Annotated in this window: 50 protein-coding genes, 3 tRNA genes and 3 rRNA genes (2 of these 56 only partly in view); 29 read left to right on the top strand and 27 right to left on the bottom strand. The window is 70.4% G+C overall.

The annotated features are described in order from the left end of the window. A protein-coding gene (gdhB, locus tag U5911_RS03935) for a glutamate dehydrogenase GdhB (RefSeq protein ID WP_336035453.1) crosses the window boundary here: on the top strand, window positions 1-25 show its 3' end. The gene continues 1268 nt to the left of window position 1, outside the view; the window shows 25 of its 1293 coding nt (coding positions 1269-1293); the start codon falls outside the window, past its left edge; its stop codon occupies window positions 23-25. On the opposite strand, the gene U5911_RS03940 is transcribed toward gdhB, so the two are convergent. Then, window positions 26-1237 carry a hypothetical protein gene (locus U5911_RS03940; RefSeq protein WP_336035455.1) on the bottom strand — a complete coding sequence of 404 codons (1212 nt, stop codon included), beginning with the start codon at window positions 1235-1237 and terminating at the stop codon, window positions 26-28. It abuts the gene before it with no gap. Window positions 1238-1345: 108 nt separating this feature from the next. Between U5911_RS03940 and U5911_RS03945 the strand changes: the two genes are divergently transcribed. Then, entirely contained in the window at window positions 1346-1729 is a 384-nt protein-coding gene (locus tag U5911_RS03945; RefSeq protein WP_336035457.1) for a hypothetical protein, read from the top strand. Between the two features lie 15 nt (window positions 1730-1744). Here U5911_RS03945 and U5911_RS03950 read toward each other — a convergent pair whose 3' ends face one another. From U5911_RS03950 to U5911_RS03960, 3 genes are read right to left on the bottom strand one after another with little or no spacing between them, the layout of a single operon-like run. Further along, on the bottom strand, window positions 1745-2014 hold the full coding sequence (locus U5911_RS03950; protein ID WP_336035459.1) for a DUF6360 family protein: 270 nt from the start codon (window positions 2012-2014) through the stop codon (window positions 1745-1747). 1 nt (window position 2015) lies between these two features. Further along, complete coding sequence (locus tag U5911_RS03955; protein ID WP_336035460.1) at window positions 2016-3776, bottom strand: nitrite/sulfite reductase; 1761 nt, start codon at window positions 3774-3776, stop codon at window positions 2016-2018. A 43-nt stretch (window positions 3777-3819) separates the two neighbouring features. Continuing rightward, window positions 3820-4149, bottom strand: a complete 330-nt coding sequence (locus U5911_RS03960) for a DUF8134 family protein (protein WP_336035462.1) — start codon at window positions 4147-4149, stop codon at window positions 3820-3822. 240 nt (window positions 4150-4389) lie between these two features. Here U5911_RS03960 and U5911_RS03965 point away from each other — a divergent pair, with 240 nt between their 5' ends. The 4 genes from U5911_RS03965 (at window position 4390) to U5911_RS03980 (ending at window position 5956) form a co-directional block, all read left to right on the top strand. Next, window positions 4390-4560, top strand: coding sequence for a hypothetical protein (locus U5911_RS03965; RefSeq protein WP_336035464.1), 171 nt, complete (start codon window positions 4390-4392; stop codon window positions 4558-4560). A gap of 32 nt (window positions 4561-4592) precedes the next feature. Then, the gene (locus U5911_RS03970) at window positions 4593-5246 is read left to right on the top strand and encodes a DUF7119 family protein (RefSeq protein WP_336035465.1); all 654 of its coding nucleotides are present in this window, start codon (window positions 4593-4595) and stop codon (window positions 5244-5246) included. Window positions 5247-5449: 203 nt separating this feature from the next. Then, a tRNA-Lys gene (locus U5911_RS03975) sits at window positions 5450-5523 on the top strand. A gap of 82 nt (window positions 5524-5605) precedes the next feature. Further along, window positions 5606-5956, top strand: a complete 351-nt coding sequence (locus U5911_RS03980) for a DUF5658 family protein (RefSeq protein ID WP_336035467.1) — start codon at window positions 5606-5608, stop codon at window positions 5954-5956. A gap of 7 nt (window positions 5957-5963) precedes the next feature. Here U5911_RS03980 and U5911_RS03985 read toward each other — a convergent pair whose 3' ends face one another. The 8 genes from U5911_RS03985 to U5911_RS04020 form a co-directional block, all read right to left on the bottom strand. Then, a complete protein-coding gene (locus U5911_RS03985) occupies window positions 5964-6164 on the bottom strand; it encodes a DUF8123 family protein (protein WP_336035469.1) in 201 nt (66 codons plus the stop codon). Window positions 6165-6241: 77 nt separating this feature from the next. Continuing rightward, entirely contained in the window at window positions 6242-7030 is a 789-nt protein-coding gene (locus tag U5911_RS03990; protein ID WP_336035471.1) for a hypothetical protein, read from the bottom strand. 171 nt (window positions 7031-7201) lie between these two features. Next, window positions 7202-7277 (bottom strand) — tRNA-Cys (locus tag U5911_RS03995). A 125-nt stretch (window positions 7278-7402) separates the two neighbouring features. Then, window positions 7403-7524, bottom strand: a 5S ribosomal RNA gene (gene rrf, locus U5911_RS04000). Between the two features lie 124 nt (window positions 7525-7648). Next, window positions 7649-10567, bottom strand: a 23S ribosomal RNA gene (locus tag U5911_RS04005). 341 nt (window positions 10568-10908) lie between these two features. Beyond that, a tRNA-Ala gene (locus U5911_RS04010) sits at window positions 10909-10980 on the bottom strand. Window positions 10981-11088: 108 nt separating this feature from the next. Next, window positions 11089-12560 (bottom strand): 16S ribosomal RNA (locus U5911_RS04015). The 16S, 23S and 5S rRNA genes sit together here with 2 tRNA genes alongside, the layout of an rRNA operon. A gap of 897 nt (window positions 12561-13457) precedes the next feature. Continuing rightward, window positions 13458-13769, bottom strand: coding sequence for a non-histone chromosomal MC1 family protein (locus U5911_RS04020; RefSeq protein ID WP_336035472.1), 312 nt, complete (start codon window positions 13767-13769; stop codon window positions 13458-13460). A gap of 232 nt (window positions 13770-14001) precedes the next feature. Here U5911_RS04020 and U5911_RS04025 point away from each other — a divergent pair, with 232 nt between their 5' ends. Then, window positions 14002-14199 carry an AbrB/MazE/SpoVT family DNA-binding domain-containing protein gene (locus tag U5911_RS04025; RefSeq protein WP_159526269.1) on the top strand — a complete coding sequence of 66 codons (198 nt, stop codon included), beginning with the start codon at window positions 14002-14004 and terminating at the stop codon, window positions 14197-14199. A 3-nt stretch (window positions 14200-14202) separates the two neighbouring features. Beyond that, complete coding sequence (locus U5911_RS04030) at window positions 14203-15252, top strand: quinone-dependent dihydroorotate dehydrogenase (protein ID WP_336035474.1); 1050 nt, start codon at window positions 14203-14205, stop codon at window positions 15250-15252. An 82-nt stretch (window positions 15253-15334) separates the two neighbouring features. On the opposite strand, the gene pheT is transcribed toward U5911_RS04030, so the two are convergent. From pheT to U5911_RS04065, 7 genes are all read right to left on the bottom strand, one after another. After that, window positions 15335-17149, bottom strand: a complete 1815-nt coding sequence (gene pheT, locus U5911_RS04035) for a phenylalanine--tRNA ligase subunit beta (RefSeq protein WP_336035476.1) — start codon at window positions 17147-17149, stop codon at window positions 15335-15337. Then, the gene (gene pheS / locus U5911_RS04040) at window positions 17149-18657 is read right to left on the bottom strand and encodes a phenylalanine--tRNA ligase subunit alpha (protein ID WP_336035478.1); all 1509 of its coding nucleotides are present in this window, start codon (window positions 18655-18657) and stop codon (window positions 17149-17151) included. Before pheS ends, pheT begins: the two co-directional genes overlap by 1 nt. Window positions 18658-18902: 245 nt before the next feature. Continuing rightward, complete coding sequence (locus U5911_RS04045; protein ID WP_336035480.1) at window positions 18903-20474, bottom strand: tryptophan--tRNA ligase; 1572 nt, start codon at window positions 20472-20474, stop codon at window positions 18903-18905. A gap of 42 nt (window positions 20475-20516) precedes the next feature. Beyond that, entirely contained in the window at window positions 20517-21548 is a 1032-nt protein-coding gene (gene endA / locus U5911_RS04050; protein WP_336035482.1) for a tRNA-intron lyase, read from the bottom strand. 76 nt (window positions 21549-21624) lie between these two features. Next, window positions 21625-22350: a PDDEXK family nuclease gene (locus U5911_RS04055; RefSeq protein WP_336035484.1), complete on the bottom strand. Its 726-nt coding sequence runs from the start codon at window positions 22348-22350 to the stop codon at window positions 21625-21627. A gap of 95 nt (window positions 22351-22445) precedes the next feature. Further along, window positions 22446-24791 carry a DEAD/DEAH box helicase gene (locus tag U5911_RS04060; RefSeq protein WP_336035486.1) on the bottom strand — a complete coding sequence of 782 codons (2346 nt, stop codon included), beginning with the start codon at window positions 24789-24791 and terminating at the stop codon, window positions 22446-22448. A gap of 286 nt (window positions 24792-25077) precedes the next feature. Further along, window positions 25078-26478 (bottom strand): MATE family efflux transporter, encoded by a 1401-nt coding sequence (locus U5911_RS04065; protein ID WP_336035488.1) that lies wholly within the window; start codon window positions 26476-26478, stop codon window positions 25078-25080. Window positions 26479-26805: 327 nt separating this feature from the next. On the opposite strand from U5911_RS04065, the gene lipA reads away from it, so the two are divergent. The 7 genes from lipA (at window position 26806) to U5911_RS04100 (ending at window position 34674) form a co-directional block, all read left to right on the top strand. Then, window positions 26806-27744, top strand: coding sequence for a lipoyl synthase (lipA, locus tag U5911_RS04070; RefSeq protein ID WP_336035489.1), 939 nt, complete (start codon window positions 26806-26808; stop codon window positions 27742-27744). 419 nt (window positions 27745-28163) lie between these two features. Next, entirely contained in the window at window positions 28164-29246 is a 1083-nt protein-coding gene (gene pdhA / locus U5911_RS04075) for a pyruvate dehydrogenase (acetyl-transferring) E1 component subunit alpha (protein ID WP_336035490.1), read from the top strand. Window position 29247: 1 nt separating this feature from the next. After that, window positions 29248-30228, top strand: coding sequence for an alpha-ketoacid dehydrogenase subunit beta (locus U5911_RS04080; RefSeq protein WP_336035492.1), 981 nt, complete (start codon window positions 29248-29250; stop codon window positions 30226-30228). Between the two features lies 1 nt (window position 30229). Further along, window positions 30230-31687, top strand: a complete 1458-nt coding sequence (locus U5911_RS04085) for a dihydrolipoamide acetyltransferase family protein (RefSeq protein ID WP_336035494.1) — start codon at window positions 30230-30232, stop codon at window positions 31685-31687. Continuing rightward, window positions 31687-33111, top strand: coding sequence for a dihydrolipoyl dehydrogenase (gene lpdA / locus U5911_RS04090; RefSeq protein WP_336035496.1), 1425 nt, complete (start codon window positions 31687-31689; stop codon window positions 33109-33111). Before U5911_RS04085 ends, lpdA begins: the two co-directional genes overlap by 1 nt. 236 nt (window positions 33112-33347) lie before the next feature. Continuing rightward, entirely contained in the window at window positions 33348-34157 is an 810-nt protein-coding gene (gene pheA / locus U5911_RS04095) for a prephenate dehydratase (RefSeq protein WP_336035498.1), read from the top strand. A 115-nt stretch (window positions 34158-34272) separates the two neighbouring features. Further along, window positions 34273-34674: an Hsp20/alpha crystallin family protein gene (locus U5911_RS04100; RefSeq protein WP_336035499.1), complete on the top strand. Its 402-nt coding sequence runs from the start codon at window positions 34273-34275 to the stop codon at window positions 34672-34674. A gap of 30 nt (window positions 34675-34704) precedes the next feature. Here the strand turns inward: U5911_RS04100 and leuS are convergent, their stop codons facing one another. Further along, window positions 34705-37362: a leucine--tRNA ligase gene (gene leuS, locus U5911_RS04105; RefSeq protein ID WP_336035500.1), complete on the bottom strand. Its 2658-nt coding sequence runs from the start codon at window positions 37360-37362 to the stop codon at window positions 34705-34707. Between the two features lie 157 nt (window positions 37363-37519). Here leuS and U5911_RS04110 point away from each other — a divergent pair, with 157 nt between their 5' ends. Beyond that, window positions 37520-37711, top strand: coding sequence for a DUF7535 family protein (locus U5911_RS04110; protein ID WP_336035501.1), 192 nt, complete (start codon window positions 37520-37522; stop codon window positions 37709-37711). 37 nt (window positions 37712-37748) lie between these two features. Here U5911_RS04110 and U5911_RS04115 read toward each other — a convergent pair whose 3' ends face one another. Then, entirely contained in the window at window positions 37749-37925 is a 177-nt protein-coding gene (locus tag U5911_RS04115) for a DUF7470 family protein (RefSeq protein WP_336035503.1), read from the bottom strand. 153 nt (window positions 37926-38078) lie between these two features. Between U5911_RS04115 and eif1A the strand changes: the two genes are divergently transcribed. From eif1A to U5911_RS04145, 6 genes are all read left to right on the top strand, one after another. Next, a complete protein-coding gene (eif1A, locus tag U5911_RS04120; protein WP_336035505.1) occupies window positions 38079-38366 on the top strand; it encodes a translation initiation factor eIF-1A in 288 nt (95 codons plus the stop codon). Between the two features lie 21 nt (window positions 38367-38387). Further along, window positions 38388-39302, top strand: a complete 915-nt coding sequence (gene rio1, locus U5911_RS04125) for a serine/threonine-protein kinase Rio1 (protein ID WP_336035507.1) — start codon at window positions 38388-38390, stop codon at window positions 39300-39302. Window positions 39303-39540: 238 nt separating this feature from the next. Further along, on the top strand, window positions 39541-40725 hold the full coding sequence (locus tag U5911_RS04130) for a tryptophan--tRNA ligase (RefSeq protein WP_336035508.1): 1185 nt from the start codon (window positions 39541-39543) through the stop codon (window positions 40723-40725). Window positions 40726-40830: 105 nt separating this feature from the next. After that, window positions 40831-41382 (top strand): KH domain-containing protein, encoded by a 552-nt coding sequence (locus U5911_RS04135; RefSeq protein ID WP_336035509.1) that lies wholly within the window; start codon window positions 40831-40833, stop codon window positions 41380-41382. Window positions 41383-41702: 320 nt separating this feature from the next. Beyond that, a complete protein-coding gene (gene thsA, locus U5911_RS04140) occupies window positions 41703-43370 on the top strand; it encodes a thermosome subunit alpha (protein ID WP_336035880.1) in 1668 nt (555 codons plus the stop codon). A 163-nt stretch (window positions 43371-43533) separates the two neighbouring features. After that, window positions 43534-44520 (top strand): ornithine cyclodeaminase family protein, encoded by a 987-nt coding sequence (locus tag U5911_RS04145; protein ID WP_336035510.1) that lies wholly within the window; start codon window positions 43534-43536, stop codon window positions 44518-44520. An 82-nt stretch (window positions 44521-44602) separates the two neighbouring features. Here U5911_RS04145 and U5911_RS04150 read toward each other — a convergent pair whose 3' ends face one another. The 4 genes from U5911_RS04150 to U5911_RS04165 form a co-directional block, all read right to left on the bottom strand. After that, on the bottom strand, window positions 44603-45475 hold the full coding sequence (locus tag U5911_RS04150) for an ArsR/SmtB family transcription factor (RefSeq protein WP_336035511.1): 873 nt from the start codon (window positions 45473-45475) through the stop codon (window positions 44603-44605). Window positions 45476-45528: 53 nt separating this feature from the next. Then, complete coding sequence (locus U5911_RS04155; RefSeq protein ID WP_336035512.1) at window positions 45529-45708, bottom strand: hypothetical protein; 180 nt, start codon at window positions 45706-45708, stop codon at window positions 45529-45531. Window positions 45709-45786: 78 nt separating this feature from the next. Continuing rightward, the gene (locus U5911_RS04160) at window positions 45787-46770 is read right to left on the bottom strand and encodes a tyrosine--tRNA ligase (RefSeq protein ID WP_336035514.1); all 984 of its coding nucleotides are present in this window, start codon (window positions 46768-46770) and stop codon (window positions 45787-45789) included. Window positions 46771-47036: 266 nt separating this feature from the next. Next, window positions 47037-49004, bottom strand: a complete 1968-nt coding sequence (locus U5911_RS04165) for a DUF460 domain-containing protein (protein ID WP_336035516.1) — start codon at window positions 49002-49004, stop codon at window positions 47037-47039. 194 nt (window positions 49005-49198) lie between these two features. Here U5911_RS04165 and U5911_RS04170 point away from each other — a divergent pair, with 194 nt between their 5' ends. Continuing rightward, window positions 49199-49912 (top strand): DICT sensory domain-containing protein, encoded by a 714-nt coding sequence (locus U5911_RS04170; RefSeq protein ID WP_336035518.1) that lies wholly within the window; start codon window positions 49199-49201, stop codon window positions 49910-49912. A 25-nt stretch (window positions 49913-49937) separates the two neighbouring features. Here the strand turns inward: U5911_RS04170 and rnz are convergent, their stop codons facing one another. Further along, window positions 49938-50870 (bottom strand): ribonuclease Z, encoded by a 933-nt coding sequence (rnz, locus tag U5911_RS04175; RefSeq protein ID WP_336035520.1) that lies wholly within the window; start codon window positions 50868-50870, stop codon window positions 49938-49940. A gap of 360 nt (window positions 50871-51230) precedes the next feature. On the opposite strand from rnz, the gene U5911_RS04180 reads away from it, so the two are divergent. From U5911_RS04180 to U5911_RS04190, 3 genes are all read left to right on the top strand, one after another. Next, entirely contained in the window at window positions 51231-52505 is a 1275-nt protein-coding gene (locus U5911_RS04180; protein WP_336035522.1) for a DUF7282 domain-containing protein, read from the top strand. Window positions 52506-52621: 116 nt separating this feature from the next. After that, on the top strand, window positions 52622-53632 hold the full coding sequence (locus U5911_RS04185; protein ID WP_336035524.1) for an AAA family ATPase: 1011 nt from the start codon (window positions 52622-52624) through the stop codon (window positions 53630-53632). Window positions 53633-53689: 57 nt separating this feature from the next. Then, window positions 53690-54037, top strand: a complete 348-nt coding sequence (locus U5911_RS04190) for a hypothetical protein (protein ID WP_336035525.1) — start codon at window positions 53690-53692, stop codon at window positions 54035-54037. Window positions 54038-54074: 37 nt separating this feature from the next. Here the strand turns inward: U5911_RS04190 and U5911_RS04195 are convergent, their stop codons facing one another. Continuing rightward, window positions 54075-55037: a TIGR01177 family methyltransferase gene (locus tag U5911_RS04195; RefSeq protein ID WP_336035527.1), complete on the bottom strand. Its 963-nt coding sequence runs from the start codon at window positions 55035-55037 to the stop codon at window positions 54075-54077. A gap of 115 nt (window positions 55038-55152) precedes the next feature. Between U5911_RS04195 and U5911_RS04200 the strand changes: the two genes are divergently transcribed. The 3 genes in view from U5911_RS04200 to U5911_RS04210 are tightly spaced (at most 59 nt apart) and all read left to right on the top strand, a layout consistent with a single transcriptional unit that may run on beyond the window. Beyond that, complete coding sequence (locus tag U5911_RS04200) at window positions 55153-55713, top strand: TATA-box-binding protein (protein ID WP_059057913.1); 561 nt, start codon at window positions 55153-55155, stop codon at window positions 55711-55713. 3 nt (window positions 55714-55716) lie between these two features. Continuing rightward, window positions 55717-56085, top strand: a complete 369-nt coding sequence (locus tag U5911_RS04205) for a DUF7473 family protein (protein ID WP_336035530.1) — start codon at window positions 55717-55719, stop codon at window positions 56083-56085. A gap of 59 nt (window positions 56086-56144) precedes the next feature. Further along, window positions 56145-56182 carry the 5' end (the start) of a hypothetical protein gene (locus U5911_RS04210; protein WP_336035531.1) on the top strand. It continues 319 nt past the right edge of the window, so the window shows 38 of its 357 coding nt (coding positions 1-38); it begins with the start codon at window positions 56145-56147; its stop codon lies off the right edge, out of view.

Consider the following 56182-nt stretch of genomic DNA (forward strand, 5'->3'; position numbering starts at 1 on the left):
CGAGACCCGCGGCCTCTGGCCGTAGTCACCGCCGCGCCGCCCGCGCGCGGAGCGCGCTCGCCACGAGGTACGCGAACGCGAGCGCCCCCAGGACGCCGACCGCGGCGCCCGCGGCGACGAGCCGGTCGCCGCCGCCGAGCCGGCCCGCTGCTTCTGTCCACAGTCCCGCGGCGAGCGCGACCAGCGACGCCAGCGCCGCGCGGTCGCCGCTGTACGGGAACACGCCCACGGTCGGCGGGTAGAACTGGTAGGTGACGCCGACGACGCTCAGGCCGAGCAGGCCGAGCACGTTCAGCCGGAGGTGCGCGAGCACGGGCCCGGCGGTCGGCGCGACGTGCCCGAACGCGAACCCGACGCCGAGCGCGACGCCCGCGAGGCCGCTGAGGACTGCCGCGAGCACGCCGCGGAAGCCGACGCGGTCGCGGTCGGTCCGGACGGAGAGCACGAGGTAGGCGGCGGCGAAGCCCGCGACGGCGACGGCCTCGAGCGCGGCGCCCGCGGCGAACACCGGTCCGCTCGCGAAGCCGGCGACGAGGAGCGCGGGCCCGAGCAGGCCCGCGGGGAGGACGACGGCGACGAGCCAGAACGGCGGCGCGGCGACGAGGAACCGCGGGAGCAGGCGGAAGCCCACGGCGAACAGCAGGCCGAGCGCGCCGCCCGCCGCGACCAGGTGGGCGGCCGCCGGGAAGCCGACGCCGGCGAGCGCGGGGAGACCGAGGGCGACCGCGGCGGTCTCGTAGGCGCCGGCGGCGAGATAGGCGAGCGCGACCGGCATCGCGGCGTTCGCGAGGCGGTCGACGCGCTCGCGGTGCTCGTTCGCCTCGCCCGTCCCGGTCTCGGCGCCCGCGAGGTTGCCGCGGATGGTCCACGCGAGCACGCCGAGGGACGCGAGCACGCCGGCCGCCCACAGCGCCGCGCCGGCGGCGGCGAGCGCGTCCAGGTCGGCGACGGCGCCGACGGCGAGGCCGGCGGCGCCGACTGCCGTCAGCGGGAGCGTCGCGAGGGGGGCCCGCGGCGCGGCGAGCGCGCGGTCGAAGTACGACGGCACGAGCGCGTACGCCTTCCCGAGGAGGACGTGGACGACGAACCCGTGGACGCCCAGGAGCGCCAGCGCCGTGCGGGCGGCCGCCAGCCAGCCGACGGCGGCGGCGAGGACGGCGGCCTGCCACGCCAGGAGGTACGCGACGCCCGCGGCGACGAACCACCGCGAGCCCCTCGACGCCGTCGCTGCGGCCATGGGCGTGTGCTCCGGCGCCGCGGCGAAAAACCCACCGCCGGACGCGTTCGCCGACGGGGCGTGCTATCTACCCACACGGATAACCGCGAGCGGCGCGTCTGTCCGAACATGGTCGACATCACGCAAACGGAACGGGACGCGCTCCACGAGCTCCAGCTCGGCGTCGAACACGTCTACCGCGCGTACGGCCACCTGCTGGCGTTCCACCACAGCCTCGGCCGCGGCATGGACCACCTCGCGGAGGCCGAGTCGCTGTTCCGCGCCGCCGGCCACGACGGCTACGCCGACCGGCTCCGCGACCGCCACCTCCCGGCGGGCGCCGTCGGCGACCGGTGGAGCTACGAGCTCGTCGAGGACTTCCGGCACGGCCTCCTCGCGGCCGTCAGCGACTTCGAGAACGCGGTCCGCGAGGACGTCGCCGGCGGCGTCGAGCACGTCGCCGAGCGCGAACAGCAGCGCCGGTGGCGCGCGCGAGCCAGACGCGACGAGTGACCGGTCCGCGAGTGATCAGTCCGCGACGCGGTCGGCGTACGACGCCAGTTCGGCCGCCAGCTCGCGGGCTTCGGCCGCGGAGAGCGCGAGGCGGTCGGCGTGCGCGGGCACGCCGTCGGCCGCCGTGTTGTCCAGTTCGAACTCGAGCACGACGCCGTCGCCGTCGTCGGCGCGCGTCACGTTGACAACGGCGGGCGCGTCCGTCCGCCAGCCGTGGCCCTCCAGTTCGCCGTCCAGCAGCGTGAACGTCGTGTACGCGTTCACGGAGACGATGCGGTCGGCCATCTCAGTCGTCCGCCGAGATCGGCTCGCCCTCGCCGTCCGTCGGCGCCGGACTCTCGTCCATGCCGTCGTCGTCGGCGTACGGGTACCACGTCGTCTTCGTGTTGTGCATGTAGGGGTCCTCGTAGCTCGTCTCCTCGGGGTCCGCGAGGCCCTGGAGTTCGTCCTCGTCGCGGGCCGCGACGAACTCCCGGAACGTCTCCTCGCCGTCGCGCTCGGCCTCGTAGGCGTCGAGGAGGTTCCGGATGTAGCCCGGCACCTCGTCGGCGGGCACGCGCAGTTCCACCCAGTCGGCGAACCGCGGCTGCTCGCCGAGCCCGCCGCCCAGGCCGACGTCCAGCGCCTCCACGGGCTCGCCGTCCTTCCGCGTCTTCATGCCGCGCAGGCTCACGTCCGCGATCTGGGGCTGCGCGCAGGACGCCGTACACCCCGAGAGGTGAACGTGGAAGTCCGTCACGCCCGCCGGGACGTCGACGTTGTCCCTCAGCCAGCGCGCGTACCGCACCTGGCGGTTCTTCGTCTCCACGATGGACAGCGAACAGTACTCGGTGCCCGTGCAGGCGACCGAGCCGCGCATGAACGGGTGGGGGTCCGGCGAGTAGTCCTCGAGGAGGTCCTCCGCGAGGAAGTCCTCGAGGTCCGCCTCCGGAACGTCCGTCACCACGACGTTCTGGCGCTGGGTCAGCCGGACCTCGCCGCTGCCGTACTCGTCGGCGAGCTCGGCGAGCTCGGAGACGTCCTCGACGCCCATCCGCCCCACGAGGACGTTCAGGCCGACGTAGTAGTCGCCGTCGGGCTGCTCGTGGACGCCCACGTGGTCGCCGTGCTCGTCGCCGCCCGCGTTGTACGTGTACGACTCCCGGAGGTCCTCGCCCGCGGACTCGAGCTCCCAGTCGACGTACTCCGCCTGGAGGACGCGGCGCACCTCCGCCGCGCCCCACTCGTCGACGAGGAACTTCATGCGGGCGCTGTACCGGTCCTCGCGGTCGCCGTGGTCGCGGAACAGCCGCGACACCGCGCCCGCCAGGTCGACGACCCGCTCCTCGGGCACCCAGACGTCGACGTCCCGGGCGAACCGCGGCTCCTTGCGCGCGAGGCCGCCGCCGACGCGGACGTTGAACCCGAGCTCGCCGTGCTTCTCCGCGGGCTCGAACGCGAGGTCGTTGATGTCGCCCTGCCCGCAGCCCTCGTCGCAGCCCGTCACCGAGACCTTCCACTTCCGGGGCAGGTTCGCGTGCTCGTCGTTGCCCTTGAACGTCTCGTGGAGCTCCCGCGCGACCGGCCACGCGTCCACGTGCTCGTGGGTGTCCTTCCCCGCGACCGGACACCCGACGACGTTCCGCCAGGAGTCACCGCAGGCCTGCTGGGCCGAGAGCCCGTTCGCCTCCAGCCGCTCGAAGAGCTCGGGGACGTCCTCCAGTTTGATCCAGTGCAGCTGGATCGACTGGCGGGTCGTCCAGTCGCAGTACGCCGCGCCGAACTCCGGGTTGTCGACGGGGCCGCGCGCGTACTCGTCGGCGACCGCCGCGACCGTCTCCAGCTGCCCGGGCTCGAGGACGCCGTTCGGCGTCCCGACACGCAGCATGAAGTACGACTCCTGGCCCTTCCGCTGGTGGTACAGCCCCCACCACTTGAACCGCTCGAACCACGCGTCCCGCTCGTCGTCCGGGATCGACTCCCAGCCCGCCTCCGCGAACTCGAAGAGCCGCTCCCGTATCTCCTCGCCGTAGAGCTCGTCCTTCCAGCGCTCGACGTCCGTTGGCATACGCGTCCAGTCGGGCGTCGGCCTTACGTAGGCGCGCTTGCCGTCAACGTTGCCCGCCTCGATCCGACGGCGGCGAACGTCGCCGCGACCGGCGAACCCCCGAGACGGCCGCGAACCCCTCGTCGGTCACCTTCCCCACGGGCAGCCAGGGGGTCGTCCCGGCCGCCCCGCAGGACACGCAGTGCCCGTGCGCCCGCGCCTCCACGCGCCGGCCGTCCGCGCCCACGTCCGCGAAGGCCTCCACCGCGAGCCACGCCGGCGCGCACGAACAGAACGAGTCCGCGACCGGCCACACCTCGCTGACCCCGGCAGCGCGGTCGTCGTTCACGCTCACCCACGCGGCGTCGTCGAGCAGTCGCAGTCGCGTCGCCATACCCCCGGTTGGCGGCGCCGCCACCTCCCCGCGTCGGCGCTGGCAACGCCTGCCCGTCGTCGCGGACGCCGTCAAAGCTCGCCCCTACCCGCCAGCGCTGGCGGGCGTTGCGGCCGAAGCGAGCGTTATACGGGCCGGACGCCAACGACCGCCCATGCCAGAGGAAGCGCGCGGCCGACGCCAGCACGCCTCCGCGGACGCCGCCCCCGAACTGTTCGACGACGAGGAGGTGGCCCGCGAGTGAACGACCACGCAGACCCCGACGGGCGCGGCGACGGCGAGACCGACGCCGACGGCGACCGCGACCGCGACGACGCCCACCTCGCGGGCGTCGAACCCGGCGCCGGCTGCACAGAGATCTGGGAGCACCTCTCCGAGCGCCGGAGCGGCGGCGCCGACGAGGAGGAATAGGTGTTTTACGCCCCAGCCCGCTACGTCCCACTATGACAGACGACCGCCGCCCGCCGACGGACCGCGAGTCGCCCGTCGGCGAACCGGTCGTCCGCGGCGACGAGCGCGTCACCGGCGACCACGCCAGCGACGCCGTCGCGTTCGACCCCGGCGACCCCGACAGCGTCGCGGACGCCGCCGCGACCGTCGGCGCGTTCGCCCGCGACGAACTCGGCGACAGCCACCTCTTCATGCTCCGCGGCGCCGCCGCCTGCGCCGCGCTCGTGCGCGCGGAGAACTCCTACAAGGCCGCCGCCGAGCGCGCCGACGGCGACGTCGGCGTCTCCTTCATCCGGAAGTGGGCCCGCGTCCACGACCTCCCGCGGGCCGTCCGCGAGCACGTCGCCGCCGGCCACGTCCCGCCGACCGCCGCGAAACACATCGCGCGCGTCGGCGGCGACGACCGCTACCTGCTCGCGTGGGCGGTCGTCGACAACGACCTCACCGTCCGCGACGTCCGCGAGGCGGCCAGCGCCGTCAACGGCGGCGAGGACCTCTCGGCCGTCCTCGAGTCCCTGGGCGTCACGCCCGGCGAACTCGCCGTCGAACTCCCCTCGGACGTCTACCGCGACCTCCGCCGACACGCCACCGTCGCCGACCGCGACCCCGACGACGTCGTCGCCGACGCGCTCCGCGAGTACCTCTGAGGCCGACTGCCGCGAGTCGCTCCCGGACGTGCACGGTCTCGGCGCGCGGACGCCGCGGCGTCCTCGCCGCCCACGGACGCCAACGCCACCAGCGCGGACGCGTGCTCCCGCAGGTCGTCCACACCCAGGCGTCCACTGACGCCCGCGTGAGGCTTTCGCTGGATGGTAAACGTTTAACCGCGGCACGCCCGACGTCACACCGAGGGCCGATAGCTCAGTTCGGCAGAGCGTCTGGCTTTTAACCAGACGGTCGGGGGTTCAAATCCCTCTCGGCCCGTCCAGGGCGGAGAGCGTGCGGGAGGACGCGTGCCGGACGCGACCGTCGCGAGCTTTTTCGCGGTCCGACGCGAGGTGCGTGCATGGACTGGCTGACGGTCGACGACGCCGTCACGAGCGAACGCGAGTTCTACCTGCTCTGGGGTGGCGCGGCGCTCGCGTACGGCGGCGGCGACGTCGTGACGACCGTGGCGCTCGCCTTCTACGCGCCCGGGCTACAGGAAGGCAATCCAGTCGTCGCCACCGCGGTCGACGCGTTCGGCCTCGGCGGCCTCGTCGCCGCGAAGCTCGCCGTGTTCGCGTGCTGTCTCGCGCTCAGCGTGTACGCGATGCACGCCTGGCGGGACCGCGTCAGCTACGCGTTCCCGCCGCTGCTGCTGGCCGCCGTCGGCGCCGCGCTCACGGCGCTGAACCTGCGGCTGCTCGTCGGCTAGGCATCCACTACTGCGTGTGGACGAGCCAGCCCAGGCCCGTCCCCACGGCCGCCGTCGCCAGCGCGCCGGCCACCTGGAGCACCGTCACCGCGGCGCTGTTGCTGTGCTGCCACGGCATCCCGACCAGCGTCCCCACGCCGACCAGCACCAGGAACGCCGCGACCAGCACGCCGTACGCGTCCAGCGAATCGGCGAACACGTCTCGCATGCTCGAGGCCTCGCCAGCGAACACGGTAAGCCTGACGGAACGACGCGGCCCGCCGAGACCGAGAGAACCAGACGACGTCAGTACCGCGACGGCATGAACGCCAGCATCACCAGCAGGGACGCCGCCATCCCGCTCAGGATGACGATCCCCCAGAGGCCGTTCATGCGCTCGTGGAACGTCCGCTGGGCGGCCGCGTCGGACTCGTAGTCCGCGTAGTCCGTCGTCAACTCCATCGTCCCGTCGCCCGGGAAGTGCGCGAGGTACGGCGTCTCACCGACCGTCGTGTTCTCGCCCTCGTCGAAGCTCAACTCGTTCGTCCGGGGCGCGAACCACTCGACGGTCACCTCCGACTCGGTCACCGCGGCCACGCGCGTCTCGTTGTCGTTGTCCGGTCGCTCGAAGCGGTCGCCCACCTCGAACTGGTGGACGGTCGGCTCGTCCAGGTACTCGTCGCGCTCGACGAGGCGGCGCTCGCCGTCCTCCTCGACGATGACGTACGTCGTCCCGTTGTCCTCGACGGTCGGCCGGTCGACCTCCTGGACCTCGCGGAGCTCGAACGCCTCGTACTCCTCCTGGTCGGGTATCACCACGGTGTAGTTGTCACCCTGGTAGGTCACCGTGTCGTTGGCCCCCAGCGTCTCTGTGTACCGCGCCGACTCGTTCACCCACGTCGCCGCCGCCGACGACTCACCGAGGTCGGTGACGTTGTACGTCGTGCCCTCGATCGTCGTCTCGCCCGTCGAGACCTTGTAGTCCGGATCGCTCAGTTCGATGTCCGGCTGCTGGGCGACGCCGATGTACGAGTACGCGCCTGCCGCCAACAGGAGGAACACCGCGACGGACACCGTCGCAGCACGTCGTTGCATACCAGAAGCCAGGAGAGGGCGTCGTATAATCGTTACTTTCCGGCGCCAGCGGCCCGCCGACCGTCCCCGTCGCGGCAATCCGACGGGCGTCCGCCCGTCCGTCGACGCGCGAACGCGTCCCTCGACGATCCGTGGACCGCGCTCACCGGACTCGAAACGGAACAGGATGAGAGCCAAGGGCCGGATTTGAACCGGCGGTGGGCGGCTCTGCAGGCCGCTGCGTTAGGCCGGACTCTGCCACCTTGGCACTACGTCGTCGTACTTCGCTCGCGCGTTTAAACGTAGCGGTCGCCAGTGTCGCCACTCCGCGCGAGAAATGCAGACAGCCCCGAACAGCGCGACAGCTGTTCGAGGCTGAATGAGAGTATGAATGGCAGGCGGCGAACCGGATTTCCCAGAGGCTCGCGCACTCCAGTACTGACCGGAACGCAGGCGGGCTTATCTTCCGTGTTCGGGATGGGTACGGGAGTTGCCCCGCCGCTGTGGCCGCCTTAATACCGACCGACGGAATCGAACCGTCGCTCCCGGCGATCCGGGACACCAGTGTCGGCGGACGTCCGCGTGTAAGTGCAATCCAGTTAACGCCTGGACTCGACCACGTCTGTGGTTGAGTGCATGAGTGTGTGGCGTCGGTCTGTTAGTGCTCGCGGGCTGAACGTCTCGTTGCCTCGACGCGTACACCCCGAGTCTATCGAACTCGTGTTTTACGAGTGACCTCGACGGTGCCTCTTTTCCAGGTGGGTTTCGGGCTTAGATGCATTCAGCCCTTACCCCGTGGTGCGTAGCTGCTCGGCACGTGCCCTCTCGGACAACCGATACACCAGTGGCACCCGTCCGTAGTTCCTCTCGTACTATACGGACGTTCCTGTCAGGCACCATAACACCCCCAATAGATAGCAGCCGACCTGTCTCACGACGGTCTAAACCCAGCTCACGACCTCCTTTAATAGGCGAACAACCTCACCCTTGCCCGCTTCTGCACGGGCAGGATGGAGGGAACCGACATCGAGGTAGCAAGCCACCCGGTCGATATGTGCTCTTGCGGGTGACGACTCTGTTATCCCTAAGGTAGCTTTTCTGTCAGCAATGGCCCGCATCAAGCAGGCTCATTGGTTCGCTAGACCAGGCTTTCGCCTCAGCGTCCCTCGTTGTGTAGGACACTGTCAGACTACCTTTTGCTCTTGCGCTCTTCTCCGGGTCTCCGACCCGGATGAGGTAGCCTTAGGGCGCGCTCGATATCTTTTCGAGCGCGTACCGCCCCAGTCAAACTGCCCGGCTACCGGTGTCCTCCTCCCGGAGTGAGGGTCACAGTCACTGACGGGTAGTATTTCACTGATGACTCGGCGACGTGCTGGCGCACGCACCTGTGTAACGTCTCCTACCTATGCTGCACATCAGCGACCGTGTCCCAGCGACAGCCTGCAGTAAAGCTCTATAGGGTCTTCGCTTCCCCTTGGGGGTCTCCAGACTCCGCACTGGAACGTACAGTTCACCGGGCCCAACGTTGGGACAGTGAGGCTCTCGTTGATCCATTCATGCAAGCCGCTACTGAAGCGGCAAGGTACTACGCTACCTTAAGAGGGTCATAGTTACCCCCGCCGTTAACGGGTCCTTCGCCCCATTGTACTGGGTGTTCAGATACCCGCACTGGGCAGGATTCAGTGACCGTACGCGTCCTTTCGGATTTGCGGTCACCTATGTTGTTATTAGACAGTCGGAGCCTCCGAGACACTGCGACCTGCCCGATTGCCGGGCAGGCATCCCTTATCGCGAACTTACGGGACTAACTTGCCGAATTCCCTAACGTCGGTTGTTCCCGACAGACCTTGGCTTTCGCTGCCAGAGCACCTGTGTCGGATCTCGGTACGGACACCGTACTCGTCTTTTCACGGGCCCCAGGTTGACTCGAGTTTCCCTGTCCCGCCGTTCGTCCGCTTCCTGCCATTACGGCTTCCACGGACTTGGACGGTTCGACCGGGCGATGGCCCGGCTCGAGCTACCCCGAGGCGTCGACTTTCACTGTACGGTGGCACGGGAATATTAACCCGTTTCCCTTTCGACCCGTTCGAACTACGACGGGCCTTAGGACCGGCTAACCCTCGGCTGATCAGCATTGCCGAGGAACCCTTGCTCTTTCGGCCGTCGGGGTTCTAACCCGACTAACGCTGCTACTATGGCCAGGATTTTCGTCCCCATTCGGTCCACTCGAGCTCTCGCCCGAACTTCCGCCCGAACAGAGTGCCAACCTACTGGATCGCGCTGTTACGCACGCCGTCAGGTCTCGGTGGTGAACTTGAGCCCCGATCATTTTAGGCGCCCCGAACCTCGGCCGGTAAGCTGTTACGCTTTTCTTGGAGGGTAGCTGCTTCTAAGCTCACCTCCCGGCTGTCTAGGGCTCGGGACCACCTTCAATCGCACTTAGCTCACACTTTGGGACCTTAACCTAACTCTGGGTTGTCTCCCTCACGGTGCACAGGCTTACCCCGCACACCGGATTCCCTGCGTCCACGGCGTTCGTAGGTTCGGAGTTTGACAGGGAGGCCAACTCCTCTCGGAGTTGGACCTCCCAATCGGTCGCTCTACCCCACGAACTACCTCGGCAGAGGTCATGCTTCGACATGTTTCGGTTGGAACCAGCTGTTGCCCGGTTCGATGGGCCTTTCACCCCTACACGTAGGTCACGGGAGGGTATTGAAAGACACCAACCCTAACAGGCCTCCACATGGCTTTCGCCATGCTTCACCTTGCCCACGCGTAGATCACCGGGTTTCGGGTCGTGCCCGTTTGACTCCCCGCGCTTGAACACGGCGGCCCTCACGCGAAGCGCTGCGGCCATGTCGGTTTCCCTGCGCCTCCCCGGATACTCCGGTTAGACTCGTCAAACAGGCACACTCCCTGGCTCGTTTTTCAAAACGTACGACGGAACATCGGCTCCTCACAGGTCCTACTGCAGGCTCGCGCCTGCCTCGTTCCCAGTGAGGCCTTTCATGCCCCGTCGCTCCATCGCCACCTGATTTCAAGCCCTATTTCACCCCCCTTTGTGGGGTGCTTTTCAGCGTTCGTTCACACTACTTGTTCGCTATCGGTCTCGGAGAGTACTTAGTCTTGGCAGTCGATGCCTGCCATCTTCACGAGGGATTTCCAACCCCCGCTACTCTGGAGCTGACTCACGCCCTACTTGTCCACGGTACGGGGCTGTCACCCTGTATCGCGCTCCGTTTCAGGAGACTTCGCGTGAACGTTCAGGCGATGGTCGTCAGTCCGAACACCACATTGCCCAGAAGGCTTCGGTTTGGACTGGGCCGCGTTCATTCGCCATTACTAACGGCGTCCCATTCGGTTTCTCTTCCTGGCCGTACTGAGATGTTTCAATTCCGGCCGTTCCCCATTGCGCGCAGCAATTGCGGTGGGGATTCCCATTCGGAGATCCTGAGTTCTTCGCCTCCGTGCGGCTCCCTCAGGCTTATCGCAGCTTGGCACGTCCTTCGTCGGCATCCGAGCCGAGCTATCCACCAGGTGGCACAGTAGCCACGTTGGATGGTCGTCGACTGCAGAACAGTCGACGATGGTACTCAACCACACGAAGTGGTCGAGGTTGTTGGCGGTGAAGCCAACGACGATGCTCACCACTGTGGGTGAGCGCTGTCGAGTCACGGATGTGACCGACAGTCGGTACTCGACCACGGCGGTCGAGTCCAGTGAGCGCCTGGATTGCACTTACACGCGGTCGTCATCGCACGTCCCCATGGTGACTGAGGAGCGTACATCGACCCTTCCCGCCCGCGCTCTCGCGGGGCGGTGCATCAGTCGTGCTTGGGACTCATCGTATCCCCGTTTCCCACTTAAGGGACACGGTTTTCGATGACTCCCGAGCGGGATGGACCCACTGGGATTCGAACCCAGGGCATCCTCCTTGCAAAGGAGGCACTCTACCACTGAGCTATGGGCCCACCTCCCGGCTGGGAGGTTCGTTAGCCTTGATGGTTTGTAGGTGTCCAACTGGTCACGGCGGCGTCGAGGTCGCTGTGGGCCGAGGCTACGCCCCGGTCCCGTACGTTAGGAGGTGATCCAGCCGCAGATTCCCCTACGGCTACCTTGTTACGACTTAAGCCCCCTTGCGGAGCCCAGATTCGACCGGCGTCTGCCGGCCTCATCCGAACCCCACTCGGGTGCTTTGACGGGCGGTGTGTGCAAGGAGCAGGGACGTATTCACCGCGCGCTTCTGACACGCGATTACTACCGAATCCAGCTTCATGAGGGCGAGTTTCAGCCCTCAATCCGAACTACGACCGAGTTTAGGAGATTAGCGCCTCCTCTCGGAGTTGCATCCCATTGTCTCGGCCATTGTAGCCCGCGTGTTGCCCAGCTCATTCGGGGCATACTGACCTACCGTTGCCCGTTCCTTCCTCCGCTTTGGCAGCGGCAGTCCCCCTAATGTACCCAGCTACCCAGAGGGTACTGCTGGCAATTAGGAGTGCGGGTCTCGCTCGTTGCCTGACTTAACAGGACGCCTCACGGTACGAGCTGACGGCGGCCATGCACCTCCTCTCAGTAGCGTCGGGTAAGGTCATCAACCTGACCGTCATTACTACTGTCGGAGCTGGTGAGATGTCCGGCGTTGAGTCCAATTAAACCGCAGGCTCCTCCGGTTGTAGTGCTCCCCCGCCAATTCCTTTAAGTTTCATCCTTGCAGACGTACTTCCCAGGCGGCCCGCTTCTCGGCTTCCCTACGGCACAGCGCAGGCTCGTAGCCTGCGCCACACCTAGCGGGCATCGTTTACAGCTAGGACTACCCGGGTATCTAATCCGGTTCGAGACCCTAGCTTTCGTCCCTCACTGTCGGATCCGTCTTCCTGAGGCGCTTTCGCCACCGGTGGTCCGTCCAGGATTACGGGATTTCACTCCTACCCCGGACGTACCCCTCAGGTCTTCCGGTCCCAAGCCGAACAGTTTCCGCTGGACGCCTGCTCGTTAAGCGAGCAGATTTCCCAACGGACTTGTCCGGCCAGCTACGGACGCTTTAGGCCCAATAATATCGGCCATCACTCGGGCTGCCGGTATTACCGCGGCGGCTGGCACCGGTCTTGCCCAGCCCTTATTCGTACACCACCTTACGGTGTACAAAAGTGAAGGCTCTATGCCTTCACACTCGGAGTCCCCTTATCGCACTTTCGTACAGTGTAAAGGTTTCGCGCCTGCTGCGCCCCGTAGGGCCCGGAATCTTGTCTCAGATTCCGTCTCCGGGCTCTTGCTCTCACAACCCGTACCGATTATGGGCACGGTGGGCCGTTACCCCACCGTCTACCTAATCGGCCGCAGCCGCATCCTGTGGCGCCGGAGCGTTTCCGGCTCCACCCATTCCAGGGGTGGAGCGTTATTGGGAATTAGCCTCAGTTTCCCGAGATTGTTCCCATCCACAGGGTAGCTTGGCCACGTGTTACTGAGCTTTCCGCTGCGGGTCTAACCCGCGCAACTAGCATGGCTAAATCGGACTCCGATAGCAATGGCCTCCGGCAGGATCAACCGGAATTTGCTGGGATAAATCCCAGCGGCCAGGACTATCAGTCCTGGTTTGGCGGAACACAAGGTTCCAAGACCACGACGAGTCGCCGTGGCCAGTTGGATGTCACCAAACCATCAAGGCTAACATCAGATCCCATCTGTACGGCGGACCGCAGGGGTGGAATCCTCATTTCCTTCGGACCTGAACGTAGTCCGCGACGGGCCATAAACCCATCGGACTGCGTTCGGTCCGAGACGACGTTCGCATTCACCTCGACGCCCCGTTATTACTTAAGGGCATCGAACCGCGCCCGGAGGCGACGAGTTCGATCCCGGAACGGGAGCGGAGATCACGCGACAGCGACCCGGAGATGCCCGGGAAGCTGCGTTGTCGTTCGCGTCATCTCGTACAGCCCGTTATTACTTAAGGGCATCGAACCGCGCTCGTGAGAGTGGCGGTCGACGCCGAGCCGGACGTCGGAGGCGCGCATCAGTCACCCGGGAGACCCGGGCGACCTCATTCGTTCGCGTTCCATCCGAGTGCCCGACTTCACTTAAGGGCATCGAACCGAAGTCGCCGACGGCGACGGGTTCGACGCCGGGGCGTCGAGGCGTCAATCAGTGGCGTCGGGGACACCGAGCCACCTCACGTCGTTCGCATCCTATCCGAGTGCCGGGGTACGTAAAACCCCATCGAACCGCGGGCGCTTCGACACGACACTGCATACCAGAAACCGCCGCCGGGACGGCCGACCGGCTACCGGGTCGACGGTGCGGCGTGGGAGGAGGTCGACCGGTCGTCCCGCGCGAGTGCGTGCGGTCGGGCCGAGTGGTGCCCACGCGGCAGACGGTAGTCGAGTCGGCGACTAAGCGCTTACGCGTCGGCTGCGCGAAGAAACTGGGGGTGGTCGTCGAGCCAGCGGGCTCACTCCTCGATGTGCTCGATGCCTTCCTTCGAGACGTTCGCTTTCGTGATCTCGTCGGGCATCCAGTCTGGCTTGTCGTCCGGCGCGTCCTCCTCCCACGCCCACGCCTCGTAGATGTGGACCTTGTCCGTCCCCTTCTCGCGCAGCCGGACGTCGTGGCGCTCGGCCTCCGCCTCGCTGTCGCCGACGTCGTCGAGGCGACGTGCGGCCTTGAGGGCCGCCTGTCGGGGGGTGTTGCCACTGAAGACGCTCGATTCGTCGTCGCCGGATTCGCGAAGTGCGAAGTTTCGCTTGCCGTCCTCACGTACCATGGTTTTGCTCCATGCTATGGCAACACAAGGGTGGGTGATAAATATATCGCCGATTTTGCCGGTAGGTTTATAAACAAATCGCGGTGTTCGGGGGAAAGCGTCGGCCTGCGGGGCCGCGGTCGCGGGGCGGTCCCGGAGGTCGCCGCCCGGGCGGCCGTTCCCGCGCGAGACCGGTGACCGGTCGGAAGAACTTAAGTACGGCGTGTGCCGAAAGACGACGTAGACACCCGCGATGGTTCGCAAGAAGACGCTCAGCCCGAGTGGCGCGAAAGGCGAGGACGGCGAGTACCACAACGCCCACGTGAACCTCCACGAGGACGAACTCTCCGTCGCCGGCCTCGACATCGGCGACGAGGTGTTCGTGAGGGTTCGCGAGGACAAGATCATCATCCAGAAGGCCGACCAGGACGACGTCGAACACGACTTCTAGGCGATGTACGGGGCCCTGAAGCCGCTGCTGTTCCGCCTGCCGGCGGAGACGGCCCACGACCTCGTCACCGGGCTGCTGGCGCTCGCACAGCGGGTGGGCGTCGAACGCGCGTACGCGGGACACTATTGCGTGGCCGACGACCGGCTGGCAGTCGAGGCGTTCGGCCAGTCGTTCCCGAACCCGGTCGGCGTCGCCGCCGGGTTCGACAAGAACGCGGAGTTGCCGCGGGCGCTGGCCGGCCTCGGGTTCGGCCACGTCGAGGTCGGCGCGGTGACCGCGCACCGCCAGCCGGGCAACCCGAAACCGCGGCTGTTCCGCCTCCGGGAGGACGACGCGCTCGTCAACCGCATGGGGTTCAACAACGACGGGGCGGACGCCGTCGGCGAGCGCCTCCACGAGCAGTCGCTGCCGGACGTGCCGGTCGGCGTGAACGTCGGGAAGTCGAAGGTCACGCCCCTCGACGAGGCGCCCGCCGACTACCGGTACACGTACGAGCAGGTCGCGGACGCGGCGGACTACTTCGTGGTGAACGTCTCCAGCCCGAACACGCCGGGCCTCCGCGAGCTCCAGGGCCGAGAGTCGCTGGCGGCCATCCTCGACGAACTGCAGGACGCCGGCGCGGCGCCGCTGCTGGTGAAGCTCTCGCCGGACCTCCACCGCGAAGCGGTCGCCGACGCCGTCGACCTCGCGACCGAGCTCGGGCTGGACGGAGTGGTGGCGACGAACACGACCACGGACCGGCCGGCGTCGCTGGCGAGCCCGAACGCCGCGGAGACCGGCGGGCTGTCCGGCCGCCCGATCCGGGAGCGCGCCACCGACCAGGTGCGGTTCGTCGCCGAGCGCACCGACCTCCCGGTCGTCGGCGTGGGTGGCGTGTTCACCGCCGAGGACGCCTACGAGAAGATCCGCGCGGGCGCGTCCGTCGTCCAGCTGTACACGGGCCTCGTCTACCGCGGGCCGGGCATCGCGAAGGACATCAACGAGGGCCTGCTCGACCTGCTGGCTCGCGACGGGTTCGACTCCGTGTCGGACGCGGTCGGCGCGGACCTGTAGGCGGCGTCGGTCGGCGCGGGCGAGGTGAGCGGTGTGGGCGAGACGGGCGCGGAGAACGAGACGGGCGAGGCGGCGACTGCTGTTACCGGAGCGCGTCGAGGTCGAACTCGAAGGCGGCGACCGGGACTTCGACGTCGTGGTCGACGATGACTTCGGGGTGGAGTTCGCCGACGACGCCGACGGCCGCGCCGTCGACGACGACGCTGGCCGTGCGGCCGTCGATGAACGACGGGTGGTCGGTCGCCGGGGTCTCGAGGTCGGCGTCGAACTCGTCGCAGAGCGCCTGCAGGCGCGCCTTCGCGTCCTCGTAGGAGGCGTCGTGGCGCGCGACCACCGCGGCGACGGTGCGGCGTTCGGCGACGCCGGTCTCGGTCGCGTCGTCGACGTGCGCGGCGAACCCGATCTCGGCGAGGTCCTGTGGGTACGAGCGGTGGGTGTTGTTCGCCAGCACCGACACCAGCGAGGGGAGCGCCCACGTGCGGAGGACGGTGAAGTCCTCGCTGTACGGCTCGCCGATGGTCGCCGCGGGCCGGTAGCCGACCGCGTCGCCGGCGTCGAGGGCCGGTGCGTCCCGGGCGGCGTCCTCGCCGGGCCGCGGCAGCCGCATGCGGTCGAAGTTCTGGGCCTCGCTGGTCATGTTGAAGTTCAGGAGGTCCTCGAACCCGAGGCCGACGAGCGTGCGGCGCGCGGCGGCCTCCAGCCGCGAGGTCTCGGTGCGGCCGCCGACGGTCGAGACGTCGGGGTACCGCGGCACGAGCTCGTTGAAGCCGTACGCGCGCCCGACGTCGTCGACGACGTCCACCGGGTGGAGGACGTCGACGCGGTACGGCGGGATCTCGACGTCGTACGCGAGCTCGTCGTCCCCGACGGACTTCGGTGTGGCGTCGAGGCCCGCTCGCTCCGCGAGGTCGACGACGTCGTCGGCGTCGAGGTCGACGCCGAGCAGCCCCTCGACGCGGTCGTGAGCGACCGTCTTCTCGCGGACCTCGAAGTCCGGCCGGACGAGTTCCGTGCCGTCGTCGACGTACTCGACGTCGACGTCCTCGACGGTGGCGCCGCGCGCGTCCAGCGCGTAGCAGATGATCGCGCACATGCGGTCGATGGTCCACTGGTCGGTGCCGGTGAGTTCGACGAACAGCTCCCGGGAGTCCGTCGAGACCTCGGTGCGGCGGCCGTTGATGACCGGCGGGAACGAGAACAGCCCGATGTCGTCGTAGATGGCGGGGTAGGTCTCGTAGTCCTCGAGCAGTTCGGCGTACGTCTCGCCGGTCGGGTGTTCGGTGAGGACCTCGGCGGGCGTGCGTTCGGCGTCGTCGTCGAGGGGCACGAACGTGTCGCCGTCCGGCTCGATGCCCGTGTACGTGATGGAGTTGCCGGGCGCGCCGTCGCCCCCGGTCGCCGGTTCGCTCTCGGCCCCGCCGCTCGCGTGTTCGTCGGCGGGCCGCGCCGACCGACCTTTCAGCATCGCGAGGTCGTGGATGCCGATGGCGCCCTTCGCGCGCTTGCGGCCCATCGTCGCGTGCAGTTTCTCCTGGAGCTGGATGAGCGAGTCGAGGGCGTCCTCGTCGAGGTCGACGCCGCGGATCACGGCGCCCGTGACGTACGGCCGCTCGCCGGGGACGTCCTCGACGCGGATGGTCCAGTCCGCGCCGTTGGTCTCGGGGACGTAGACGCCGCGGTCGTCGCCGTAGTGGTACCGGAGCGAGCGCGCGATTCCCTCCACGGAGAGCCGGTCGAGGCGGTCGGCCTCGAACTCGAGTTTGAACGCGCCGTCCTCGGTGACGCCCTCGTACTCGATGCCGAGGCCGAAGAGGTCGTCTCTGAGCTCGTCGTCGCTCTTCTCCGTGTGGCCGGTGAGCCGGCGGAGCTCGTCGGGGTCGACGTCGACGACGGGCATCAGTACACCACCTCCGCGTCCCGCAGGAACGCGAGGTCACACAGCGTCCCGTGGACGTCGCGGATGTCCTCGAAGCCGGTGACGAGCATCAGGAGGCGCTCCAGGGCGAGCCCCCAGGCCATCACGTCGGCGTCGACGCCCAGGGGTTCGAGCATCTCCGGCCGGAAGATGCCGGAGTTCCCGATCTCGATGAGTTCCCCGGTCTCGGGGTGGCGGCCGAACAGCTCGAAGCTCGGCTCCGTGTAGGGGTTGTACGTGGGCTTGAACTCGAGGTCAGTGATGCCGAACTGGCTGTAGAACTCCCGGAACGTGCCCATGAGGTCGCGCACGGAGAGGTCGTCGGCCATCACCCAGCCCTCGATCTGGAAGAACTCCAGGAGGTGGGTGGCGTCGAGGGTGTCGTTCCGGTAGGCCTTCTCGACGCTGAAGTACCGCTGGGGTGGCTCGACGTCCTCGCCGGCGACCCCCGAGAGGTAGCGCGCGGTGAGACTCGTCGTGTGGCCGCGAAGCGCGAGCGCGCGCGCGAAGTCCTCGTCCCACGGCGAGTGGTAGCCGTCGCCGTCCGGGCCGACGCCCTCGCGGTGCGCGCGCTCGACGCGCTCGACGAGGTCCCCCGGGAGGTCGTCGATCCGGTCGGGCTCGGCGAGCGCGAACCGGTCCCAGTGGTTCCGAGCGGGGTGGTCCTGTGGCATGAACAGGCAGTCGTTGATGTAGAAGTCCGCGTCGACGTGCGGGCCCGCCATCTCCTGGAAGCCCATGCCGACGAGCACCTCCTTCACGCGCTCGGCGGCCTGCCGGAGTACGTGGACCTTCCCGCCCTGGTAGTCGCCGGCGTCGGCCTCGACGTTGTAGTCGGCGAACTCGGCGTCGCGCCACTCGCCGGACGCGAGCATGTCGGGCGTGAGCTGGCCGACCTTCTCGCTGGCCTCGACGCCCGCCATGAGTTCGGTGACGCCGGCGTCCGTGAGCACGACCGACCGGACGGTGCGCTCGCGCACGGCGACGAGGTCCCGCCGCTCCAGCTGGGCGAGGGCGTCGTCGTCGTCGACGGTCCCGCCGGCAGCGAGCGTCTCCAGCGCGGCGGCTTCCGCGTCCTCGCCGGGGTCGGCGTCGGGGTCGGCGCCGAGGTCGCCGCTGTCGATGCTCCCGTAGCCCTTCCGGGCGTAGTTCGACAGCGCGATGTCGACCTGCGGGCCCTCGAGGCCCGAGGCGCCGATGGCCTCGCCCATCGACACCGGCGACTCGCCGGCGCCCGCCGCGAGGGCGGCCTCGTAGAGGCGGACCTCGGGTAGTCCGGCGTCGGCGTACTCGCGGCCCTCGTCGGTCAGTTCGACCTCCTCGACGGTCTCCTCGGTGACGTCGACGAGCCCGGCGTCCGCGAGTTCGAACGCCGCGCCCGTCACCGTCTCCGGCGGCTCGCCGGCGTCGGCCGCGAGGTCGGCGATGCGTCTCGGTTCGTCGGCGCTCGCCGCTTCGAGCACCGCGACCTGCTGTGGTGGCAGTTGCATTGGTTCGTGGGGTGTGTGGCAGTCAGTTATCCGTTGTGCTCCGCGCCCGAACGGGCGGTTTCGGCCGCCTCCCGGCTCCCGCCGGGCGGCGGCGTCCGCCGAGCCCGCTCAGGCGAAGAAGAAGCCGAACCCCGGAGCCGCGGCTGGTCTGCGCGCGCTGCATCCGGCGTGGGGTTCGGACGCCATGTGCGCCAGATTGGCACCGTCGGCAAAAAGCGTTCCGTCAGCGCGGCGGCGCCGGCTCCCTACACGCGGGACCGCCGGGAGTCCAGTTCGACGTCGAGGCCGTCGAGGACCTCGCGCGCTTGCTCGCGTTTCTCCTGGTGGTCCTCGAGGAACTCCGCCATGAGGTCGGCGGCCTGCTCCTTGCAGTCCCCGCAGAGGCGGTCGCCGCCCGCGCACTCGTCGTAGACGCGCTGGGCGAACTCGTCGTCGTCGCCCGCGAGGAGGTACGCGTACAGCTCGTAGACCGGGCACTTGTCGGGCTCGCCGCCGAGCTCGCGCTGGAGTTCGGCGGTCTCGCGGCCGCCCGTCGTGGCGGCTTTCACCTTGTCGTAGCCCTCGGCGGGGTCGTCGAGGAGGCTGATGTGGCTGGCCGGCACCGACGACGACATCTTCCCGCCCGTCAGCCCGGTCATGAAGCGGTGGTAGATCGACGAGGGCGGCACGAAGCCGTAGCCGCCGTGGTCGACCTCGACGGCGAGCGCGAGGTCCTCGGCGGCCTCGCGGTCGATCTCGAAGGCGTCGACGTGGCCCTCGAAGACGCGCTTCTCGCCGCGGACCTCGTCGATGAGGGCCTCGAAGGCCTCGTCGGTCGCCTGCCGGTCGAAGAACCGGATCCGGGGGCGCAGCGGCTCCATGCCGGCGTTCTCGAGTTTCTCCACGACGGACTCGACCACGTCGCCGCCGTACGGCGCGGTGACGTCGTCCGCTTCGCGGAGGTAGTCGGCGGCCTCCGTGCAGCGCGGCCGGTCGGGGTCGTCGGCGTACTCGCCGCGGGCGTCGTAGGCGGCGGCGACCAGCGGGCGCTCGTCGTCGTCGAACGCGACGCTGGCGTACGCCTCGGTTACCTTGAAGAAGCGCGTGCGTTCGGCGACGTCCCGCGCGAGCCGCATGTGGGGGTCCTGGTCGGGGCCGACCGGGATGACGGTGGGCTTCGGTTCGTCGAGTTGGGGGTAGAGGATGTCCGCCATCTGGGTGACGACGCTCTGCATGTGCGAGACGTCCGTCTCGCCGTCGAACCCGTAGATGGCCTCGAGCTCCGAGAAGTTCGCCTCGACGCCGAGTTCGAACGCGAGGTCCTGGAGCTCGCGGTTCGCGGACTGCCGGTACAGCGTCCCCTCGTCGGCGTCGAACCCGAGCGCGAGCAGGCTGAGGAGGTAGTCCTCGGCGTGGTCGTCGATCTCGTCCCACGTCAGGCCGCGGGCCGCGTGCGCCTCGAGGTCCGCGATGAGCGCGTACGTGTCGGCGCCCTGCTGCTGGTGCCAGACCAGCTCGTCGAAGACCATCTTGTGGCCGATGTGGGGGTCGCCCGTCGGCATGAACCCCGAGAGCGCGGCGAACGGCTCGCCGTTCCGCATCGCCGCCGCCACGCGGCGGTAGTCGCGGTGCCCGAAGATGATCGCGCGCCGCATCAGGAAGTGGGGGTTCGGCACGTCGTCGATGACGTCCTCGAAGGACTCGATGCCGAACTCGTCGAAGAGCTTCCGGTAGTCCGAGACCGTCGACGACCCCCAGGGGTCGAGCGCGACGCTGTCCGCGCCCGGGGCGTCCGCGTCGCCGTCGCCGTCCTCGGCTCCGTCGTTCGTGTCAGTCATAGGTGGTTGGTGGGTAGTGTCGGCGGTCGTCCGGTGGCCGCCTCACGGCGTGAGCCGGCTGACGGACAGCCAGCGAATCGTGTCCGCACTGGGGTCGTCCAGCGCAAAAACCATTCGCTTCCGGACACCGTGGGCGAGCCGGACGTCCAGCGAGAGGTCCCGGGGCGCGAACTCGTGGCCGGCCGGGAGCGCGCGCACGAGCAGCTCGGAGTGCCCGAGGTCGTCGACGGACTCGACCTCGCGGTACACGCGGAAGTCCGCGCCGAACTTGAACCCGGTCTTGGGGACCGTGCCGCGGTCGCGGAGCGCGCGGTAGACCCGCAGCCGGCGGTCGAAGCGGTCGCCCTCGCCCGCTCGGCCGCGCGCGACGACGGCCTCGACGCCGGCGTCCCCTACGTCGAGGACGCCCGCCGCTGCGAGGTACGCCGCCTCGACGAGTGACAGCTGGAGCGCGTCGTGTTCGGCGGCGCGCCCGCCGAGGGGCTGCCCGTAGAACCCGCGCTCGTGGAGGGCGGCGGGCGGGTCCCAGACGAGCACGCGGTCGTCGAGTACCACCGCGTCGACGGCGCCGGGCGCCTCGAAGTCCGTGTCGCCGCCGGGCTCGAACGGTTCGACGTCGAGGTAGGTGAGTTCGCTCTCCTCGTCGACGACCGCCAGCACGACGTCGCCGACGCGGTCGCTGTCGACGGTCGTGCGCTCGTCGACGACCCGGACGCGGTGTTCGACGACGCCGTCGCTGGCGTCGTTGCCGCGCGGGAACACGACGAAGTCGCCGTCGCCGGGGTCGCGCCACCACGGCCGGCGGTCGGGCGCGAGGTAGAACCCGCGGTCCCGCAGGTCCGCGTACACCAGGAAGCGCGCGGTGAACCCCGCCTCCCGGGACGCCAGGAACTCGCGGAACCCGGCGCCGTCGACGGCGTCGAGGTCGCCGCGGAACAGCAGGTGGGCGGCCTCCACGAGCGACAGCGCGACCGCGTTCCCGTCGAGGGGGTGGCCGTAGCCGCGGGCGTCGTGGAACCGCTGGCGGGCGTCCCCGCCGACGTGCACCTCGTCGCCGCGAAGTTCGCCGTCCATACCGGGGAGTGGCGCGCCCGACGTTGAAAGTGACTGCGGTCCCGTCGCCGGCCGGCGGGGGTCCGCCGCGCCCGGGCTACCCGGTCTGCCCGCAGTCGTCGTCGAGACAGCGGCGTCCCTGCCGGGTCTCGAACGCCGGCAGCCCGCAGTCGCAGGCGTCGGCGACGCTGCCCCTGGGCAGGCGGAAGCGGTCGCCGCAGTCCGCGCAGGCGGCGTGGAGGCCGCGGTCGGCCTCGATGGCGAGCGGGGCGCCGCAGCGACACGTCCACGCGCCGTCGAAGCGCTCGCGGACGGCGTCCGCGATGGGTTCGCAGTCGCGGTCGAGGCAGGCGGTGACTTCGCCGCCGCGCTCGACGCGGATCCGCGGGAGGCCGCAGTCCGGGCAGGCGTCGTCGAGGACGGCGGCGTCCCGGGGGATGGCGAAGCTCTCGCGGCAGTCGACGCAGACGACGCGGCCGCCGTCGCGGACGAGCGTCCCCTCGCAGTCGCAGGCGCCGACCGGCGGGCCGGCGGGCGACGCCGGGTAGTGGGCGTCGCCGTGCTCGGTCGCGCTCTCGACGACGAGGCGTTCGTCGCCGTCCGCGGCGTCGATGCGGAACCCTCTCGCGTCGCGCGTGTACCGGACGACGCCGGGTCGCGTGAGCCACGCCGCCGGCTGGTAGCCGTCGGCGTCGTGGACGAGCACGGTGTCGTCGGGTTTGACGACGACCACCACGTCGCCGCGGAGGTCGCGTTCGGTTCGGCCGTCGGCCTCGTACCGGACGGCGCACTCGCCGGCGAGCACGCGGATCGCGTCCTGCATGGGACCGGTTGGTCCCGTTCCCGTACTTGAACCTCCGTGTGCCGGTCGGCGCGGCCCGCTCCGGCGGCGCCACGCGGACGGCGCCGTCGGCTCGACTACTCCACGCGCACGGTCCGCGCGTCGGTGACGGGGAGCAGCGGGAGATCGGAGAAGGAGACGGTGACTTCGAACTCGAGTTCGTCGGCGTTCGCGCCGAAGACGCCCACCGGTACCGTGAGCGAGTCGTCGAGGTAGCCGTCGGCGTCCGACATCTCCACGCCGTTGACGGTGACCTGGACGCCGGCGTGCGCGCCGCCGCCGTCGTTGCGCACGACGACCTCGCGCATCTCGTTGTCGCCGGCCGCGACGCGCTCGGGGAACTCCCCCCAGTCGACGGTGACCGCTGGCATCCCGCGGGCCTGCTCGTGGACGCTCTCCGCGACCCCGGGACCGAGCCCGGCGGCCTCGAGGCCGTCGACGCCCGCCTCGCGGACGTCGGCCGGGGTCTCGATGCCCTCGTCGGCGAGCTTGTGCGCGCGGCCCGCGGCGACGCCGTCGAGGGCGGTGAGGCCGACGGCGTCCGCGGGGACGCCCGTGTCGATGCGGGCCTCCAGTCGCGTCGCGAGGTTCGCGCCGGCGGGGTCGTCGTACCGCTCGAAGAACGCGCCCAGCGCCGCGAGCAGGCGGAGCGCGTTCTGCTTGATGACCCACGCGTCCGACCGGAGCTCCCCGGGGAGCGAGCCGTCCATGCTCCCGTGCAGGATGGCCAGCACCTTCCGCGGGCCGCTGTCGAGGTCGCCGGTCCCGCCGGCGGTGCGACCCAGCACGTCGTCGACGGCGTCCCGCTCGGACTGGCGCGCGCTCACGGAGTCGAACTCGCCGGCGGACGCGACCGCGCGGAGGACGCTCGCCTCGTCGGCGTCCTCGGCGGCGACGTCCCGGAACTCGCGGGCGGTGTCCAGCCGGAGGTAGTACGTCGACGCGAGCACGCCCAGCCGCGTGGCGGACAGCCCGAGGTCGTCGTCGGTCTCCACGAACCCCTCCGCGACGAGGTCGTCGAGGGTGTCGCGCACGCGCTCGCGGAGGTTCGGGAAGTCGTAGGCCTCGGGCTCGGACTGCGCGCGCCGGTAGTAGAACGTCGTCTCCAGCCAGTCCATCACGTCGCCGAGGCCGCGGATGGTCCCCATCGCGATCTCGGCGTTCAGGTGCTCGGCGAGGTTGCCGGCGAGTCTGGACTCGATCTCCTTGCCCTCGCGGAGGAGTTCGCGGTACCGGTCGGCGTCGTCGCCGTCGCAGACCACCCAGCCGTAGCCGACGTCGTCGTAGCCGGGGCGGCCGGCGCGCCCGAGCATCTGGAGGACGTCCAGCGGACTCATGTCCACGTCGCCCTCGAGGGGGTCGTGGAGTTTGGTGTCGCGGATGACGACACAGCGCGCCGGGAGGTTCACGCCCCACGCGAGCGTCGACGTCGAGAACAGCACCCGGACCTTGCCCTCCCGGAACCACTGTTCGACGAGGTTCTTGTCGTGCGTGGAGAGCCCGGCGTGGTGGAACGCCACGCCGTCGAGCACGCTCTTCCGGAGCGTCGCGTTGTCGAGGTCCTCGGTGGCGGTGTGGAAGTCGTAGTCGCCGCGGGACCCCACGGGCACGTCCCGCTCCGCGATCTCGTCTCTGGTCTTCTTCGCGGCCTGGACGGTGTCCTGGCGGCTGGAGACGAACACGAGCGCCTGTCCGTCCTCGCGGAGGTGTGGTTCGGCGAGGTCGAGCGCGGTGAACAGCCGCCGGTACTTGTCCGCGAACGGGTTGTCGCCGTGCTTGTACGTCCGCACGCCGGCGTGCAGGTCGACGGGCCGGTACTCGTCGCCGAACTCGAAGGTGGTCTCGGGTTCGGCGTCCAGCCACGCGGCGACGTCGTCGATGTTCGGCATCGTCGCCGAGAGCGCGACCACTCGGGGGTCGCAGAGCCGCCGCAGCCGCGACACCACCACCTCGAGGACGCTGCCGCGCTTCTCGGAGTCGAGCAGGTGGACTTCGTCGATGACGACGCAGTCGACGTCCGTGACGAACGAGTACCGCGGCGAGTCGTGCTTGCGGGTCGCCGAGTCGGCCTTCTCGGGGGTCATCACGAGCACGTCCGCGCGCTCGGCGCGCCGCGGGTTCAGGTCGCGTTCGCCCGTGACGACGTACACCGAGTAGCCGAGTTCCTCGAAGCGCTCCCACTCGGACTCCTTCTCGTTGGTGAGCGCGCGCAGCGGCGCGACGAACAGCGCGGTGCCGCCGTCCGCGAGCGTCTCGCAGATGGCGAGCTCCGCGAGCGCGGTCTTCCCGCTGCCGGTGGGCGCGGACGCGACGACGTTGGCGTCCGACTCCACGAGCGCCGGCACCGCCTCGCGTTGCATCTCGTTGAACTCCTCGAAGGGGAACGCGTCCGCGAACTCCGGGACGACCTCGGCGACCTCCATCACTCGCCGGGGAGGGGTGCCCGGCGGATAGGCGTTTCCTTAGGAGCGTGGTTCGGAACGAGCGACCGCGGGGAGCGAGTGAGAACCACGGACAGCGAGCGGCGACCGAAGGGAGCCGCGAGCCGCGCGACTCGGAACGTGCGTGAGTCGGAGCGAACGCAGGGAGCGAGACTCACGTTTCCCCGAGCGGGGAGACACGACCCGCGAGCAGCGTGGTTCGGAACGAGCGACCGCGGGGAGCGAGTGAGAACCACGGAAAGCGAGCGGCGACCGCGGCAGCGAGCGCTCAGTCCGCGGCGTCGGCGCCGGCGGCGTCCGCGGCGCGCTCGAGGAGGCCGCGGTCCGCGGAGTAGTAGAAGAAGACGGCGAGGCCGACGGCGGCGGCGACGTTCGAGATGGTCACGGCCCAGAACGCGGCGAGCACCGTGTAGTTGAACGCGAACACGCCGAGGGCGGCGATGGGGAGCCGGACGCCCCAGTACTGGGCGAGCGTGGCGAACATGCTGACGCGCGTGCGGCTGGCGCCGTTGAACCCGGATTCGAGCGTGTAGATGGCGCCGAGCGCCCAGTAGCCGACGGCGAGGATCTGGAGGTACGCGACGGTCAGCCGGAGGGCGTCGCCGGACAGCGTCGGCGCGAACGTCTCCGCGACGAGCGAGGGGAACGCCCACTGGGCGGCGCCGAGCGCGGACAGCGCGGCGACGGCGACGGCGACGGACAGCCAGGTGGCGCGGCGCGCGCGGTCGGGGCGGCCGGCGCCGAGGTTCTGGCCGACGACGGTCGTGGACGCGCCCGCGAGGCCGGCGGCGGGGACGTACGCGATGGTCGCGAGCTGGGCGCCGACGTTGTACGCGGCGAGCGCGGCGGTCGAGCCGGCGATGGAGATGACGGCGACCATGCCGAGGCGCGCGGCCTGCCGGCCGGCGTTCTGGAGGCCGACCGGGCCGCCGACTTCGAGGATCTCGCGGAGCAGTGACGGCCGGACGTCGAGGGCGTCCCGCGAGAGCGAGAACTGGCGGCGGCCGCTGGCGGCGACGGCGACGGCGAGGAGGGCGCTGACGGTGACGCCGGCGATGCTCGCGACGGCGGCGCCGAAGACGCCCCACTCGGGGAACGCCCACCAGCCGAAGATGAGGAGCGGGTCGAGGACGGCGTTCACGACGATGTTCACGGCGTTCAGCGCGAACGCGGTGCCGGAGTCCCCCCAGCCGACGAACCCGCCCTCGAGGGCGTCGCTGACGGCCATCGGGACGAACGCGAAGACGTACGTCGAGAGGTAGACGACCGCGTACCGGTAGGTGTCGCCGTCCGCGCCGAGCAGGTCGACGATGGTGGGCGCGGCGGCGACCGTGGCGGCGGCGAGCGCGACCGCGAGCGCGACGCCGAGGACGGCGGCGTTGACTGGGAGACACGTGGCTCGGCCGCTCCGGTCGGCACCGACGCTCTGCGAGGTGAGAATCTGGCCGCCGCGGTGCGCCGAGATGACGGGAATGGAGATGAGCGCGTAGACGGGGACGACGAGGCCGACGGCGGCGACGGCCGCCTCGTTCAGGCGGCCGAGCCAGAAGATGTCGACGACCGACCCGAGCGCGACCACGACCTGCTGGGCGACGATGGGGGCGGCGAGAATCGCGAGCGCCCGGGAGAGCGAGCCGTCGGTTATCTCCTCGGAGGAAACGTCAAACATTTTTCCACACTGAGTTGGTCTGAATGTCCGCGCCGCCCCTCTTTAACTTATGGGGTTCGGTGGCGCGGCACGAACTATCGCGGGGCGGCCCGCCGGCGGCAGGTAGCGGATGCGACGACAGTGGGCGCGACGGCAGTGGGCGCGACGACAGCGAGCACGACAGCGCTGGGTGTGACACCGGTGAACGCGACAGCGCTGGGTGTGACACCGGTGAACGCGACAGCGCTGGGTGTGGCGGCGATGAGCGCGGCGGCTGCACCTGTCGGCGCGCCGCGGCGCGGTGCCGGGAACCCCATGGTTTTTGCGCTGGCCGCCGAAGGCCGTGGTATGAGTAGTCGGCGGAAGCCGGACTGGCTGAAGATGCGGCCGCCGTCCGGGGAGCGGTTCACGGACATCAAGGAGTCGCTCCGCGAGCGCGACCTCCACACGGTCTGCGAGGAGGCCTCGTGTCCGAACATGGGGGAGTGCTGGAGCGGCCGCAACGGCCCGGGCACCGCGACGTTCATGCTGATGGGCGACCGCTGCTCTCGGGGCTGCAACTTCTGCGACGTCGAGACAGGCGGCATGGAGCCCCTGGATCCCGAGGAGCCGGCGAACGTCGCCGAGTCGGTCGCCGAGATCGGCCTGGACTACGTGGTGTTGACGTCCGTCGACCGCGACGACCTCGACGACCAGGGCGCCGGCCACTTCGCGCGGACGATCCGCGAGATCAAGGACCGCGACCCCGGCATCCTCGTCGAGGTGCTGATTCCGGACTTCCAGGGCGAGGAGCGCCTCGTGCGGAAGATCGTCGACGCGGGGCCGGACGTCATCGCGCACAACGTCGAGACCGTCGAGCGCCGCCAGTTCCCGGTTCGGGACCGCCGGGCGGGCTACGAGCAGTCCCTCGCCGTGCTCGACCAGGTCGACCGGGAGTCCGACATCTACACGAAGACGAGCGTCATGCTGGGCGTCGGCGAGTACGACCACGAGGTCTACCAGACGCTCGGCGACCTCCGGGAGGTGGGCGTCGACGTGGTGACGTTCGGCCAGTACCTCCAGCCGTCGCGCTCGCACCTCGACGTCGCCGAGTACGTCCACCCCCAGAAGTTCGAGACGTGGCGCCGCGTCGCGGAGGACGAGTTCGGCTTCCTGTACTGCGCGTCCGGCCCGATGGTCCGGTCCTCGTACCGGGCCGGCGAGCTGTTCGTCGACGCGGTGCTCCGCGAGGGCAAGAGCGTCGAGGCGGCCAGGGAGGAAGCCCGCCAGCGGTCGGCGTCGGACTGACCGGGCGGCGGCGTCGTCCCGCCCGGCGAGTGGCGTCGGGTCGGCCGGCCAGCAGGCTCGAACCGAACAGTCGGTGTGTCCGAACTGAGCGGCCGGTAGACTCGAACCGTACGGGCAGCGGAATCGAACCGAGCGGCCAGCGGAATCGAACCGAACGACCGGCAAATATTGCTGGACGCGCGTCCACCGTCCCGCCGACTCGGCCGGACAGTCGTCGAGGTTCGTCCAGTTATTCTCCTACTAATCTGACGTTCTGGTAGTTACTTCCGCGCGCAGTGAACAGTAGTTTCGGGAAGTCGGCGTGCGGTTACCTTCCGAAAAGACCGTTACGAAAATCATATGGTCGCCGGGACTGATTCTCCGCGTATGTCAGGACGGGGGTACCCGTGACTGCGACGCTGCACCGAGCACCCGACGACATGGTTCGGGTACTCAACGAGGACGGCGAGCTCGTCGAGGACGCGGAGGTCCCCGACCTCTCGGACGACGAACTCGTCGAGATGTACCGCCACATGAAGCTCGCGCGGCGGTTCGACGAGCGCGCGGTGAGCCTCCAGCGCCAGGGCCGCATCGGCACGTACCCGCCGCTGTCCGGCCAGGAGGGCGCCCAGATCGGGTCGGCGATGGCGCTCGCCGACGACGACTGGATGGTGCCGAGCTACCGCGAGCACGGCGCCGCGCTCGTCCACGGCCTGCCCCTGGAGCGCACGCTCCGGTACTGGATGGGCGACGAGAACGGCAACGCCGTGCCCGAGGACGTGAACCTGTTCACGGTCGCGGTCCCCATCGCGTCCCAGATCCCCCACGCCACCGGCCTGGCGTGGGCGTCGAAGCTCCAAGACGAGGACGACAGGGCGTTCCTCTGTTACTTCGGGGACGGCGCGACCAGCGAGGGCGACTTCCACGAGGGCCTGAACTTCGCGGGCGTCTTCGACACGCCGAACGTGTTCTTCTGCAACAACAACCAGTGGGCGATCAGCGTCCCGCGGGCGCGCCAGACCGCCTCGGAGACGCTCGCCCAGAAGGCGAGCGCGTACGGCTTCGAGGGCGTCCAGGTGGACGGCATGGACCCGCTGGCCGTCTACAAGGTCACGGCGGACGCACTCGAGAAGGCCAAAGACCCCGGCGAGGGCGAGCGCCGGCCGACGCTCGTCGAGGCGGTCCAGTACCGCTTCGGCGCGCACACCACCGCCGACGACCCCTCGGTGTACCGCGACGAGGAGGAAGTCGAGGAGTGGCGGGCGAAAGACCCGATTCCGCGCCTGGAGACGTTCCTGAAGGAGACCGGTCGGCTGGACGACGACGACGTCGAGGCCATCGAGGCGGACGTCGAGGACCGGGTCGCGGACGCCATCGAGGCGGCCGAGGAGACGCCGCGCCCGGACCCCGTGGAGATGTTCGAGAACGTGTACGCGGAGATGCCCCAGCGGCTGGAAGAACAACTCGAGTACTTCGAGTCCGTCCGCGAGCGACACGGCGACGAAGCCCTACTGGAGGACTAACATGAGCGAGAACCTGACGCTAGTGCAGGCGGTACGGGACGGCCTCCGCGCGGAGATGGCCGAAGACGACGACGTGCTCGTGATGGGCGAGGACGTCGGGAAGAACGGCGGCGTGTTCCGCGCGACGGAGGGCCTCTACGAGGAGTTCGGCGAGGACCGCGTCATCGACACGCCGCTGGCGGAGTCCGGCATCATCGGCACCGCGGTCGGCATGGCGGCGTACGGGCTGAAGCCGGTGCCCGAGATCCAGTTCTCGGGGTTCATGTACCCGGGCTTCGACCAGATCGTCAGCCACATGGCGCGGCTCCGGACGCGGAGCCGGGGCCGGTACACGCTGCCGATGGTGCTGCGCGCGCCGATGGGCGGCGGCATCCGGGCGCCCGAACACCACTCCGAGTCCAAGGAGGCGTTCTACGTCCACGAGGCCGGCCTGAAGGTCGCGATGCCGTCGACGCCGTACGACGCGAAGGGGATGCTGATCTCGGCCATCCGCGACCCGGACCCCGTGATCTTCCTGGAGCCGAAGAAGATCTACCGCGCGTTCCGCGAGGAGGTGCCCGACGACCCCTACGAGGTGCCGCTCGGCGAGGCGAGCGTGCGCCGCGAGGGCTCGGACGTCTCCGTGTTCACGTGGGGCGCGATGACGCGGCCGACCCTGGAGGCCGCGGAGGACATGGCCGACGAGGGCGTCGACGTGGAGGTCGTCGACCTGCGGACGCTCAGCCCGCTCGACGACGAGACCGTCGTGGAGTCCTTCGAGAAGACGGGGCGTGCCGCCGTCGTCCACGAGGCGCCGAAGACGGCGGGCGTCGGCGCCGAGATCACGGCGACCCTCCAGGAGAAGGCGCTGCTCCACCAGGAGGCACCGGTCGAGCGCGTCACGGGTTTCGACGTGCCGTTCCCGCTTGCCGCGCTCGAAGACTACTACTTGCCGGAGCCCGAACGCATCGTCGACGGCATCCGGGACGCCGTGGAGTTCTGAGATGGCACGCGAATTCAAGCTTCCAGACGTCGGTGAGGGCGTCGCAGAGGGCGAGCTCGTGCGCTGGCTGGTCGCGGAGGGCGACACGGTCGCCGAGGACCAGCCGGTCGCAGAGGTCGAGACTGACAAGGCACAGGTGGAGGTGCCGTCGCCGGTCGACGGCACGGTGCGGACGCTCCACTGGGACGAGGGCGACGTCGTCCCCGTCGGGGACGTGTTCGTCACGTTCGACGTCGAGGGCGAGGCGCCCGAGGCGGAGACAGAGGCGGCCACAGAGACGGCCACAGAGGCCGACGACGAGGCCACCGGCGGGACGTCGGCGACCGAGGAGGCGTCGGGCCGGACGTTCGCGCCGCCGAGCGTGCGCCGGCTCGCGCGCGAACTCGGCGTCGACCTCGACGCCGTCGAGGGCACGGGGCCCTCCGGCCGCGTGACCGAGGGCGACGTGCGCGCGGCCGCCGAGGGCGGCGAGGCGGCCACCGAGACCGCGGCGGCCGCCGAGCCGGCGACCGAACCGGCCGGCGGCGCCGGGGCGGCGGCCGGCGAGGAGCCGGCGGGCCGCGAGAAGACGCTCGCGGCGCCCGCGACGCGCGGGCTCGCGAGGGAACTCGGCGTCGACATCGACGACGTGCCGGCAGTCGAGCAGCGCGACGGCGAGGCGTTCGTCACCGCGGAAGCCGTGCAGGCGTACGCCGAGGGCGGCACCGCCGCGCAGGCGGCGGCGCCGGAGGCCGGCGCGCCCGACCGCGAGTTCGCCGAGGGCGGCGAGACGACGCAGCCGTACCGCGGCGTCCGGCGCACCATCGGCGAGGCGATGGCCGAGTCGAAGTACACCGCGCCCCACGTCACCCACCACGACACCGCGGTCATCGACGACCTCGTCGACGCCCGCGAGAAGCTCAAGCAGCGCGCGGCCGAGCGGGACGTGAAGCTGACGTACCTCCCGTTCGTCATCGAGGCGGTCGTCTCCGGCCTGAAGGAGTTCCCCATCATGAACTCCGAACTCCGCGAGGAGGACGGCGAGATCGCGCTGAAGCAGGACTACAACGTCGGCATCGCGGTGGCGACCGATGCCGGCCTGATGGTGCCCGTCGTGAAGCACGCCGACCAGAAGTCCCTCCTCGAGATCGCCGAGGAGGTGAACGAGCTCGCGGCGAAGGCCCGGGACCGCTCGATCTCCCGCTCGGAGATGCAGGACGGCACGTTCACCATCACGAACTTCGGCGCGGTCGGCGGCGAGTACGCCACGCCCATCATCAACTACCCCGAGACGGCGATCCTCGGCCTCGGCGCCATCGACGAGCGCCCGGTCGCCGAGGACGGCGAGGTGCGCGCGGCGCACACGCTGCCGCTGTCGCTGTCCATCGACCACCGCGTCATCGACGGCGCGGAGGTCGCCGAGTTCACGAACTACGTGATCGAACGGCTGAACGACCCCGAACTCCTCCTGCTCGAATAATGGTTGTCGGAGACGTATCCACTGGAACTGACGTTGCGGTCGTCGGGGGCGGTCCCGGCGGCTACGTTGCGGCGATTCGCGCCGGCCAACTCGGTCTCGACGTGACGCTCGTCGAGATGGACGCGTACGGCGGCACCTGCCTGAACTACGGCTGCATCCCCTCGAAGGCGATGATCACGGCGTCGGACGTCGCTCACGACGCGGCGAACGCCGAGGAGATGGGCGTGTACGCCGATCCCGAGGTCGACGTCGGCGAGATGGTCGACTGGAAGGACGGCGTCGTCGACCAGCTCACGGGCGGCGTCGAGAAGCTCTGCAAGGCCAACGGCGTGAACCTCATGGAGGGGCGCGCGGAGTTCGCGGGCAACGACAGGCTCCGCGTCGTCCACGGCGGCGAGGGCCAGGGCTCGGAGACCATCGAGTACGAGCACTGCGTGGTCGCCACCGGCTCCCGCCCCATCGAGATTCCGGGGTTCGCGTACGCCGACGACCCCGTGCTGGACTCCCGGCAGGCGCTCGCGATGGACGACCTCCCGGACTCCGTCGTGGTCGTCGGCGCGGGCTACATCGGCATGGAGCTGTCGACGGTGCTCGCGAAGCTCGGCGTCGACGTGACGGTCGTGGAGATGCTCGACGACGTGCTCCCGGGCTACGAGGCCGACCTCGCGCGCCCCGTCAAGCAGCACGCCGAGGAACTCGGCATCGACTTCCACTTCGGGCTCGCCGCCGACCACTGGGAAGAATCAGGTGACGGCGTCGTCGTCGCCGCCGAGGACGAGGACGGCGACAGCACCGAGTTCGAGACCGAGAAGGTGCTCGTCGCCGTCGGCCGCGAACCCGTCACGGACACCCTGAACCTCGACGCGGTCGGCCTCGAGCCGAACGACGACGGCTTCCTGGAGACCGACGACCGGGCGCGCACGAGCGTCGAGAACGTCTTCGCCATCGGCGACGTCGCCGGCGAGCCGATGCTCGCGCACAAGGCCAGCAAGGAAGGCCAGGTCGCCGCCGAGGTCATCGCCGGCGAGCCAGCGGCCCTCGACTACCAGGCCGTCCCCGCCGCGGTCTTCACGGACCCCGAGGTCGCGACCGTCGGCCTCACCGAGGACGAGGCGGGCGACGAGGGCTTCGAGCCCGTGGTCGGGAAGTTCCCGTTCAACGCGAGCGGCCGCGCGCTCACTACCGGCGAGACCGACGGCTTCGTGCGCGTCGTCGCCGACGAGGACTCCGGCTTCCTGCTCGGCGCGCAGATCGTCGGCCCCGAGGCGAGCGAACTAATCGCGGAGCTCGGCCTCGCCATCGAGATGGGCGCCACGCTCGAGGACGTCGCCTCGACCATCCACACCCACCCGACGCTCGCCGAGTCCACGATGGAGGCCGCCGAGCACGCGCTCGGCCACGCCATCCACACGCTGAACCGGTAGCCGTCCACTTCCCGCAGTCACTCCCGTTCCCCGCTCTCCCGCTCCCCCGTTCTCCCACTCTCCCACTCTCCCGCTCCCCCGTTCTCCCACTCTCCCACTCTCCCGCTCCCCCGTTCTCCCACTGCCCCGTTCGCCACCGCCGCCGCAGTCCCGTCTGCTCGACCGACTCCACCACCACCGCAGTCCCGCCTGTCTCCCCGACGCGCTTTTCCCGGCTGGGCCGCGTACGGACTGGCATGGAAACGGTCACGCTCGGGCCGCAGGGCACGTACTCCCACCGCGCAGCGCGCGCCGTCACCGACGACGGCATCTCGTTCGCGGAGTCCGTGCGCGGCATCGCGGACGCGGTCGCGAACGGCGACGCCGACCGCGGCGTCGTCCCCATCGAGAACAGCATCGAGGGCTCGGTCACGGAGACCCTGGACACGCTCGCGACCGTCGACCTCGCGGTCGTCCGCGAGGTCGTCACGCCCATCCGGCACGCGCTCATCGCCCAGCGCGAGGACTTCGACACCGTCGCCAGCCACTCCCAGGCGCTCGCGCAGTGCCGGTCGTACCTCGACGAGCACTACCCGGACGCCGACCGGCAGGCCGTCGCGTCCACCGCGCGCAGCGTCGAACTCGCGCGCGAGGACGCCTCGGTCGCCGGCATCGCCCACCCCGACAACGCCGCGAACGGCGACCTGCAGGTCGTCGCCACCGACATCCAGGACCGGAACAGCAACGCCACGCGCTTTTTCGTCGTCGCGCCGCCCGACGAGCGCAGCGAGGCCGGCGGGAAGTCCTCGTTCGTCGTCTACCCGAACGCCAACTACCCCGGCCTCCTGCTGGAGCTGCTCGAGCCGTTCGCCGACCGCGACGTCAACCTCTCCCGGGTCGAGTCCCGCCCCAGCGGCGAGCGCCTCGGCGACTACCTCTTCCACGTCGACGTCGACGCCGGCCTCTACGAGCAGCGCACCCAGGCCGCCCTCGACGACATCGAGGCCATCGCGTCTGAGGGCTGGGTGCGCCGCCTCGGCTCCTACGACGTCGAACACGTCGTCTGAACCCACTTTTGCTGCACTCGCTCGGCGGATGCTCGCAACGCAAATCGCGGAGTCGGTTCTCGCTGCCCTGCGAGCGGCCGGTAGCTTTTCCGGGACTCGCGGCGAACAATCCCGTATGGTGGACCGCCGAACTCCCTTCGACGAGCTGGAGCGACTGCTGGACAAGATGAACGACGCCCGCGAGCGCGCGGCGGGCGGGCTGGCCGTCGACGTGCGGGACGACGGCGACGCCTTCGAGGTTGCCGCCGACCTCCCCGGGTTCGAGCGGGAGGACATCGAGGTGGAGGTCCACGAGCGCACGCTCCGCATCGACGCCACGCACAGCGAGGACGTCCGCGAGGACGACGAGGACTACGTGCGCCGCGAGCGCAGCAACCGGTCGCTGTCCCGGAGTCTCACGCTGCCGGAGGACGTCGACGAGGCGGCGGCGACGGCGGCCTTCGAGAACGGCGTGCTGACGGTGACGCTGCCGAAGACCCACGCCGACGAGTCCGGGACCAGCATCGACGTCGAGTAGCGGCGGCGGACTCGCGGCGCGGCCGGCGGCCTACTCCTCGATGTCGATGGCGGGCCGACCGGGCTCGGCGTTCTTCGCGACGTCGTCGGCGGCGTCGGCGGCGCGGACGACCCGGACGGGGGCGTCGAACTCGCGCTCGACGAGCCACGCCGCCGCGGACAGCGCGTCGTACTCCTCGTCCGGCGAGAGGGACAGCGACAGCGCCTCGCGCTCCGCCTGGAGGTCCTTGCCGTACGAGGCCGCGGCGTCGCCCTGCTCGCGGATGTGGGGCTCCTGCATCAGCTCCGAGACGAGGTTGTCGGCGTCGCTCTCGACGGCGATCTCGAGGGCGTCGTACTTCCAGTCGGGCGCGACGACGACGTCGACCCGCTGGGGGTCCTCGATGCCGGCGACGTCGACGATCTGGCGGACGTCCTCGCGGGTGTTCTCGACGAGCGTCCGGCGCTGCTCGGCGGTCGCGCGATCGACGTCCGTCGCGGGCCAGTCGGCCTCCGCGACGAAGCCGTCGCCGCCGAGGTCGTCGTAGAGCTCCTCGGCGAGGTGGGGCGCGACCGGCGCGAGCAGGCGCACGGCGACGTCGAGGCCGCGCTCGAACGTCTCCGCGTGGACGTCCGCGTAGTCGCGGTACTGGCGGAGCGTGCGCACCAGCTCCTGGGCCTCGCGGAGCGCGACGTTGAACGCCAGGTCGTCGTACTCCTCGGTCGCGACCGCGACGGCCGCGTCGGTCTCGCTGTCGACGTACTCGGCGACGGCGTCGCGGTCGCCGGACGCCGAATCGGGGCCGTAGGCGTCCACGAGCGCCCGCAGGCGGGCGAGGAAGCGGTGGGTCGAGCGGACGCCCTCCTCGCTCCAGTCGAAGTCGCGTTCGGGCTGGGCGGCCTGCAGCATGAACAGCCGCGCGGTGTCGGCGCCGTACTCGTCGACGATGCGCTGGGGGGAGACGACGTTGCCCTTCGACTTCGACATCTTCTCGCCCTCGAGCTGGACCATCCCCTGGGCGAGCAGGTTCGTGAACGGCTCGCGGACGTCGAGGCCCTCCTCGTCGGCGAGCACCTTCGTGAAGAACCGCGAGTACAGCAGGTGCATCACGGCGTGCTCGATGCCGCCGACGTACTGGTCGACGGGCATCCAGTCGTTGGCGCGCTCGCGGTCGAACGGCGCGGCCTCGAGGTCCGGGGAGACGTACCGCAGGAAGTACCACGAGGAGTCGACGAACGTGTCCATCGTGTCCGTCTCGCGGACGGCGTCGCCGCCGCAGTCCGGGCACGTCGTCTGCTTCCACTCGTCGGCGGCGTCCAGCGGATTGCCGGTCGTGTTCACGAACTCGGGCAGCTCCACGGGGAGGTCGTCCTCGGGCACCAGCACGGGGCCGCAGTCGTCGCAGTGGACGACCGGAATCGGCGTCCCCCAGTAGCGCTGCCGGGAGATGCCCCAGTCGCGCAGGCGGTACTGCGTGTCGAAGGCCGCGGCGTCGTGGTCGTCGGTGATGCGCTCGCGGGCGGTCTCGCTGTCGAGGCCCGTGTACTCGCCGGAGTTCACGAGGACGCCGTCCTCGGTGAACGCGGCCTCGGAGACGTCGGGCGCGTCGGGAGCTGTCTCGCCGTCCCAGTCCCCGGGTGCGGGCGCGACGACGGGCTCGATGGGGACGCCCATCTTCTCGGCGAAGTCGTGGTCGCGGTCGTCGTGGCCGGGGACGCCCATCAGCGCGCCCGTGCCGACGTCCGAGAGCACGAAGTCCGCGACGAACACGGGGAGCTCTTCGCCCGTGACGGGGTTGGTCGCGGTGAGGTCGGTGCGGACGCCGTTCGGTTCGTCGCCCTCCGGGTCGGCCTCGTGGTGGACGAACTCGTGGACGTCGTCGTCGGTCTCGGCGAGCGCCTCGCTGATGGGGTGGTCGGGCGCCAGCGCGAAGAACGTCGCGCCGAAGACGGTGTCCGCGCGCGTCGTGAACGCCTCGACGGCGCCGTACTCCGCGACGTCGAAGGTGAGCGTGGTGCCGCGCTGGCGGCCGATCCAGTTGCGCTGCATCTGGCGGACGGAGTCCGGCCACCCCTCGAGGTCGTCGATGCAGTCGACGAGCTCGTCGGCGTACTCCGTGATCTCGAGGAACCACTGCGCGAGCTCGCGCTGCTCGACGGGCGTGTCGCAGCGCCAGCACAGCTCCGCCTCGCCCTCGACCTGCTCGTCGGCGAGCACCGTCTCGCAGGACGGACACCAGTTCACGTCGGCGTCCCGCCGGTCGACGAGGCCGGCCTCGTGGAACCGCCGGAACAGCCACTGGTTCCACCGGTAGTACTCCGGCGTGCAGGTGGTGACCTCGCGCTCCCAGTCGTAGCCGAAGCCCATCGACTCCATCTGCCCCTTCATCGTCTCGATGCAGTCGAACGTCCAGTCCCGGGGGTTGGTGTCGCGTTCCTTCGCGGCGTTCTCGGCGGGCAGCCCGAAGGCGTCCCAGCCCATCGGGTGGAGGACGTCGTCGCCGCGCAGCCGTCGGAACCGGGCGTACGCGTCCGTGATGGTGTAGTTGCGGACGTGGCCCATGTGGAGTTTCCCGGACGGGTAGGGGTACATCCCGAGGACGTACGTCGGGTCCTCGGCGTCGTCGGGCGTCCGGAAGACGTCGGCGTCCTCCCAGGCGTCCTGCCATCGCGCCTCGACCGCCGCGTGGTCGTAGCTCGCGTCGCTCATCTGTTTACCGGTGTTTCGGCGGGTCGGCGCCCTATACCTTTCCATACGACTACCGCGGCGGCTGCGGGCGCGCCGCCGGCCGCCGCGCGCCGCCCCCGCCGACGGGCGACCCCTTCGACCGGCAACACTTTTTCCGGTCCGCGCCGAATCTCCAGGCATGAGCGAGTCCGACGAGCCGCCGTACCGGAGCGTCAGCCGCCTGTCCCGCGAGTACCGGAACGCGGAGATGTCCAGCATCGGCTGGACGATCTTCCTCGGGCTCGTCGTCGTCATGCTCCCGCTTTTGCCGTTCCTCGTCGCCGTCTGGGCCGTCGGGAAGTTCCTGGACTACACGCGAGCCCGGAGCTAGCCGCGCGTCCCCGCAGGCGACCGGGAGCGCGCGTGCGCTACATCCCGAACATGCCCATGACGGACTTGACGCCCCGCCGGACGACGAGGCCCAGGCCGAGCAGGACGAGGACGATGCCGGCGGCGACGACTGGCGCGCGCCACGCCACGACGGCGACGCCGGCGACCACGAGGAGGGCGCCGAGCGCGCCGGAGAGACCGAGTTTGTCGAGCACGTGGACGACGAGCGCCACCACGGGCGTAAGCGTACTGGTCGACGGCCGGACGGCGCCCCGGTCGCTCGAGCGCCGCCGCCTCGACGCCCCCGCGGCGTTCCGGTCACCCGGGATTGAACAGAGTTTAAACCGCTGCCGGTCGTAATCCGCGGCATGAGCGACGACGATGGTGGACGCAAGAATCTGCGAATGCCCGACGAGGACGAGGTGTTCGCGGAGGTCACCGACATGCTCGGTGCGAACCGGGTACGCGTTCGTTGCGCAGACGGCCAGGAGCGGACCGCTCGCATCCCGGGACGGATGCAAAAGCGCATCTGGATCCGCGAGGGCGACATCGTGCTCGTCGAGCCGTGGGACTGGCAGGACGAGAAGGCGGACGTGGTGTGGCGCTACGAGAAGGCCGACGCGGACCAGCTCCGCGAAGAGGGGCACATCGAGTGACCAGCCGACGGTGGTTCTGCAGTGAGTGAGGAGTACGGGCTCGTCGAGGAGACGGCGGGCGCGCCCGGCGACGAGTTCGAGGAGATCGACGTCAGGGACACCGAGGCGGACCGCATCGCGCGCCGCCGCGACCGCGAGTTCGCGGAGTTCCGCAAGCGCCTGAAGGACGCCGACCAGTTCAAGGTCACCGACGGCGCGTTCGACGACGCGACCTACGCCGCCGTCTACAAGCTCGTCCAGGACGGCCACGTGGGCGCGCTCGGCGGCCCCATCTCCACGGGGAAGGAGGCGAACGTCTACGAGGCGCTGGACCCGGACGGCGGCGACGTCGCGGTGAAGATCTACCGCATCAACGCGTCGAACTTCCAGCAGATGCGGGAGTACCTCGAGGGCGACCCGCGCTTCGAGGGCATCCGCGGCGACAAGAAGGCCGTCGTGCTGTCGTGGACGCGAAAGGAGTTCTCGAACCTCCAGCGCGCCGCCGAAGCCGGCGTGCGCGTCCCCCACCCCATCGCGGTCCAGCGGAACGTCCTCGTGATGGAGCTCATCGGCCGCGAGGGCGACTGGGCGCCGACGCTCGCCGACGTGAACGTCGAGAACCCACAGACGGCCTTCGAGGTCGTCCGGGAGTACATGCGGCGCCTGCACGACGCGGGCCTCGTGCACGGCGACCTCTCGGAGTACAACCTCGTGGTGTACGACGGCGAACTCGTCGTCATCGACGTCGGGCAGGCCGTCACCGTCCACCACAGCAACCACGACGAGTTCCTGCGCCGCGACTGCCGGAACGTCGCGAACTTCTTCGCGCGGCAGGGCGCCGACGCCGACCCCGACGACCTCTACGAGTACGTCACGTCGAACGCGGACCCGCACAGCGAGACCGACAGCGGCGACCCGCGGACCACCGACGGCGAGGCCGACGGCGGCGACGAGTAGCGCGCCGCGGGCCACCGCAATGCCGCTCGCCGAAGTCACGCTACCGCAACGCTTTTCGCTGGAGTCCCCCGTACCCCGACGTATGCAGTCCGCTCCCGTCGGCTGGCGCTGGCGCGCTCCGGGAGCGGACAGTCTCGCCGCCGCGGCCTGACGGGCGTCACCCGGCCGGGCCGGGGGCGTGGCTCCCTCGCTCCTCTCGCGCACCGCACGCCCAGTAGCCACGCCACCACGCACACAGATGCCAGCCGACGCAGACGACACCCGGACCGACAGCACAGCCACGGACACCGAGACGGACGCGGTCACGCCCGACAGCGTCAGCGGCGACGTCGACTACGAGAAGCTGCTCGCCGAGTTCGGCGCCGACGCGCTCACGCGCGAGCAGCGCCGCCGGTTCCCCGACCACCCGCTCGTGCGCCGCGGCCTGTTCTACGCGGGCCGCGACGTCGAGGCGTTCCTCGCGGCCGACGAGCAGTCCGTCGTCACCGGCATCGGGCCGTCGGGGCCGATGCACCTCGGGCACGCGATGGTGTTCTACTTCGCGAAGCGCCTCCAGGACGAACTCGGGGCGCGCGTCTACGTCCCCGTCTCCGACGACGAGAAGTACGTGTTCAGGGACCAGACGGCCGCCGAGACCGCCGACTACCGCCGGGAGAACCTCCGGGACCTGCTCGCCGTGGGGTTCGACCCCGACCTGACGCGGGTCGTCGTCGACACCGCGGACGCGGACGTCGTGTACCCGGCGGCGACGGCGTTCGCCGACGACGTCACGCACTCGACGCTCGAGGCCGTCTACGGCACGCCGGACAACGTCGGACAGGCGTTCTACCCCGCCGTGCAGGCCGCCCACCTCCTGTTGCCCCAGCTCGTCCACGGCGAGCACGCGACCCTGGTCCCCATCGCGGTCGACCAGGACCCACACGTGCGGGTCAGCCGCGACGTCGCCGCGAAGGCCCGCCACCCCGTGCGGAAGCCGGCGGCGCTGCTGATGCAGTTCCTGCCGTCCCTGGGCGGCCCCGGGAAGATGAGCAGCTCCGAGGGGGTCGCGGTCCGGCTGACCGACGGCCCCGAGGCGGTCCGCGAGAAGGTCGACGACTACGCGTACACGGGCGGCCGCGCGACGGTCGCCGAGCACCGCGAGCGCGGCGGCGACCCGAGCGTGGACGTGCCCTTCCAGTACCTCTCGGCGTTCTTCGAGCCGGACGACCGCGAGCTCGCCCGAATCGAGCGGGCCTACCGGAGCGGCGACCTGCTGTCGGGGGAGCTGAAGGCGCTGGCCGCCGACCGCATCAGCGACTTCCTGGAGGGCCACCGGGACCGCCGCGCGGCGGTCGGCGACCTGGGGGACGCGCTCGCGCCGTACCGGCTGACCGGCGACGAGCGCGAGCGCGTCCGGGACGCCGTGGGGTTCCAGCGGCCGTGACCGCGGACCGGGTGGCCGCCGGTCGGCGGTAGCCGGCGGAGCGGGCGTGAAACCGTCACACAGGGGAGAGAAGGCTTTTACGCGACCGGCCAGTACGCGAACAGTATGAAACACGTGAAGATTCCGCAGGACCGGATCGGGACGCTGATCGGCGAAGGGGGTGAGACGCTGCGCCGGATCGAGCAGACGGCCGAGGTGGACCTGGACGTGAACTCCCAGGACGGCTCCGTCGCCATCGAGCGGACGGGCGACCCCGTGCGGGGGATGCAGGCGCCGGAGGTCGTGCGCGCCATCGGCCGCGGGTTCGACCCGGACGCCGCGCTGAGCATCCTCGAGGACGACATGCGGATGTTCGAGACCATCGACATCGAGCGCGCCGCGCGCAACGACAACGACCTCCGCCGGAAGAAAGGCCGTCTCATCGGCGAGGACGGCCGGACGCGCGAGCTCATGGAGGAGCTGACGGGCGCGGACGTCGTCATCTACGGGTCGACGTTCGGCGTCATCGGCCAGCCGAAGGAGGTCGACATCGCGCGCTCGGCCGCCGAGATGATCCTCGACGGCGCGCCCCACGGCGCCGTCTACTCGTTCCTCGAGCGCAAGCGCGCCGAGGAGCTGAAACAGCAGGGCATGGAGTACCACGAGTTCCCCGGGTAGCGAGCGCTGACAGTCCGTCCGCGCGTCGTTCACCGGCGGTCCTGCGTCCACTTCTCCGACGTCCGCGCCACGCCGCGGCAGTCTCACGCACGCGCCTCCGACTATCCCGTGCCACGCCGAGGCAGTCCCGCGTCCGCTGGTCCAGCCGCCGCGGCGGCCCGTCCGTCCACGTCCCCGGGTGACGCATAAATAGGTGCGTCCCGCGAGCGGCGATACAGCGCGTGCCGCCGTCTCCGTGCGGTTCCGTAGGTGTGGTATTCTCTCGCGCACAACTTTTAAATAGAATCGCATTCAATCACTGAGTGACTATGGCGCAGCAGATGGGCAACCAGCCACTTATCGTACTCTCGGAGGACAGCCAGCGCACCTCCGGGGAGGACGCACAGTCGATGAACATCACCGCGGGGAAAGCCGTCTCGGAGGCCGTCCGCACCACGCTCGGCCCGAAGGGGATGGACAAGATGCTCGTCGACTCCACCGGCGAGGTCGTCGTCACGAACGACGGCGTCACCATCCTCAAGGAGATGGACATCGAGCACCCGGCGGCCAACATGATCGTCGAGGTCGCCGAGACACAGGAGACCGAGGTCGGCGACGGCACCACGTCCGCCGTCGTCGTCGCCGGTGAACTCCTCTCGGAGGCCGAGGACCTCCTCGAGCAGGACATCCACGCCACCACGCTCGCGCAGGGCTACCGGCAGGCCGCCGAGCAGGCCAAGGAGTTCCTCGACGAGCAGGCCATCGAGATCTCCGCCGACGACACCGAGGAGCTCGAGAAGATCGCCGCGACCGCGATGACCGGCAAGGGCGCCGAGAACGCCAAGGACGTCCTCGCCGAACTGGTCGTCCGCGCCGTCCAGTCCGTCGCCGACGACGAGGGCGTCGACACCGACAACGTCAAAGTCGAGAAGGTCACCGGCGGCGCCATCGAGAACTCCGAGCTCATCGAGGGCGTCATCGTCGACAAGGAGCGCGTCAACGAGAACATGCCCTACGGCGTCGAGGACGCCAAGATCGCGCTCGTCGACGACGGCCTCGAGGTCAAGGAGACCGAGATCGACACCGAGGTCAACGTCACCGACCCCGACCAGCTCCAGCAGTTCCTCGACCAGGAGGAAGAACAGCTCAAGGAGATGGTCGACTCCCTCGCGGACGCCGGCGCGAACGTCGTGTTCGTCGACGGCGGCATCGACGACATGGCCCAGCACTACCTCGCCCAGGAGGGCATCCTCGCCGTCCGCCGCGTGAAGTCCGACGACTTCACGCGCCTCTCCCGCGCGACGGGCGCGACCCCGGTCGCGAACGTCAACGACGTCACCGCCGACGACCTCGGCGAGGCCGGCAGCGTCGCCCAGAAGGACATCGGCGGCGACGAGCGCATCTTCGTCGAGGACGTCGAGGAGGCCAAGAGCGTCACGCTCGTCCTCCGCGGCGGCACCGAGCACGTCGTCGACGAGGTCGAGCGCGCCATCGAGGACTCCCTCGGCGTCGTGCGCGTCACCCTCGAGGACGGCAAGGTCCTCCCCGGCGGCGGCGCGCCCGAGACCGAGCTCGCGATGGAGCTCCGCGACTTCGCCGACTCCGTCGGCGGCCGCGAGCAGCTCGCCGTCGAGGCGTTCGCCGACGCCCTCGAGGTCGTCCCGCGGACGCTCGCGGAGAACGCGGGCCACGACCCCATCGACTCGCTCGTTGACCTCCGCAGCCAGCACGACGCCGGCGAGGCCGGCGCCGGCCTCGACGCCTACACGGGCGACGTCGTCGACATGGAAGGCGAGGGCGTCGTCGAGCCGCTCCGCGTGAAGACCCAGGCCATCGAGTCCGCCACCGAGGCGGCCGTGATGATCCTCCGCATCGACGACGTCATCGCCGCGGGCGACCTCGCCGGCGGCCAGGTCGGCGACGACGACGGCGGCGACGAGCCGGCCGGCGGCCCCGGCGGCGGCATGGGCGGCATGGGCGGCATGGGCGGCATGGGCGGCGCGATGTGACGCTCGGCGACTAGCTCACACCGCCACCGCACGCTCCCGAAGCCCGCGTTCCCCGAACCGCCCGCTCAGTGGACCGCGGATTTTCTCTCGACGCGTCGCCGACCAGCGGCGGCTCCGGCGGTATAAAGGAGGTTCTAAGTGCGGGGCCAGCAATTTTTGCGGCATGGAGACGCTGCTGCTCAACAAGGACGACGTCAGCGAGAACGTCCGGATGCCGGAGCTCATCCCGGCGGTCGAGGACGCGTTCGCCGCCTACGAGACCGGCGACGCCCAGATGCCCGCGAAGTCCTACATCGACCTCCCGCAGTACAACGGCGACTTCCGGTCGATGCCCGCCTATCTCGACGCCGGCGACTGGGACGCCGCCGGCATCAAGTGGGTGAACGTCCACCCCGACAACCCCGACGACTTCGACCTGCCGACCGTGATGGGGACGATGGTGTACTCCGACCCCGAGAACGCCTACCCGCTGGCCATCATGGACGGCACGGAGCTGACGATGCAGCGCACGGGCGCCGCGGCGGCCGTCGCCACCGACTACCTCGCCGTCGAGGACGCGTCGAGTTTCGGCGTCGTCGGCGCCGGCGTGCAGTCGTACACCCAACTGGAGGCCATCGCGGCGGTCCGCGACGTCGAGGAGGTCGTCGTCAGCGACGTCGACGACGAGGCCGTCCAGCGGTACGTCGACCACTTCGCCGACCGCTTCGACGTCCGCGCCGGCTCCATCTCCGAGGCCGGCCACTGCGACGTGCTCTCGACGGTCACGCCCGTCCGCGACCCCATCGTCTCCCCCGAGGACGTCGGCGAGCGCACGCACGTCAACGCGATGGGCGCGGACGCCGAGGGCAAACACGAGCTCGCCGACGACCTCCTCCTCGACGCGAAGCTCGTCATCGACGACCACGCCCAGACCACGCACTCCGGCGAGATCAACGTCCCCTACGGCGAGGGCGTGCTCGCCGACGAGGACATCTACGGCGAGGTCGGCGAACTCGTCACCGGCCAGAAGGACGGCCGCACGCCCGAGGACGGCGTCACCGTCTTCGACTCGACGGGGCTGGCCATCCAGGACGTCGCCGCCGCCCACGTCGCCTACGAGCACGCCCGGGAGCACGGCAACGGCTACGACTTCGACCTGCTCGGCGTCTGAACTGTCCGTCACCGGTCGCTGGTGCTCAGCCGGTCGCTCCTCGCGCGCTGGTTCTCGACTGCCGCTTCTCGCGCGCTGGTGCTCAGTCGGCGGCTTCGCGCTCGCTGTCGACGACCGCCCCGGTCTCGTCCACGGTGACCCGCAGGGTCGCCGCCGCGTCGCCCGGCGGCGTCACGGCGAGCGTGACCCGCGGCGGGTCGACGGACTGCACGTCGATGGGGTCGTCGCTGAGACACCAGTGGAACTGCCAGGGCGGCGCGTCAGGGTCGACGCCGTGTTCGTGGAGGAACCCCGCGACGGCGGGGTGTTCGAGCACCGCGAACCCGACGCTCGCGCGGTTGTCCACGCCGCAGTTCCGGCAGTGCGCGTGCACGAGCGTCGACGCCGGCAGCCCGGTGTCCGCGTCGAGGGTCAGTTCGAGGTCCATCGTCCCGCCGCAGAACGGACAGAGGCCGCGCTGCAGGCGTCGCGCGTGCGACCGGGCGTGCACGGACACCGCCCGCAGCAGCTCGCCCTCGTCGCGGCGCTCGACGCCGCGCGGCGGGAACGACAGCATGAACGCCTGGTCGTCGCAGTCCCCGCAGACGACGCGGAACATCCCGGCGTCGTAGACGCCGGCGAGGTCGCCGCCGCAGGTCGGGCAGCGGCCCCTGACGTCGATGCCGTCCTCGGTCGGCGCGTCCACGTACGACCCCGCGTAGACGGCGTTCAGCACCACCAGTCCCGCCGGCCGCAGGCGGTAGCCGTCGTCGGTCTTCGCGACGAAGTGGTCGGTGAGCTTCGAGAGGTGGTAGTTGAACCGCCCGGAGTCCCGCAGGCCGACGGCGTCACGCAGCTCGGAGTACGGCGCGGGCGTCTCGTCGGTCCGCCACAGCGCCGCCAGGATCGCGACGCGGACCGGGTCGGCGAGCAGCCCGAACGCCTCCGCGGTCGCGTCGAAGTCCGGCGCACTCATGGTCCACGCTACGACCACCCGGGGTTAGTAGGTTGCGCGCGTGTGCGGCGGCGTCACGCGGCGTCCGTGACGGACTTCGTCTCCAGCCACTCCTCGAACTCGAAAAAGCAGTCCGCGCAGAGCCGGCCGGTCACCGTCTCCGTGTCGTCGACGGCGGCCTCGAAGCAGTAGCGCTGGTGTCGCGGCTGTTCCGGGTCGAGTGTCGTCCCGCACCTGTCGCAGTGCTCGACCATGGGACTGGACGTTGCCGCGTCAGACGGAAAAGGCGGGCGGCCGTCGGCGGGACGCTCGCGCGGGCGACGCGGCGCGGACTACTCGCCGCGGAACTCGCGGAGGCGCTCGCGGCCGGGCGCGACGAGGCGGTCGAGGTAGTCCGCGAGCGCGCCCTTCGCGTCCGCCGGGTGGAGTTCGCCGGACTCGAGGTCGCCGGCGAGAGATTCGTAGTCGCCGTAGCGGAGGTCGCCGCCGTACTCGTCGGGGCGCTCGACGACCACCTCGTCGAACCGCGGGAAGACGTGGTACTGGAACAGCTCGAGGACGGGGTTGACGAGGTCGCCCTCGGGGTCGCGGGTCGGCGGACAGAACGCCGCGTTGACCTTCTCCTGGATGTCCTCGGTGTCGTCCTCCATGGAGATGGTGACGCCCTCGCTGGAGGACATCTTCCCCTCGCCCGTCTCGAGGTCGCCGACGATGGGCGTGTGGAGGGCGGGCCGCTTCTCGTACCCCAGGGAGGGGAGCTCCTCGCGGGCGAGCATGTGGACCTTCCGCTGGTCGATGCCGCCGACCGCGAGGTCGAGGTCGAGGTACTCGATGTCCAGGGCCTGCATCAGGGGGTAGACGACGTGGCTGACCTTCACGGTCTCGCCGCTCTGGATCTCCGCCATCGCGCGCTTCGCGCGGTTCAGCGACGTCGCGAGCTCGAGCTCGTGGAGGTCGAGCTCGTAGTCGTCGTCGAGCTGGTAGTCGCTGCCGAGCACGAACTCCGTGTCGTCCTCGTCGAGGCCGTACGCGAGGAACTGGGCTTTCATCTGCTCGGCGGTCTCCCGGATCTCCTCGAAGCTGCCCTTGCCGTTGAGGTACGCGTGGACGTCCGCCAGCAGCACCACGACCTCCATGCCGGCGTCCTGGAGGTCGACGAGCTTGTTCGCGGTGAGGAGGTGGCCGAGGTGGAGGACGCCGGACGGCTCGTAGCCGACGTACGCCCGCTTGCCCCCGGGGTCGTCGGCCAGCGCCCGCACCTCCTCCTCGGTCACGACTTCCTCGACGTTCCGCGTGAGGAGTTCGTACGTGTCCATACCGGAGCGGAGTCAGCGCTCGGGGTTAAGCGGTTTGGAACTGTGGCAGTCGTTCAGCCCCCGAGCGGCGTGAGCGACCCCAGTTGCTCCCGGCCCGACGGCCGGTAGCGGACGGGACTGAAAGGGGCGGCGCTCGCTCGGCGAGACGACGCGAGGACCGCAGGCCGGCGACCGAGGACCGCAGCGAGTCGCAGGCTGCGAGCGCGCCGGGGCTTCCGAGGCGTCGCCAGCAACGACCCCGTCCGCGACGGCGGGAGCGGAGTGGGCTAGTCCCGGTCCGCGCGGTGCTCGCTGATGATGGAGTCGACCATCGACTCCTTGCGCTCGCGCTCGCGTTCGGCCTTCCGCTCCCTCCAGTCCGCGAGCACGGCCTGGACGTCGTCCTCGCTGGCGATCGCGAGTTCGTCGACCTCGCGGATCGTGACGTCGTCGGCCGGCCCGACGGGGATCTCGTGCTCGAACAGCACCTCGTCGGCGGCGTCCGAGAGGCCGCCCGAGCGCAGGACGACCCGGGGCTCGAAGGACGCGAGCAGTTCCGCGGTGCGGCGGCCGGCGCCGGAGGCGTCCCGGAGGTAGACGACGTCGCCGCTGGCGATGCCGTACTCGTCGTCGGCGGCCTCGATGGCGTCGACGGTGAACTGGTCGACGGGCTTGACGGCGACGAGGTCGCCGCCGCCGTCGACGTCCCCGAGGTTCGAGTGGTCGAGCTTCCAGAGGTCCTTGAGCCGCTCGAGTTTCGCCTCGAGCTCGTCCGCGCGCTCGCGTTCGTCCTCGAGTTCGGTCTCGAGGCGGTCGTTGTCCCACTGGAGCTGCGCGAGCTCGCGGCGCTCGCGGGCCTCCCTGCGCTCCTCGCGTCTCGCCTCGGAGAGCTCCTCCTCGTAGGCCGCGAGTTCGTCGTCCTTCTCGTCGAGTTCGGCCTCGAGGTCCGCGACGTGGTCTTGCAGCCGCTGGACCTGGGCCTCGAGGTCGCGGATGCGTCGCTCCTCCTCGGTGAGCTCTCGGGGGTCGTGCTCGACGTCGTCCGCCTCGGGCTCCTCGGTCGCCGTGAGGTCCGAGAGGACGGCGGTGAGGGGTTCGTCGTCGCCGACGACGCGGGCCACCACCTCGCCGCGGTCGACGTCCGGCGGCGTCTGCTCGGTGGCGCGCCGGATCTGGTCGCGGTGGTCGTCGCGGGCGAACAGCGCGGCCGCCATCGCGTCCCGCTGGTGGTCGTCCTCGTAGCCCTCCTCGCGAGTGCGGTGTTGCTTCTCGTCGACCGGGAGGTCCGAGTCCGGCACCCACGCGGCGGCGTCGAAGCTCGCGCGGATCTTCTCGACGGTGTTCGGCATCGGCGTCACGTCCGCCGCCACCACGACCGGGCGGCCGCGCTCGATGATCCACTCGATGACGGCCGCGGTGTCCGCCGTCCGGGTGCTCGTCACGTCGAGCACGCGGCCGTCGAGAGCGACGAGCGCGACCGCCGTCGTCGTCCCGGGGTCGACGCCGACGAACACGCGGTCGCGGCGCCGCGCCAGCGGGACGAACTCGATGCCGTCCCGCCGCACGGGCTCGACCTCGACGCGCGTGTCCCCCGACCGCCGGCTGCTCACGGGGATGTCCTCGGGGCGGGCCTGCACCGTGAACACGGCGTTGGCGTACCCGCCGTACTTCTCGGTGACCTCGCGGTCGTACTCGAGGCCGGCGTCCTCGAGGGCCGCCTGGACGTCGCGGGCGGCGCGCTTCACGGAGCCGTGGATGCGGCGCGTGAACCGGTCCTCGCTCCAGCCGCCACCGCCGCCCGTCGAGCGGCCCCGGGAGACCTTCACGGTGGTCTCGTTCGTGAACGCCGACACCTCGTAGCCGACGTTCCGCGCGGCGAGCCTGGCGGCCGCCTCGGCCTCCTCCATCGCGGGCTTCCCGTAGGGGACGCCGTGGCGCTTGGCCACCCGCGAGAGTGGTTCCGGGCGCTCGTAGCCGGTGACCTGGACGAGCTTCGTCTCCTCGGGCAGCCCGCGCAGCAGGTGCACGAGCTGGTCCTTGTCGGCGGCGAGCTCGTACATGTTGTCGGTCGCGACGATGGCGGGTTCCTCGCCGTCGACGCGGCGAAGCAGCTTCCGGCGGCTCACCACGTCCCGTTCGACCACCTCGCCGTCGAAGACGACGAGCGCGTAGGAGGGAGCGTCCCCGCGCACGTCACCGCTCTGCACGTCGACGCCGAAGACCCGAGCGTCGAGGGCGCTCGTGCGGGTACTCACGTTACTACGGGTAGGTCGCGAGCGCTAATAAGTGCACGGCGGGCCGGCCCCGGGGGCGCCGGGCCGCCCACGAGGGCGACGGGCCGGGACCGGGGTCCGCGAATCGAACGGGAGTCGACGGACCGTGCGGAGCGGGTGGCGCCGGCGGCCGTGAAAAACAGGTAAGTGGCGGCCGCGCCAACTGTCCACCCCAGATGACGCTCGCCGACGTGCTGGACGCGGCGCGCCGCCGGCGGAAGACGCTGGTCGTGCACGGCGCCGACCCCGGCGACCTCCCGGAGCGCTTCGAGACGCGGAACGTCGAGGTGGTCGGCGGCGGCGACGTCGACCCCGGCCAGGCGCCGTACGTGACGGTCCGCGAGGACGGCGACTTCCGCGCGGCGGTCGACCTCGCGGACCTCGAGGCGTTCTTCGCGGCGCCGGGGCGGCGGGACGCCGGCGACGCGGCCGCCCGGCACGCGCTCCACGAGCTGCTCGACGACGCGGTGTTCGCGTCGCTCTCGAGGCGCCAGCTGCTGTCGACGGCCGTCGAGATCGAGGACCGCGCGTACCGCACCGGCCGCGGCGAGCTGCACGCCGGCTTCCAGACGTGGGCGGCGTTCGCGGAGCAGGCAGACCGCTACCGGCGGCTCGCCGCCGAGACCGACCTCGAGGTCACCGTCTACGTCGAACCCGGCGACGGCGGCCAGCGGGCGCCCGACGGGGTCGCCGTCCGCGAGACGGCACACCCGGACGTCGGCGAGTACTGGTTCGTGGTCTTCGACGGCGGGGACGCCGACCAGCAGTGCGCGCTCGTCGCCGAACAGACCGGCAGCGAGGCGTTCCGCGGCGCCTGGACGTACGACGAGGCGCTCGTCGCGGCGGCGCTCGCGGCGGTCGACGACCTCGCCAGTCCGCCGTCGCCGTGAGCGCGGCGCCGTCCGGACGGCGCGGTCAGTCGGCGTCCGGGTAGGGGACGCCGTACTCGAGGCCGTCGTGAGCGACGAACACCTCGCCGTCGAAGCCCGTGGCCTCGGCGTCCTCGCGGAGTTCGCGGGCGTCGCCGGCGTACCGCGAGGAGACGTGCGTGAGCGCGAGCGCCCGGGCGCCGGCGGCGGCGGCGACCTCGGCGGCCTCGCCGGCCGTCGAGTGGCCGGTGTCGGCGGCGCGGCCGGCGGCGTCGTCGGCGAACGTGGCGTCGTGGATCAGGAGGTCGGCGCCCTCGGCGGCCGCGATAACGGGGTCGTGGGGGCGCGTGTCGCCCGTGTAGACGAGCTTCCGGCCGGGTCGCGGGTCGCCGACGACCTGCTCGGGGCGGACGACCGTGCCGTCCTCGAGTTCGACCGGCGACCCCTCGTGGAGGCGGGAGAACTTCGGGCCGACGGGCACGCCGAGTTCCTCGGCCTTCTCGCGGTCGAAGCGGCCCTTGCGTTCGTCCTCGACGAGCGCGTACCCGACGGAGGTGGTGCGGTGGGCGGTGTCGAACGCGCGCACCTCGTACTCGGGGCGGTCGAGGACGGTGTCGCCGGCCGAGACCTCGCTGATGCGGACGGGGTACCCGACGTCGTCGCCGACGGCGAACACGAGGTCCTCGACGCTGCGGCGGACGCCCCGGGGGACGTGGATGGTGAGGGGGTCGCTGCGGTCGTTGAAGTCCCACGTCTGGACGAGGCCGGGCAGCCCGAACACGTGGTCGCCGTGGGCGTGCGTGACGAACACGTCGGAGACGTCGAAGCCGGTGCCGTAGCGCATCATCTGGCGCTGGGTCGCTTCGCCGGCGTCGAAGAGGACGGCGTCGCCCTCCCGGCGGACGAACACCGAACTGGGGTTGCGTTCCGTGGTGGGGACGGCGCCGCTCGTCCCGAGGAACGTCACGTCGAGGGTCATGGGGGACGGTGGAACGGCCGTGCGCAAAACCCCACCGATGCGAACCCCCGGCGCCGCGTGCCTCGAGTGAGTCGACGCTGCCGCGGCGTCCCGAGGGAGCCGAGGCTGCCGCGGCGTCCCGAGGGAGTCGACGCTGCGCAGTCCCCCGAGGGAACCGACGTCACCGCAGTCCCGGGTCCGACGTCGTCGCGGGGAGACGCCGCTCGCGCGCTCGTACGCCGAGCCTGTCGCGGAGTAAGTCCACATTTCCGAGAGTACGTTCGCGTTTCGGGCTCCAGGGGCGCGGTAGGCTCGTCGAACTGGAGGAACAGTCTAGTCCGTTTATGGATAGGTCGGCCGTCGGCGGGAACGGGTCGACGCATGAAACCCCACACCCTCGCAGTCCTGACCGTCGCCGCGGCGGTCGCCCTCTGGGGCGGCGCCGCCGCGGCCGCACACGCACCGAGCACCGACGCGACGAGCGACGCGGCCGCGGTCGGCGGCGCGCCGGCCGCAGACGCCGCGACGGCCGTCCAGCCCGCGAACGCGTCCGTGACGTTCTCGAACCAGTCCGTCGACGACGGCGCCGTCACCGTGGAGAGCGTCACGCTCCCCGAGGGCGGGTACGTCACCGTCCACGACAGCGGCCTCCTCGAGGGCGACGCGCTCGGCAGCGTCGTCGGCGTCTCCGAGTACCTCGAACCCGGCACCCACGACGACGTGACGGTGCCGCTGTACGAGGGCGTCGAGGGCGTCGACTTCGAGGACGCCGCGCCGACCGGCGAGCAGACGCTCGTCGCGATGCCGCACCTCGAGACCACCGGCGACGAGACCTTCGACTTCGTCGCCAGCGACGGCGAGGACGACGGCCCCTACGTCGCGAACGAGACCGTGGTCACCGACGAGGCCACCGTGACGTTCGCCGGGGAGGACGGCGACGGCGAGCGGGCCGACCGCGGCCTCGTCGTCGACGACCTCACGGCGCCCCCGTACGCCACCACGAACGAGACGGTGACGGTGAACGCCACGCTGCGCAACACCGACGACGACGAGCGCACCGAGGACGTGGCGTTCCGCCTCGAGGGCGGGGCCGTCGACCTGGTCGTCCACCAGGCGGTCACGGTGCCGGCCGGCGAGACCGAGACCGTCACGTTCGACGTCGACACCAGCGGCGTCGCCGAGGACGAGTACATCCACGGCGTGACGACGGCCAACTCCAGCGAGTTCACGACCATCACCGTCAGCGACAGCGCCGCGGTCGACTTCGACGACCAGGACAGCGACGGCGAGACGGTCACCGTCGACGCGGTGTTCCTCCCCGAGGGCGGCTACGTCACCGTCCACGACAGCGGCCTCCTCGAGGGCGACGCGCTCGGCAGCGTCGTCGGCGTCTCCGAGTACCTCGAACCCGGCTACCACGCGGACGTCACCGTGCCGCTGTACGAGGGCGTCGAGGGCGCGGACTTCGACGACGCCGAGCTCGCGGACGGCGACGTCCTCGTAGCGATGCCGCACCTCGAGACCACCGGCGACGAGACCTTCGACTTCGTCGACGCCGACGGCGAGGACGACGGCCCCTACGTCGCGGACGGCGAACCCGTCGTCGACGACGCGACGATGACGCTCGTCGACGAGGACGAGGACGACGAGGAGTGAGGTCACACCGGACGCGACCGTTCCAGCGCGCAGCGAGCGCGCGCCGGGAGCCGACGGCCGCGACCGGACGCCGCGGACCGACTCTTTCTTTGCCCCGTACCGGCTAGTCGCGGGTAATGGACGAGCCGCTGTGGATCGACGCGCACGCGCCGTCGCTGTCCGACCTCCCGCAGGCGGACGTGCGAGAGCGCCTGCGGGACGCCACCGACGAGCCCGTGAACCTCGTCGTCTACGGGCCCGGGGGCGCGGGGAAGACGGCGGCGGTGCGCGCGCTCGCCGAGCACGCGCACGCCGACCCGGACAACGACCTCGTGGAGCTGAACGTCCGGGACTTCTTCGGGATGACGAAGAAGGAAGTCAGCGAGGACCCGCGGTTCTCGCAGTTCATCTCCGCGAAGCGCCGCCGGAACTCCTCGAAGGCCGACCTCATCAACCACGTGCTCAAGGAGTCCGCGAGCTACCCGCCGGTCTCCGGGGACTACAACACCATCCTGCTGGACAACGCGGAGGCCATCCGCGAGGACTTCCAGCAGGCGCTGCGCAGGGTGATGGAGCGCCACCACGAGGCGACCCAGTTCGTGATCGCGACCCGGCAGCCGTCGAAGCTCATCCCGCCGATCCGGTCGCGGTGTTTCCCCGTGTCGGTGCGCGCTCCCGGCCCCGACGAGATCCAGGGCGTGCTGACGGACGTCCTGGACGCGGAGGGCGCCGCCTACGACGCGGAGGGCGTGGAGTTCGTCGCCGGCTACGCGGACGGCGACCTCCGGACGGCGATCCTGAGCGCGCAGACGACCGTCGAGCAGGCGGGCGAGCTGACGATGACGGCGGCCTACGAGACGCTGCAGGACGTCGGCCCGGACGACGAGATCGAGTCGATGCTCGACGACGCGGAGGCCGGCGAGTTCACGGACGCCCGGAAGACCCTCGACGACCTGCTCGTCGACGAGGGGTACAGCGGCCAGGAGGTCCTCGACGAGCTGCTGCGCGTCGGCCGGTCGCGGTACGACGGCGACGACCTCGCCGAGCTCCACCGGCTCGCGGGCGACGTGGAGTTCGACCTCACGCAGGGGAACAGCGACCGCGTCCAGCTCGGCCGGCTGCTCGCGGAGCTCGGCCGGGACGCCTGAGGCCCGAGCGCCCGCGGGAAGGGACAAGTTTTCAACGCGGCGCTGCGGAGTGGACGTGTGTCTCTGGCCGACTCCTTCGAGCGCGCCGGCGTGGTCGTCGGCGCGGTGCTGCTGGTCGCCCTGCCCGTGTCGCTGGCCCTGGAGGCGGTCGTCGGGTCGGCGACGCCGTGGTGGCGGCTGCTGGTCGTGCTCGGCCCCGGGTTCGCAGTCGGGTGGGCGGCGGCCAGCGACGAGCCGCCGGTGTCCTACGAGAGCGTGTGGTTCGTCTGCTTCCTCGGCTACCTGCTGTCGGTGCTCGCGATCCGCGTCTTCGACCTCGTGCCGGTCGGCGACCACACCGGGAGCGTGCTCGCGGCGATGGCGGCGGCGTTCGCGGTGGCCGTCGTGGCGGACCGCTACCGGTAGCGCGGCGCGAGCGACGGTGGCGCGGCCGCGGTTCGGCTCACGCCAGCACGAGCACGTACCGCGTCAGCGAGCGGTGGACGCGGCGCTCGAACCGGTCTGTGACCGTCCAGCCGGCGGCCCGGGCTTCGGCGCGCCAGTCGCGGTCGGCGACCAGCACGCAGCGGTCGGCGACGCGGCGGGCCTCCGCGAGCGCGCCGCCGACCAGGTCCGCGAGGTCGTGGGTCTCGATCTTCGACTGGCGGCCGTACGGCGCGTCGAAGACCACGGCGGTCGCGGCGTCGTCCCGGACCGGGAGGCGCGTGGCGTCGGCGCGCGCGACCGCGAAGTCGTCCACGTAGGCGGCGAGGTTCTCGCGGGCGCCGGCGACCATCTTCGCCTGGGCGTCGGTGCCCACCGCCCGCGCGCCGAGCAGGCCGGCCTCGACGAGCACGCCGCCCGTCCCGCACATCGGGTCGAGGACGACGTCGCCGGGCTCGACGCGCGCGAGGTTGCAGACGGCGCGCGCCAGCAGGGGGTCCATGCTCCCCGGCTGGAAGAACGGCCGGTCGGTGGGCTTGCGGTCGCCGTAGTCGCGGACGGACGCGGCGGCGAGCCACCCGAGGAACGCGCGGTCCCGGGAGAACAGCGCGCGGAGTTCGTGGTCGGGGGCCTCGAGGTCGACGGCGAAGCCGGCGTCGACGAGGACCCGGCCGAGCGCGCGCTCGGCGGCCTGGGTGTCGACGCCGGCGGCGTTCCGGACGTCGCGGGCGCGCACCGCGACGGTTCCCGACCGGTCGAGGGCCGCGGCGCCGAGGGCGTCGACGGCGGCCTCGACGGTCGGTTCCGCGTCGGCGACGAGCCCGCTGGCGCGGTGGGCGTACGCGAGCCGGCGGAACCGCTCGCGGTCGACGCCGCTGGCGGTGGCGAGGCCGGGCGCGACGACGTCGACGTCGGCGGCCGCGGCGCGCGCCTCCGCGGCGGCGAACGCGTCGTCTTCGCCGCCGAGTTCGAGGACGTACACGCCGCGAGGTGGGCGCCCGCGGGCAATCAGGCTACCGGCCGCGGCGCGTACTTGAGGTGGTACTACCCGGACTGCCAACCTTTATAAACCTTAAATACGTCGTTTAAGTCGAACGATGACCGACCCAAAGGAAACCATAAACATTGAAAACGTGGTCGCCTCGACCGGTATCGGTCAGGAACTCGACCTGCAGAGCGTCGCGATGGACCTCGAGGGCGCCGACTACGACCCCGAGCAGTTCCCCGGGCTCGTCTACCGCACCCAGGACCCCAAGAGCGCCGCCCTCATCTTCCGGTCCGGGAAGATCGTCTGCACCGGCGCGAAGTCCACCGACGACGTCCACGAGAGCCTGCGCATCGTCTTCGACAAGCTCCGCGAGCTCTCCATCGAGGTCGAGGACGAACCCGAGATCGTCGTCCAGAACATCGTCACGAGCGCCGACCTCGGCCGCCAGCTCAACCTCAACGCCATCGCCATCGGCCTCGGCCTCGAGAACATCGAGTACGAGCCCGAGCAGTTCCCGGGCCTGGTCTACCGCCTCGACGAACCCGAGGTCGTCGCGCTGCTGTTCGGCTCCGGCAAGCTCGTCATCACCGGCGGGAAGAAGCCCGAGGACGCCGAGCACGCCGTCGACAAGATCGTCTCCCGGCTCGAGGAACTCGGCCTGCTCGAGTAGGCGGTGCTCGCCGCAACCGTCCAGCCCGCGCCCGGCACGCTCACCCAGTACGCCGCGACGTTCGTCGGCGGCTGGCTGCTGTTCACGTTCACCGCACACGTCGCCGCGACGTACGTCCTCGGCGACGTCCCGTGGAAGCGCGCCGCCCTCGTCGGCCTCGCGCCCGCCGTCGCCACCATCGCGCTCGTCCGGTACAGCCCGCTGGTCATCGTCGCGGTCAGCCTCGCCGCCGACTTCGCCGCCGTCCACGCCGTCTACCGCGTGAAGTACCGGACCGCGGGGCTGGTCGTCGTGATGCACTACGTGGTCACGCTCGCCGTCGTGTTGCTCGTCGCGAACCTGCTCGCGCTGCTCGGCACCGCGCCCGGGTAGTTCGCACGCGGAGAGAACGCCCGCCCCCGTTTTTGGTCGGGGAGCGACGACCCCCACGCATGAACGACTACGAGCGGCAAGCTCTCCACGCGAGCGT

It is taken from the genome of Halobacterium yunchengense (genome assembly GCF_037031165.1).
GTDB lineage: Archaea > Halobacteriota > Halobacteria > Halobacteriales > Halobacteriaceae > Halobacterium > Halobacterium yunchengense.

Excerpts from the sequence above, each read along its gene's own strand:
- U5911_RS03940 (WP_336035455.1), bottom strand. The coding sequence starts at position 1,237 with ATGGCCGCAGCGACGGCGTCGAGGGGCTCGCGGTGGTTCGTCGCCGCG.
- U5911_RS03945 (WP_336035457.1), top strand. The coding sequence starts at position 1,346 with ATGGTCGACATCACGCAAACGGAACGGGACGCGCTCCACGAGCTCCAG.
- U5911_RS03950 (WP_336035459.1), bottom strand. The coding sequence starts at position 2,014 with ATGGCCGACCGCATCGTCTCCGTGAACGCGTACACGACGTTCACGCTG.
- U5911_RS03955 (WP_336035460.1), bottom strand. The coding sequence starts at position 3,776 with ATGCCAACGGACGTCGAGCGCTGGAAGGACGAGCTCTACGGCGAGGAG.
- U5911_RS03960 (WP_336035462.1), bottom strand. The coding sequence starts at position 4,149 with ATGGCGACGCGACTGCGACTGCTCGACGACGCCGCGTGGGTGAGCGTG.
- U5911_RS03970 (WP_336035465.1), top strand. The coding sequence starts at position 4,593 with ATGACAGACGACCGCCGCCCGCCGACGGACCGCGAGTCGCCCGTCGGC.
- U5911_RS03980 (WP_336035467.1), top strand. The coding sequence starts at position 5,606 with ATGGACTGGCTGACGGTCGACGACGCCGTCACGAGCGAACGCGAGTTC.
- U5911_RS03985 (WP_336035469.1), bottom strand. The coding sequence starts at position 6,164 with ATGCGAGACGTGTTCGCCGATTCGCTGGACGCGTACGGCGTGCTGGTC.
- U5911_RS03990 (WP_336035471.1), bottom strand. The coding sequence starts at position 7,030 with ATGCAACGACGTGCTGCGACGGTGTCCGTCGCGGTGTTCCTCCTGTTG.
- U5911_RS04020 (WP_336035472.1), bottom strand. The coding sequence starts at position 13,769 with ATGGTACGTGAGGACGGCAAGCGAAACTTCGCACTTCGCGAATCCGGC.
- U5911_RS04025 (WP_159526269.1), top strand. The coding sequence starts at position 14,002 with ATGGTTCGCAAGAAGACGCTCAGCCCGAGTGGCGCGAAAGGCGAGGAC.
- U5911_RS04030 (WP_336035474.1), top strand. The coding sequence starts at position 14,203 with ATGTACGGGGCCCTGAAGCCGCTGCTGTTCCGCCTGCCGGCGGAGACG.
- pheT (WP_336035476.1), bottom strand. The coding sequence starts at position 17,149 with ATGCCCGTCGTCGACGTCGACCCCGACGAGCTCCGCCGGCTCACCGGC.
- pheS (WP_336035478.1), bottom strand. The coding sequence starts at position 18,657 with ATGCAACTGCCACCACAGCAGGTCGCGGTGCTCGAAGCGGCGAGCGCC.
- U5911_RS04045 (WP_336035480.1), bottom strand. The coding sequence starts at position 20,474 with ATGACTGACACGAACGACGGAGCCGAGGACGGCGACGGCGACGCGGAC.
- endA (WP_336035482.1), bottom strand. The coding sequence starts at position 21,548 with ATGGACGGCGAACTTCGCGGCGACGAGGTGCACGTCGGCGGGGACGCC.
- U5911_RS04055 (WP_336035484.1), bottom strand. The coding sequence starts at position 22,350 with ATGCAGGACGCGATCCGCGTGCTCGCCGGCGAGTGCGCCGTCCGGTAC.
- U5911_RS04060 (WP_336035486.1), bottom strand. The coding sequence starts at position 24,791 with ATGGAGGTCGCCGAGGTCGTCCCGGAGTTCGCGGACGCGTTCCCCTTC.
- U5911_RS04065 (WP_336035488.1), bottom strand. The coding sequence starts at position 26,478 with ATGTTTGACGTTTCCTCCGAGGAGATAACCGACGGCTCGCTCTCCCGG.
- lipA (WP_336035489.1), top strand. The coding sequence starts at position 26,806 with ATGAGTAGTCGGCGGAAGCCGGACTGGCTGAAGATGCGGCCGCCGTCC.
- pdhA (WP_336035490.1), top strand. The coding sequence starts at position 28,164 with ATGGTTCGGGTACTCAACGAGGACGGCGAGCTCGTCGAGGACGCGGAG.
- U5911_RS04080 (WP_336035492.1), top strand. The coding sequence starts at position 29,248 with ATGAGCGAGAACCTGACGCTAGTGCAGGCGGTACGGGACGGCCTCCGC.
- U5911_RS04085 (WP_336035494.1), top strand. The coding sequence starts at position 30,230 with ATGGCACGCGAATTCAAGCTTCCAGACGTCGGTGAGGGCGTCGCAGAG.
- lpdA (WP_336035496.1), top strand. The coding sequence starts at position 31,687 with ATGGTTGTCGGAGACGTATCCACTGGAACTGACGTTGCGGTCGTCGGG.
- pheA (WP_336035498.1), top strand. The coding sequence starts at position 33,348 with ATGGAAACGGTCACGCTCGGGCCGCAGGGCACGTACTCCCACCGCGCA.
- U5911_RS04100 (WP_336035499.1), top strand. The coding sequence starts at position 34,273 with ATGGTGGACCGCCGAACTCCCTTCGACGAGCTGGAGCGACTGCTGGAC.
- leuS (WP_336035500.1), bottom strand. The coding sequence starts at position 37,362 with ATGAGCGACGCGAGCTACGACCACGCGGCGGTCGAGGCGCGATGGCAG.
- U5911_RS04110 (WP_336035501.1), top strand. The coding sequence starts at position 37,520 with ATGAGCGAGTCCGACGAGCCGCCGTACCGGAGCGTCAGCCGCCTGTCC.
- eif1A (WP_336035505.1), top strand. The coding sequence starts at position 38,079 with ATGAGCGACGACGATGGTGGACGCAAGAATCTGCGAATGCCCGACGAG.
- U5911_RS04130 (WP_336035508.1), top strand. The coding sequence starts at position 39,541 with ATGCCAGCCGACGCAGACGACACCCGGACCGACAGCACAGCCACGGAC.
- U5911_RS04135 (WP_336035509.1), top strand. The coding sequence starts at position 40,831 with ATGAAACACGTGAAGATTCCGCAGGACCGGATCGGGACGCTGATCGGC.
- thsA (WP_336035880.1), top strand. The coding sequence starts at position 41,703 with ATGGGCAACCAGCCACTTATCGTACTCTCGGAGGACAGCCAGCGCACC.
- U5911_RS04145 (WP_336035510.1), top strand. The coding sequence starts at position 43,534 with ATGGAGACGCTGCTGCTCAACAAGGACGACGTCAGCGAGAACGTCCGG.
- U5911_RS04150 (WP_336035511.1), bottom strand. The coding sequence starts at position 45,475 with ATGAGTGCGCCGGACTTCGACGCGACCGCGGAGGCGTTCGGGCTGCTC.
- U5911_RS04155 (WP_336035512.1), bottom strand. The coding sequence starts at position 45,708 with ATGGTCGAGCACTGCGACAGGTGCGGGACGACACTCGACCCGGAACAG.
- U5911_RS04160 (WP_336035514.1), bottom strand. The coding sequence starts at position 46,770 with ATGGACACGTACGAACTCCTCACGCGGAACGTCGAGGAAGTCGTGACC.
- U5911_RS04170 (WP_336035518.1), top strand. The coding sequence starts at position 49,199 with ATGACGCTCGCCGACGTGCTGGACGCGGCGCGCCGCCGGCGGAAGACG.
- rnz (WP_336035520.1), bottom strand. The coding sequence starts at position 50,870 with ATGACCCTCGACGTGACGTTCCTCGGGACGAGCGGCGCCGTCCCCACC.
- U5911_RS04180 (WP_336035522.1), top strand. The coding sequence starts at position 51,231 with ATGAAACCCCACACCCTCGCAGTCCTGACCGTCGCCGCGGCGGTCGCC.
- U5911_RS04185 (WP_336035524.1), top strand. The coding sequence starts at position 52,622 with ATGGACGAGCCGCTGTGGATCGACGCGCACGCGCCGTCGCTGTCCGAC.
- U5911_RS04200 (WP_059057913.1), top strand. The coding sequence starts at position 55,153 with ATGACCGACCCAAAGGAAACCATAAACATTGAAAACGTGGTCGCCTCG.